At 49.7% G+C, this 49,211-nt stretch carries 34 protein-coding genes (1 of these 34 cut by a window edge); 12 read left to right on the top strand and 22 right to left on the bottom strand.

The genetic code is table 11. From position 1 onward, the window contains the following. Nucleotides 1-201: 201 nt before the first annotated feature. A complete protein-coding gene (locus tag AB1757_03890; GenBank protein MEW6126182.1) occupies nt 202-6,564 on the bottom strand; it encodes a C25 family cysteine peptidase in 6,363 nt (2,120 codons plus the stop codon). 404 nt (nt 6,565-6,968) lie between these two features. Between AB1757_03890 and mutS the strand changes: the two genes are divergently transcribed. Further along, nucleotides 6,969-9,515, top strand: a complete 2,547-nt coding sequence (gene mutS, locus AB1757_03885) for a DNA mismatch repair protein MutS (GenBank protein ID MEW6126181.1) — start codon at nt 6,969-6,971, stop codon at nt 9,513-9,515. Nucleotides 9,516-9,625: 110 nt separating this feature from the next. Here the strand turns inward: mutS and AB1757_03880 are convergent, their stop codons facing one another. From AB1757_03880 to AB1757_03850, 7 genes are all read right to left on the bottom strand, one after another. Next, a complete protein-coding gene (locus AB1757_03880) occupies nt 9,626-9,913 on the bottom strand; it encodes a YMGG-like glycine zipper-containing protein (protein ID MEW6126180.1) in 288 nt (95 codons plus the stop codon). Nucleotides 9,914-10,134: 221 nt separating this feature from the next. Next, nucleotides 10,135-10,524, bottom strand: coding sequence for an ACT domain-containing protein (locus tag AB1757_03875; GenBank protein MEW6126179.1), 390 nt, complete (start codon nt 10,522-10,524; stop codon nt 10,135-10,137). Between the two features lie 35 nt (nt 10,525-10,559). Next, nucleotides 10,560-11,198: a Uma2 family endonuclease gene (locus AB1757_03870; GenBank protein ID MEW6126178.1), complete on the bottom strand. Its 639-nt coding sequence runs from the start codon at nt 11,196-11,198 to the stop codon at nt 10,560-10,562. A gap of 143 nt (nt 11,199-11,341) precedes the next feature. Then, on the bottom strand, nt 11,342-13,051 hold the full coding sequence (locus AB1757_03865; protein ID MEW6126177.1) for an ATP-binding protein: 1,710 nt from the start codon (nt 13,049-13,051) through the stop codon (nt 11,342-11,344). A 152-nt stretch (nt 13,052-13,203) separates the two neighbouring features. Next, entirely contained in the window at nt 13,204-14,061 is an 858-nt protein-coding gene (locus AB1757_03860) for a hypothetical protein (GenBank protein MEW6126176.1), read from the bottom strand. A gap of 76 nt (nt 14,062-14,137) precedes the next feature. Beyond that, complete coding sequence (locus AB1757_03855) at nt 14,138-14,878, bottom strand: PspA/IM30 family protein (protein MEW6126175.1); 741 nt, start codon at nt 14,876-14,878, stop codon at nt 14,138-14,140. Nucleotides 14,879-15,036: 158 nt separating this feature from the next. Next, the gene (locus tag AB1757_03850; protein ID MEW6126174.1) at nt 15,037-17,940 is read right to left on the bottom strand and encodes a ComEC/Rec2 family competence protein; all 2,904 of its coding nucleotides are present in this window, start codon (nt 17,938-17,940) and stop codon (nt 15,037-15,039) included. 185 nt (nt 17,941-18,125) lie between these two features. Here AB1757_03850 and AB1757_03845 point away from each other — a divergent pair, with 185 nt between their 5' ends. Continuing rightward, complete coding sequence (locus tag AB1757_03845; GenBank protein ID MEW6126173.1) at nt 18,126-18,500, top strand: hypothetical protein; 375 nt, start codon at nt 18,126-18,128, stop codon at nt 18,498-18,500. A gap of 95 nt (nt 18,501-18,595) precedes the next feature. Here the strand turns inward: AB1757_03845 and AB1757_03840 are convergent, their stop codons facing one another. From AB1757_03840 to AB1757_03800, 9 genes are all read right to left on the bottom strand, one after another. Next, entirely contained in the window at nt 18,596-19,027 is a 432-nt protein-coding gene (locus AB1757_03840) for a hypothetical protein (protein MEW6126172.1), read from the bottom strand. Nucleotides 19,028-19,163: 136 nt separating this feature from the next. Next, nucleotides 19,164-20,864 carry a DNA repair protein RecN gene (gene recN, locus AB1757_03835; protein MEW6126171.1) on the bottom strand — a complete coding sequence of 567 codons (1,701 nt, stop codon included), beginning with the start codon at nt 20,862-20,864 and terminating at the stop codon, nt 19,164-19,166. A 113-nt stretch (nt 20,865-20,977) separates the two neighbouring features. Continuing rightward, a complete protein-coding gene (gene gmhB / locus AB1757_03830; GenBank protein MEW6126170.1) occupies nt 20,978-21,586 on the bottom strand; it encodes a D-glycero-beta-D-manno-heptose 1,7-bisphosphate 7-phosphatase in 609 nt (202 codons plus the stop codon). A gap of 311 nt (nt 21,587-21,897) precedes the next feature. Beyond that, nucleotides 21,898-23,136: a hypothetical protein gene (locus AB1757_03825; GenBank protein ID MEW6126169.1), complete on the bottom strand. Its 1,239-nt coding sequence runs from the start codon at nt 23,134-23,136 to the stop codon at nt 21,898-21,900. A gap of 166 nt (nt 23,137-23,302) precedes the next feature. Continuing rightward, nucleotides 23,303-25,621 (bottom strand): S8 family serine peptidase, encoded by a 2,319-nt coding sequence (locus tag AB1757_03820; protein ID MEW6126168.1) that lies wholly within the window; start codon nt 25,619-25,621, stop codon nt 23,303-23,305. A 7-nt stretch (nt 25,622-25,628) separates the two neighbouring features. Next, complete coding sequence (locus AB1757_03815) at nt 25,629-28,535, bottom strand: CHAT domain-containing protein (protein ID MEW6126167.1); 2,907 nt, start codon at nt 28,533-28,535, stop codon at nt 25,629-25,631. A gap of 117 nt (nt 28,536-28,652) precedes the next feature. Then, complete coding sequence (locus tag AB1757_03810) at nt 28,653-29,276, bottom strand: hypothetical protein (GenBank protein ID MEW6126166.1); 624 nt, start codon at nt 29,274-29,276, stop codon at nt 28,653-28,655. 72 nt (nt 29,277-29,348) lie between these two features. Continuing rightward, nucleotides 29,349-29,960, bottom strand: coding sequence for a sigma-70 family RNA polymerase sigma factor (locus tag AB1757_03805; GenBank protein ID MEW6126165.1), 612 nt, complete (start codon nt 29,958-29,960; stop codon nt 29,349-29,351). A 210-nt stretch (nt 29,961-30,170) separates the two neighbouring features. Further along, nucleotides 30,171-30,770 (bottom strand): RNA polymerase sigma factor, encoded by a 600-nt coding sequence (locus AB1757_03800; GenBank protein ID MEW6126164.1) that lies wholly within the window; start codon nt 30,768-30,770, stop codon nt 30,171-30,173. 279 nt (nt 30,771-31,049) lie between these two features. Between AB1757_03800 and AB1757_03795 the strand changes: the two genes are divergently transcribed. The 5 genes from AB1757_03795 (at nt 31,050) to AB1757_03775 (ending at nt 35,398) form a co-directional block, all read left to right on the top strand. Further along, the gene (locus AB1757_03795; GenBank protein MEW6126163.1) at nt 31,050-31,883 is read left to right on the top strand and encodes a dihydroorotate dehydrogenase electron transfer subunit; all 834 of its coding nucleotides are present in this window, start codon (nt 31,050-31,052) and stop codon (nt 31,881-31,883) included. A 131-nt stretch (nt 31,884-32,014) separates the two neighbouring features. After that, complete coding sequence (locus AB1757_03790; GenBank protein ID MEW6126162.1) at nt 32,015-32,983, top strand: dihydroorotate dehydrogenase; 969 nt, start codon at nt 32,015-32,017, stop codon at nt 32,981-32,983. A gap of 201 nt (nt 32,984-33,184) precedes the next feature. Further along, nucleotides 33,185-33,667, top strand: coding sequence for a polymer-forming cytoskeletal protein (locus tag AB1757_03785; GenBank protein ID MEW6126161.1), 483 nt, complete (start codon nt 33,185-33,187; stop codon nt 33,665-33,667). A 194-nt stretch (nt 33,668-33,861) separates the two neighbouring features. Continuing rightward, nucleotides 33,862-34,560: an orotidine-5'-phosphate decarboxylase gene (gene pyrF, locus AB1757_03780; GenBank protein MEW6126160.1), complete on the top strand. Its 699-nt coding sequence runs from the start codon at nt 33,862-33,864 to the stop codon at nt 34,558-34,560. 67 nt (nt 34,561-34,627) lie between these two features. Continuing rightward, the gene (locus tag AB1757_03775; protein ID MEW6126159.1) at nt 34,628-35,398 is read left to right on the top strand and encodes an alpha/beta hydrolase; all 771 of its coding nucleotides are present in this window, start codon (nt 34,628-34,630) and stop codon (nt 35,396-35,398) included. A gap of 21 nt (nt 35,399-35,419) precedes the next feature. On the opposite strand, the gene AB1757_03770 is transcribed toward AB1757_03775, so the two are convergent. Next, complete coding sequence (locus tag AB1757_03770) at nt 35,420-37,258, bottom strand: glycosyltransferase family 39 protein (protein ID MEW6126158.1); 1,839 nt, start codon at nt 37,256-37,258, stop codon at nt 35,420-35,422. A gap of 3 nt (nt 37,259-37,261) precedes the next feature. Further along, on the bottom strand, nt 37,262-38,125 hold the full coding sequence (gene ttcA, locus AB1757_03765) for a tRNA 2-thiocytidine(32) synthetase TtcA (protein ID MEW6126157.1): 864 nt from the start codon (nt 38,123-38,125) through the stop codon (nt 37,262-37,264). A gap of 207 nt (nt 38,126-38,332) precedes the next feature. Here ttcA and AB1757_03760 point away from each other — a divergent pair, with 207 nt between their 5' ends. After that, nucleotides 38,333-39,226 (top strand): hypothetical protein, encoded by an 894-nt coding sequence (locus AB1757_03760; GenBank protein ID MEW6126156.1) that lies wholly within the window; start codon nt 38,333-38,335, stop codon nt 39,224-39,226. 159 nt (nt 39,227-39,385) lie between these two features. Here the strand turns inward: AB1757_03760 and recO are convergent, their stop codons facing one another. Continuing rightward, the gene (gene recO, locus AB1757_03755) at nt 39,386-40,156 is read right to left on the bottom strand and encodes a DNA repair protein RecO (protein ID MEW6126155.1); all 771 of its coding nucleotides are present in this window, start codon (nt 40,154-40,156) and stop codon (nt 39,386-39,388) included. A 101-nt stretch (nt 40,157-40,257) separates the two neighbouring features. On the opposite strand from recO, the gene AB1757_03750 reads away from it, so the two are divergent. From AB1757_03750 to AB1757_03740, 3 genes are all read left to right on the top strand, one after another. Beyond that, on the top strand, nt 40,258-40,821 hold the full coding sequence (locus tag AB1757_03750) for a protein tyrosine phosphatase family protein (GenBank protein ID MEW6126154.1): 564 nt from the start codon (nt 40,258-40,260) through the stop codon (nt 40,819-40,821). Next, a complete protein-coding gene (larE, locus tag AB1757_03745; protein MEW6126153.1) occupies nt 40,818-41,699 on the top strand; it encodes an ATP-dependent sacrificial sulfur transferase LarE in 882 nt (293 codons plus the stop codon). The genes AB1757_03750 and larE overlap by 4 nt, the downstream gene beginning before the upstream one ends. 105 nt (nt 41,700-41,804) lie before the next feature. After that, complete coding sequence (locus AB1757_03740) at nt 41,805-42,596, top strand: methyltransferase domain-containing protein (GenBank protein MEW6126152.1); 792 nt, start codon at nt 41,805-41,807, stop codon at nt 42,594-42,596. Nucleotides 42,597-42,696: 100 nt separating this feature from the next. Here AB1757_03740 and AB1757_03735 read toward each other — a convergent pair whose 3' ends face one another. After that, on the bottom strand, nt 42,697-43,260 hold the full coding sequence (locus AB1757_03735) for a LemA family protein (protein ID MEW6126151.1): 564 nt from the start codon (nt 43,258-43,260) through the stop codon (nt 42,697-42,699). 46 nt (nt 43,261-43,306) lie between these two features. Beyond that, a complete protein-coding gene (gene hflX / locus AB1757_03730) occupies nt 43,307-45,061 on the bottom strand; it encodes a GTPase HflX (protein MEW6126150.1) in 1,755 nt (584 codons plus the stop codon). 589 nt (nt 45,062-45,650) lie between these two features. Between hflX and AB1757_03725 the strand changes: the two genes are divergently transcribed. Continuing rightward, on the top strand, nt 45,651-49,211 hold the 5' portion of the coding sequence (locus tag AB1757_03725) for a carboxypeptidase-like regulatory domain-containing protein (GenBank protein MEW6126149.1). The gene runs 9 nt beyond the window's last position; the window shows 3,561 of its 3,570 coding nt (coding positions 1-3,561); its start codon is at nt 45,651-45,653; its stop codon lies beyond the right edge, outside the window.

Genomic DNA, 49,211 nt, shown 5'->3' with positions numbered 1-49,211 from the left:
CAAGCGAATTGGCAAAAGTGTTATGATGCATCGAGACCTTCCTCCGGTTCTGTGTGGTTTTGCAACTAACAGAGTAACCGAGGGAGGTCCTTTTTTTAATTGTCAACCGACTTTGTTACAGCCCTGGGCTGGCAAAGCGTTCAAGCACATACGGCTCAAACGCTCGTCAGCCCGTTTCAGTCACAGCAAATCAACGATGAGCTATTTCAACTTCATCGTCGGGTCACCAAAAAATACCCACGAATAACGAATATCCTTATCGGTAATCGTCGCTTTAGCATTTTTAACCGCATCGCCAACCCGCACAGCATTCCCGGTCTTCAAATCCGAACTGAAAAGCTGTGTGAAGACGTTGCGATTCATCTGAGTTTGTTGACCGGGTTCGGTAATCGCAGATGACGCCCAGACCGCGACCGCTCCGCCTTCGGTCTTCATCAACCCTTCGGCAAGACTTTCGAGATAGGGAATGGAATAGTAACCATTCAAACAGGTCATCATCATATACACCGAAAGATTGTTGCGATTGGTTAAGGCGTCGGCATCATCATAAGTTAAAAGATTCCCCCGCCAGAAACTCGTCGCTCCGTGTCCATCATATGCCACAACTTTCGGTCCTTTATTTAAATTATCCAGAAGGATTTTTTTTGCCGTTTGCGCATCCACCTGCCCGCGTTTCAACTGTGTGACATTGGCTTGCCGCCCAACGATATTTTTGAGTTCGTCGCTTGCCGCTTCAAAATCAAAACCGTCGTTGCTATCGGCAACCAATAACACATCCTGCGAAGGCGCGGCGCTTTCATAAGCGACAATCTTGGCTACCATCAATTGCGCTTCACCAGCCGTTCGCGCCGGTAATCGCCCGATACTTAAATCGGCAATGCCATCATTGTTGAAATCCGCCAGCCAATCATCCGAAGCAGTTTCCAGATTCAAGGTATCGACCAACTTCGTCGGCACCACATCCAAATCACCATAACCCAAATAATTTTTCGGGTCATAGGACGTATCACCGGCAAACATCACATAGCGCGGCGCTTTTTGCCATGATTTGGACAATGCCAGAAACTCTTTTACCGCATAAGGCGTTTTCTGCCCCAGACTGAATTCATCGTAGATGTCTTCGACATTGACAATCATAGTGGTCAAGCCTTGTCCTTGTCGCAGATTCTTTAATGCTTCAAGCGTCTGCATCATCTCTTTGCGAGCGATGATGATGAAATCGGCTTGATTGGTAAGACTGCGCAGATTTGACGGCTCATCGGCTTTATAGGTTGCGATTTTCTTCTTCTCAGCCGTGATCACCAGCAAACTTCGTTTGCCTGTACCCGGAGGCGTGAAACTCGCGGTAATCGCGCCGGATTTGCTCACCTGCACGGTGGCGCTGACTTCAATAGGCGCTTGCCCGTTGGTCACATCAAAAACCTGCACGCTGGTATTTGAAAAACCTGCGAGGGTAGTTTGCTCGCCGCCTTTTGCAGTAATTTTCAACGCATCATTATCAACCGCATAAGCGTGCGGGTAGGTGAGTTGTATGGCATCGACCAGACTCATATCACCACTGCCGCCCTGTGAAGCAAGATTGACGACGTTTTGTCCTTCTCTTAACACTGATGGCGGAACGGTAAATTTGCTCACGCCCTTTCCGTCGCTGTTGAACAAAACTGCGCCCAATGTAACGCCATTGATTTGAACGTTCACAACGTGCTGCACATTCGTGACCCCTTGCAAAGCCACACATAATTCGCCGGCTTCGCTTGCCGCAACCAGGTTGCGCACCGTAAGCGTTTGATTGGTTGATGCAGTGGTAACGACCGAACCGAAGAAGTTCTCCTGGTCGCCATTTTTCAACGCCGAGAAATAAACAAATCGGTCTTTGCGTTCGATGGTGTAAGGGAAGCTCGGAAGCTGTGTTGCCTTGCCCTCGCCTTTAGCGGATTGAATTCTCAATCCCGGTCGCGCGCCCGACACCAGATAGTAGGTTCTGGTCGTGCTGTAAGGCGAATTGGCAGCAACGCCATAAAATTCCACCGCCAGTCCATCTTTGTCACTGATAACCTTGATGGGTTGTTCCTGACCGTCAACATAGAGTTGCAGGAGTTGCGTATCAGAACCGAGATTCACACCCGCAGCAGCAATATCGGCTTGCGTGATGCGATACCAACCCTCTTCTTTGATAAAGAGTTTCAGTCCGGCTTGACTGCTTGCGAGTGCTGCCTGTGCGACAGCGACTTGTTTGGTCTGTTTAATGGATAAGCCGGTTGCAGTGGCAGTAGTTTCAAGCGGATGATCCGTTGAATCTACATTACCAAGCCGATTGACTGTCAGCGACTGCGTACGCATCGCGAGTGCGCCTTCAACCGCTTTCGGATAGAAAGGCCCGAACCATTCACTCGTACCATTCAAATCAATCGCTTCAACCCAGAAACTCGCCTGTTCGCCGTTGTTCGCTTTATCCCACCAAGCATAAGTTGCGCCGGAACTCATCGCCACCCCGGAACCGGCTACCAGAGCCGTTCCTGCGATAAGCTGGTCGTTGAGTTGTACCCTTTGTCCTTGTTCTTCTTTGTGAAGATTGAATCCGAGATTATCGATTTCATAACCGGTCTGCCATTCAACAGAGGTTCCCGAATCATAAACCTTCACTTCACAATTCATGAATTTCACCAGCGTCGGCGCTTGCAACGCGAAACCGAAATCCATTGTGTTGTTGGTCGTGGTGCCGGTTGCATTGGTCACGGTTGGTTCCGCGCCTGCGGTGAGCGCGATGGCGGTGGCATTGGTTGCCGAACTCGCTTGCCCGCTCGCGATACCGATGCCGTTATCATCATTATCGGTGTTGCCGTCAGGCGTGCTGCTATTGGTCGCATCATTGGTGCTGCGATAGGGCAATGGAGGCGTAACTTTAATCACGTAACTTCCGGGAACCAATCCGCAGAAAGAATAGGTTCCGCTGGCAGCGGTTGTCAGTTGATTGGTTGCGCCCGTGGTATCGTCAGCCGTACCGAGTATGCCGTCAGGACCAACGGGAACTTCTGTTGTGCCATCGGCTTGATAAAGTTTTACGGTTGCCGCCGCCAGTCCCAATTCGCCGCCGCTGTTGTAGGTGCCATCCACCGTGGTATCCACCCAGACCAGATTGCCCAGACAAAGTTTGTAGAAACCGAAATCAACCGTGAGGTCATCGCGTACATCGCCAAGCGTCGGCGCGTGTGCGCCAGCGCCGCTTGCCGTGAAATCGGGTTCGCTGAGCGGCAATGGGCCGTTGCCGAGAACGATGTTGGCGCTCACCACCCCGGCTGTTGAAGGATTATTTGCCACAGGGTCTGTGCCGTTATCGCGCTGGTCGGTTCCGCTGGTCGCATTGGCGCTGTTTTGATAGCCGACCAGTGCGCCTGTGCCGGTGAAATTCGCCGCCGCGATGCGAATCTTGTAGGTTCCGGCAGCGAGGCTGTCAAAGCGGTAATAGCCCGCATTGCCGCCCGCAGTCGTGGTGGTTTGCGAATTCAAGACATTATTACTGCCATCGAGCAATTGCACAGTGACCCCATCTATGCCAACTTCGCCGCCATCCATGATGCCGTTGTTGTTGGTGTCAAAGAAAACGCGATTACCGATGGAATAGACCGCCGATGCCGCAGGCAAGAAGCCGAAATCAAAAGTATGGTCGTTTGCGCCGTTAATTCCGGTCGTGAAGGCAACCACGGCATTACTGCCTGAAACCACCGGGTCGGAATCGCGACTATCGCCATTGCTATTGCCATCACCATTCGATGTCGTTAATGCAGGCGTAGCCGTCAATGCCGCTTGCCCCGTGGCAATGCGAACTTCATAAGCAGTGTTCGACGTGACTGAGTATGGACAATCGTAAGTCACACTGAGTAACGGCTCATTATTCGTCCCGGTGGTGTTAAAAGAAGCTGACCGTCGGCGATTTGGCGACGCTGTGCCGTTATTGCTAATGATTAAATTGAGGCTGTTACCGCTTGCCCAACCTCCTGTATTGACAATTTCCTGAATGACTGAGGCAATATTGGGCGAGGTATAACTTGTTCCGCTTGTCCAAGCTCCGGGTGACCAACTGACTGCACTGCCGGTTCGCAGACGGGCGGTTATATCATTGGTTGCAGTTGTAAAGGTTGTGGAATTGGCTGTCGCCTCACCTTGAATGTTGACAGTTACTGCGGAGGAGTCAGTGCCATTGGCAGTAAATTGCACCGTGGCATTGGTAATTCTTGCGCCATCGGGAATGGCTAAATTGGTGAAGCGCAATCCAATGGTATTTTGCGCAGGTGTAGTATTGTAGCCTAATTCGAGCGTTGTACTGGTGATGCTGACGGTTCCGCCCGCTTCTTCTGCGTCATCAGAACTGGCAATTATCCGTTGGCTAACTGGAGTTCCCGTGCAGGATGAAAGCATGTTGGCGTTGCTTGAGCCGCCGAAATAGTAGTTGCCGTTTGCATCCGTGGTTGCCGAGCCAACTCGCGTATCGACCGTGCCATCGCCATTGGTATCTGCCCACAGATCAACCACAACATTTTGAATCGAATTTTCGCCCGCGCCCTGCACCCCATCGCCATCCGCATCATGCCAGACGCGATTGCCGATTTGCAGAGGCGCAGGGTCGGTCAGCAATACCGTATCGCCTAAACCATTGGCTTTGCCTAAAACCGGCGTCGTACCACCACTGCCTGTATAAAGCGTAAAATTGGCTACGCTTGCACCGGTTGTCGCGTTAAACCAACGCCAGCCACCCGAATAGTAGTTCGGTCCCGGATTCATCACCGTCGCAACAATTTCTCTGGCTCCGGGAATATTCGCCAAGCCCCCAAAAAATATTTCGCCATGACCATCCGAGCCACTTGACGCTGAATAATTATTGTAGAACGTGTTGGTAATTCCGGCTGCGCCCGGTGCCGGATCAGTCGCCCCATCAAAAGGTGGGGTGATGGATTGCGAACATCCGCTCTTGCCTTCCGGCACATAAGCGCCGCTCACATTACAGAGTTTGTAAATCGTTCCCGCCGAGATTTCTTCATAAAGCAATGTATCTCCCGCCGTCGGAGAATAATTGGCGGTGCCATGCATATGACCGCGACGATCCATCAACCCCAGCACCATCGCGCCATCGGCATCGAATTCAATGTCAGACAAAATCGGCTGCACACCGGTTACCTGTCGTTGAGTACCAATGGTCACAAACGTGAAATTATCATCCCAAGGCGTCCATTCAGCGCGATCACACCGCGCGCTGCCGGTGTTGTAGTATTTACAGGTGCGGTCATAATAAAGTTGCAGGTAATCTGCCGCCACGGTTGAATCCAAATCCACATTCACGAAAGAACTGCCCGAAAGCCTTTGCACATAGGCGCGCAGGTTTTGCGCGTTTTGTGAAACATCCGCTGTACAAACCGTGCCCACATACACTTCACCATCTTTGACTCGCACTGCCCAGGGTGACCATGAATCCGTGCCCGGACAACCGGGATTGGGAATGTTGGTGACGCTGTTTAACGTGACACTGTTCAAATTGCTGACATTGAGGGAAATCAATTGTCGCTGCGCGCTATTGAGGCTCACTACATAAAGCGTATTGCCGTCTTCGGAAAGCGCGATGCCGCCGATGCCGAGTTTGCCAACATTGCCAACGACGTTGTAATCGTGTGAAGGTGTGCTGTTACCGGCCAAATCATTTGCCGGTGTGGTGCCGACGCGAGGATTGGCTCCGACATTGACGCCGCTGAAAGAATTAACGTTGATGGTTTGCGCACTCACAACCGTGCCGGTGCCATTGCCGCCGGGGTTGCTGTAATCAATGACGTAAATTGAGCTGATGTCGTCGGCATTGCCACGTGTGCCATCTTTACCGGGACCGAATCCGGTTTGGCGTTTCAACACCGCTGCGGCAAACATCGTCCGCGTCCGCGCGCGCCAGGCTAATCCCCAGGTGCTGCCGATTTGATTCGATAACGAGATGTGTTGCACAGCACCCGTGCGATCATATTTGTAAGCCACCAAAACATCATCGGCACCGGTATTGTTGCCATTGATGTAACAAGGGGTGACTAAAAACGGATTGTTTTGCGAATAGTCGGAAGGTTTGAGAATTCCCAAATCAATATTCGATGAGTTGCCGTCGGGAACGAAACGCACGGTCGAGCTGTTGTTGGTTCCGCTCGGTGCGGGAAAATATCCCGCAGGCAATGAGGTAAATTCTATGCGATAAGGACCCGTCCCTGAAGCTGCCAAGGTGTATGCGCCGGTTGCGCCGGTGGTGGTGGTGCCGCGCTGTGTGCCCGATGAATCATAGGCGGTTACGACAACCCCTTGAACGCCGCTATCAATTGCCAAATTAGGCGCGGTTCCGCTGGTGTCGCGTGTGCCGTTGGCATTGAAATCTCTATAAACCGTACCGCTGATATTGCCCGCGGCGTAAACCGGTTTGCGAAGAGTCCATTTAAAGGCACCGCTCAGAAACAATGCCAATAATAAAATTATAAAAAAGACGCGAAATTTAAATTTAGCCGCGCGAATATTTACTTTCGTCGAAGGGAGGGAGGTTTCCATATTTTTTTACCTTAAAACTTTTTTGGGAACTCCTAACCAGGGATGGTTGTCAGGCTTCCATTAACCCGAAGGTCTACACACAGCAGAAGGGGCAGTCAAATAAATTAAGATCGGAGCTATCCACAATTTGGGGAACTGCGCCTAATTTATTCGATAATTTTTTCAACGCAATAGTTTTTTTCAGGGTCTAAGCTAAATCAGATTTTTTCAATTTATATGCAGGGCAATCATTATGCCGAAAAAAACCGGCTTTTTTGTTGGCGGTTAATCAAGCTCAGCTCCCCATATCGGTAATGAAGCAGTTGCACTTGTCCGGTCATTTTGCAATATTCATACAATTTGATTGAATAAAGCTTGAGCGCATGGTTGAGGTTTCGCCATCCTCGTTCAACCTGAGAACATTTATGTCAACGCCCTTGTGGACACAATACAAAGAGATCAAGCAGCGTTTTCCGGGAATGCTTCTGCTGTTTCAGATTGGTGATTTCTATGAAACCTTTGATGAAGACGCCCATATCATCGCGCGCGAACTCGGCGTCGCGTTGACGCGCAAGTATTTCGGCAAAAACAATGTTCGCCCGCTTGCCGGCGTGCCCGTGCGTTCGCTCGAAAGTCATCTCGCCAAACTCATTCATCGCGGCTTCAAAGTCGCAGTCTGTGACCAAATCACGCCCCCCGGCAAAGGGCTTGTCGAACGCGAAGTCACACGCATCATCACACCGGGCACGGTTGTCGAACCCGGATTGCTCGAAGGTCGCGCCAATAATTACCTCGCCAGTTTCGTATTTATCGAACGCACAGCGGGCATCGCCTACATCGATATTTCCACAGGTGAATTTCGCGCCACCCAGCTTGAACGCCATCAAGCCATCGCTGAACTTGAACGCATCGCTCCGGCGGAATTGGTTGTGCCGCTCACTCTGGAAGTTCCGCAAATCGAGGTTCGCGCCATCACCCGAATCAACGATGAGCGCGTCACCTATGCTGCTGCGCGACGCGCCCTGCTGAAACATTTTGAAGTCCTGTCACTTGAAGCTTACGGCGCGGAAAATAAACGACTCGCAACGCAAGCCGCAGGCGCAATCCTCGCTTATCTCGGCGACACCCAACCCGATGCCCTCTGCAATATCACCAGTCTGCAAACTTATAAAGCTGATCATTTCATGCAACTTGACCCGCAGACTGTTCGCAATCTGGAAATTTTTCAGGGTTGGGATTTCACCGGCGGCACGCCGACCGGTTCACTGGTTGCGACGATTGATTTGACCCAGACGCAAATGGGCGGGCGAATGCTGCGGCGCTGGCTGCGCCATCCCCTGCTTGAGCTTTCGGAAATCCGCGCGCGACAGGATGCCATTGAGTGGTTCGTCAAACGCCAAGCCGCGCGTCAGCAGGTTCGCGCATTGCTTGAAGAGGTTCTTGATATCGAACGCGCCTTGAATCGCATACGCCGCCGTCTCGCCGTACCCGCTGAAGTGCTGGCGTTAGGGCAATCGCTTTCGACCGTCACCGGGCTTCGCGCACTGCTTGAAAAACAGAAAGCGCCGGCGGAATTCATCGCGCCGCTTGAACCGTGTAAAGACCTCATTGACTTTATCGCCCGCGCCATCAGCGACAAACCGCCGCGCGACCTCGAACGCGGCGGCATTATTCGACATGGCTTTTCGCAGGAACTCGATTTGCTCAGAGAGACGCTGACCGGCGGCAGAAAATTTTTAGCCGACCTCGAAGAACGCGAACGCAAACGCACAGGCATTCGCTCGCTCAAGGTCGGCTATAACAAAGTCTTCGGTTACTACATCGAAATCACCAAAGCCAACCTGAAATTCGTGCCTAATGATTTCATTCGTAAACAGACGCTCACCAATGCCGAGCGGTTTTTTACTATGGAACTCAAAGAGCACGAATCGCTGATTGCCAATGCGCGGGAACGCATACTGGAACTTGAAACTAACCTCTATCGACAAGTGTGCGATGAAATCGGCAGGCATTACAAACGCATCAATCGCGTCGCCGCCGGGCTTTCATTAATTGACCTCTATGCAGCATTGGCGGAGTGCGCCGGGCAGTTTGGTTATACGCGACCGGAACTCCATGAAGACGATGAACTTCATATCCTCAACGGTCGCCATCCGATGATTGAAGCCATGCTTGACGGGCGCAAATTCACCCCTAACGATACGCATTTATCAAATCACGAAACCCAGATTATATTGCTCACCGCGCCGAATATGGCTGGCAAATCGGTGTATCTCAGACAGGTCGCCTTGATTTGCCTGCTTGCGCAAATCGGTTCGTTCGTTCCGGCACAAAAAGCCAGACTGGCAATCACCGATAGAATTTTTACGCGCATCGGGTTGAATGATTTTACGTTGCGCGGACATTCCAGTTTTATGATTGAAATGATTGAAACCGCCCACATTCTCAATCATGCAACTCCGCGCAGCCTGATTTTACTTGATGAAATCGGGCGCGGCACCTCAACCGCCGATGGCATATCCATCGCCCGCGCCGTCGTTGAATATCTGCACAATCAACCGCGCGTCGCCGCCAAAACCTTGTTTGCCACCCATTATCACGAACTCACGGATTGTGCAGATTATTTGCCTCGGGTTCGCAATTTTCACCTGGCGGTTGATGAACACAACGGTAAAATCACTTACCTGCATCGCGTAGCCGAAGGTCGCGCCGAAAAAAGTTTCGGAATTTATGTCGCGCAACTCGCAGGCTTACCCAAACCCTTACTGCGTCGCGCCAATGAATTACTCAGTAACTTTGAAGGCAAAAAACCGACGACCAAGAAAAAAGGTGAGGGGATGACACCCCCGCTTAAAGCCTTTTTTGATTCGCTGACGAATTTGGATGTAAATGAGATAAGCCCGGTTGAGGCGTTAACCAGGCTCTATGATTTTCAACGCCAAGCCAGAGACTTAACCGACAAAGAAAGTTGATTGCCTTGTTTTTCTTATTTATTCGTTGCCATTAAGCAGTCGCACAGAAAAGTGCGGCTCGAAGAATTTAATTTCGAGCCGCACTTTCGCTGAAATGTTTTGCCGATTATTTACCGATAGCGGCGATAAACTTTTTTATGTTTATTTTTCTTATGCCGATAGACCAGATAACCTGTGCCGGCTCCCGCGCCTGCGCCAATCAATGCGCCTTTTCTGCCACCGATTAACGCGCCCCCGACAGCGCCGACTGCCGTACCAACCGCAATATGTTTGGTTTTGCTATGGCGATGTCTGTATGGGCGACGATGCGCAAAAACTTCAGGTATCGCCGTGAGCAACATAAATACCAATATTAAAAATATTGCCAATGAATTTTTCTTTTTAAATGAGACGGACATTTTAACCTCCACAATCTGGTTTCAACCTTAACCGGTTGATCAGCCTACGAATTTTCACAAGCTGTTTAAACTTGTCAGCCTGGCATACAAAATCCGTATGTTTTCAAATCAATGTGTTTGCTTTCAAATTCCTACCGGCATTTTTTATTCATCCAAATGCCGATGAAATATGTGGGCAAGCGGTGTTCCAAAAACATTTTCAGGTGAGGTAATCAGACAAGTCAGATATTAACCCGATGTCCAGTCGAAGACAAAACGGCAATGGCTTTTTTGAGCTTATCGGATTTCACTAACAAATAATCCGTATCAAATGTTGAAATGGCAAAGATGCTGATTTCGGCTTCAGCGAGCGAAGTTGTCAGTGACGAAAGAATCCCAATCATTGAAAAATCAAGGGTGCCTGCAATTTTCAAGCACCGCCAGTTCTCTTCTCTTTGAACTTCAGGTGGAATATTCGCCGCGTCACAAACGATTGAAAGTTCATCAGCGGTTCGCGTCACAGAATAAAATTCGCCTTTCGTTGCCCAGCCAGGAATATTTTCTTCCTGGCTTAATCGGCAAACTGCCAGCGTTTCCGGGAGCAGTGAAAGGGTTAGTTGAATTGCAGACATAAATTAAAAATCAGGAAGATCTATTGAAGAAACTTTTAACCTAAAATTTCACCAACTTTCAATTCGACATCGGGGAGTTTATGAATTGTCAATGCATCGCCCCGTTTTAAAGTTTGTACGCGCGTGTATTTTCCTTTAACCGGTCTTGAATAAACTTCGATAACTTGAGATGACAAATCAATCAACACCGCTTGCGCTATTTTCGCGCGCGCATATAAAGGCATTTTCACTTCCCGGTCATAAACCACCGTAGAGTCGGCGACTTCAATAACCAGCAAAATATCTTTGGGCAGCGGATGTCTGGCGGCATAAAAATCGGCGCGATACTTCAACAAGGCGATGTCGGGTTGCGGTTGCGAAAATCCGCTCGCCTGCACAGGGTCTTGCACACTGAGGATGGCGTGTTGAGCAATCCGTTGTGCTAGCAAAGCGTTCAAGCGCTTTACACAAGAGCTATGAGCGGTTCCTATTGGACTCATTTCGACAATTTCTCCTTCAATTAGCTCTACGCGGTCATCTTCTTTGAGTACCCCCGCCTCAATCATCGCGTTGAAATCCGCTACGCTGAACCGCCAGCGGCGAACCATCGATTGTTCAGGAACGACTGCTTTAGGCGCAGTCGGTTTGCTTGAAGTTCTTGTCTTTAATTTTTCTCTTTGCGCATGAGCCGACATAAAACCACCTTTTGTCCAACGATACAGGAGAATATTTTGTCATAGAAATGCGCTGTCAGCGACCGCTTGTTCAACAAAAATATTTTAAGAACGCGCGGTCAAAGACCGCTACCTCAACGAAGCCACATTTAATAGTTTGCCAATCACCTGATATACATACGCATTTGTTCGATGCGTTGACTGAGTTCAGCGGGTGAGAGATTGCGATATTTTTCGGGAATCATCTCTTTCGAGGTCGCTTCGCGCGCCGCCACCAGCATTTGATACTCGACAGCCATTTCGTCACGCGCCGGAGTGAATTCTGCGGCGACCTGTTCGACGTCTGCTTGCGTGACTTTTTCATGCCCGTTCATTTTGGCGACGCGGCGCGAACGAATGAGCATGGATTCAATATCCGCGCCTGAGAGCGTCAATTTGTTTTTGGTAATCGGATGCCAATCGGTGACTTCGTGAACGATGCGGTTTTTGCGAATCATCGCGTCAATTACTTCCTGACGCTCCTGTTCGGTTTCGGGATAAAAGAGGGAAATGTGTTCTTCGGCGCGTCCCTGTCGTTTCAAATCAATCGGCAATAAATCCGGGCGAGAAGTCATCAGTATCCATAAAATGCGTCCGCGATTTTGGGTGTTGCCCATCGACGCCGCAAGCTTGGAAAAGATGCGCGCATCAACGCCCGAATCGCCGCCCGAATCGCGTGAGCCAAGGGTGGCGTCCGCTTCATCAACCAGCACGACAATCGGCGCAAGGGTTTGCAAAAGATTCAAAATCTTTTCGAGATTGGCTTCGCTCGACCCCACCCAGCGTTCGCGGAAATTTTTAAACGCCACAACATTCAATCCGCAATCGTGAGCAAAACATTCGGCAAGAAACGTTTTGCCGGTGCCAACGGGACCGGAAATCAATATGCCCATCGGGACTTCTTCGACGCTGCCTTCGAGCATGGTTTTGGCAATCGATTTCATGTACTCTTTGGCTTTGGTCATGCCGCCAACCGCGTCGAGTCCGTGGCGCGGGTGAACGAATTCAACCAGCCCGACGGTTTCAGCTTCGATGAGTTCTTTCTTTTTGCGCCGGATTTTATCCAGCGTCAGCCCGTCTTCCTCGCTGGCGGCGCTGCGCAACATTGAACTGAGATGCACGCGATTCAAGCCCGATGTCATCAAAGACAATTGTTCATCGGTGACGTTATCCAATTTCAGATTCGGAAGTTGCTCTTTTTGATAACGAATATATTCCAAGCGTTCGCTGTCATTCGGATAAGGAATTTCAATGGCGGCAAGGCGCGAACTTTGACGGATGCGTGGGTGAATTTCCGAAACGCTTTCGGCAATCAAGATGACAATATTGTCTTTTCTGAGGAGGCGTGAACTGGTAATCCATCGTTGCAATGACACCAGGTTGGTGCGGTCGTCGCCTGACATATAACTCACATCGCCCGCCGGGATAATCGTATCGAGAAAATTAATGATGACCGCGACCTGTTCGCCGTAAAGCAGAAAATGTTCAAGCAGGGGAATCGACCGCGCCGGGTCTTTCGGGAGTTGTCTGAGTAAATCGCGACTGCCCGCCGGGTCAGCGACGCGCAATTGCATAGTAAAGGCGCGTTCGGCTTCGTGTGAGCCAAATTTAATGCCTTCGCTGCGGTTATAGGTGACCAGATTTTTTGAGCCGACGAGTTCCAGTTGCAGGTAATTGAGCAAGCTGATGTAGTCTGTGCCCGATTTCACCAGATCATAAATATTGCCGTGCACCAAGAAGTGACTGGCTTCACCCGCATAATATTTTTTTGCCATCAGTTGCGCCCAGGCGGGCAACTGTTCGAGTTCGTCTAAAAGTAATCTTGATCGTGACATAGGATTCAGGATTCAGGATACAGGATTCGGGATTTAGGGTGAAGAAAGTTTGCAGTAGGGGTGATGAAGGATGAGCAAATAGCGTTTTGCAGTTGATCATCGTTTCCCCTTCCGCCTTCATAACTTCCTAAATCCTGAATCCTGTATCCTGACTATTGTCTTTGCGCCAAAGGCGGCCTGGTCGGAGTTGCCGATGCAGAACGCTCTGCTGCATCAAGTTGTGTGAGCACAGGGGCTGTTTGTTCAAGTATCTCTTTCGTGAGTTCAATCGAAGACAACAGCGAATCGAAATCCAGTGAAGCAATCTGTTCGGGCGATTGCATGGTCATGACTTCGTCATTCACCAGTTGGAAAAAACTTTCAATGGATTGCAATTGCGCTTCGACGCGCTTGATAGAGGTTTCCACGTTGGTGAAATTGCTCATACGTCTTTGCAGAAATTCGAGATTCTGCTCAAACAAGCGCCGCGTCGTATCATCCGGCGCGGTGGCAATCGAACGTTCGGTTTGCTGTATTTGATTGCGAATCTGCGTCAGGTTCGTTGACCGCAGATGATTTTTCAAACGCCTGTAGGTGTCCAGCATGTCAACATAAGATTCCCAGAAAATATCGAGCGTTTGCACACGATCAGGCAGGATTGAGCCGCGTGTAAATTTTTGATAGTTCTCGTAAATCTGTTTACGCATCCAGCTCAAATAATCCACAGCGTTGCGTTCACGCGGGTCAAAGGTGCGAATTAAGGCTTCACGTTTGTGCTTGCGGTCTTCAAGCTGTTTTTGCCTGGCGCGATAGTCAATCAATCGACGATAAGCCGCCGTTGAAGGCAGGGTCATCAGGTAAAGCGCTTCGGCACCCGCGCCCGCTGCTAAAAATATCCAGGCGAAATGTTGCAAGAGCGCGCCCGCGCCACCGGTCGCCGCATACACGGCTGCGGCAATAAACAGCACCAATCCCCAGATGTTATACGGCTCTTTTGCAGCCTCTTTTACATAATTCGGTTTCTCAGGCATAACCATTCTTTAAACGGTGAAGGATGAATAAGCGGTAATTTTCAATGCATCGTTCAGCCTTCATCGTTCAGCGTTTCTATTCCAAAGCTTTGGCTCTATCGGACGGACCGAGCGTCTTTTCGCTTTCACTGCCAATTGAAGGTTGCGAAACATTGCCTACGCCCATCTGCTGTTTGTAAGCCGAGAGCAGATCTTCAACCTGCAAATTCAACGATTCGCGTTCGATGTCGGCAATCTGCGATTCGATGCCCCCGGTCGCTAAATCCATACGCGCTTCGGCAGAAGCCGAACGGCGTTGGATTTTTTCGCGCATCTCATCGAAGGTGCTGGAATCATCGCCAACTTGAAATGACGCCATCGCTTGCGAGAGTTGCTCCTGCATCTTCGCGGCGCGCGCTTCGTTGACCAGTTGTTGGGCTTCGGCGGCGCGTTTTTTGACTTGCAGAATGTAGTTGTCTAAAAATTTTCTCGCCTGTAAAGAAGCCACGCGCGCCGACTCAAGTTGCCCTCGTGAACGGTCGAGCGCCACCTGCTTTTCCTGCAAAGCGGTGATGTAAGTGCGGGCAATGTCATCGCGTCCCTGTTTGATTGCAGCTTTGACCTTTAAATCCAATTCGCCGATTTCGCGTTCCAGAACCACCGCCTGCTTTTCAAGCTGCTTTTCGGTCGCCATCACCTGCGCGACGTTTTCGCGCATCTGCGGAACTTTGTCCTGCATATCACGAATCGTCTGCTTCAAAATCAATTCAGGGTCTTCTGCCGATTCAATGATGCCGCCAAAGACTGAACGAAACAGCCTTTTAATTCTCTCCCACATCTCCCCTCCTAAACGTAAGCCCCGTTGCTCTGCGCCAATCAAGGCTTTTTGAAGTTAGCTGCTAAAGACTCATAATAACCGAGAGCGCAAATTTAGCATAGCGTGAAACGTTTGGCGAATTGGCAAAGTTCAAAGTTCATCGGATTGCCTGGAATCTGTCACGGCGCATAAGTGGTCACCTGCACCGTAGCGCCATCGCTTTGCAAAGTTACCATTCCGCTGCGACCAGTCTGCAATAATTTAACGTCGCGTTTGAGAAAGCGTTCAATAACCACTTTATGCGGATGACCGAAGCGGCTGCGTTCACCAACCGATAGGATAGCCAGTTGCGGTTTGACAGCATCAATGAAGGCGTCGGTAGATGAGGTCTTCGAGCCATGATGAGGAACTTTCAAAACCTCGGCGCGTAAATTAACCCCTGAGTTCAGCAAAGCGGCTTCAGCATTTTTTTCAATATCGCCGGTCATTAAAATCGCTGTTGAACCATAAATCAATCGCAACACAATTGAAGTATTATTGGCTTTCTCTTGCGCTTGAGTTGCCGTTTGCGGATGCAGGACTTCGATTTTGACGCCGTCGATTTCAAAAATCTCACCGCTTGTGAGAATCGCTAAAGGCGTCTGGCAGGCATTCGCCACTTTTACAAACTTATCGAATTCGGGATTACTGGAAACCACGCGACCGACAATCGCTTCGCGTGCCTGCAGGTTTTTCATCACCTCGGAAAGCCCACCGATATGGTCGGCGTCGGCGTGGGTTGCCAGCACATAATCGATGTCCGTTAGTCCAAGTGACCACAAAAATCGCGCCACCACCGATTCGCCAACTGCAAAACCCGGTTCCCGGTAATTCGTTTCCTGCTCTTCGGCGTCCTGATCGAGCGCAGTTAAAGGCATCGCTTCATCATTAAACTTCTTCGACTCTGCGGGTTGCTTTTTGCGGTAAGTGAGTTCACCACCCCCATCAATCAACATGGTGGTGCCTTGCGGAAACACCACAAGCGCCGCATCGCCTTGCCCGACATCGAGAAAATAGATAGTGAGTTGGTTCTTCGGCAATTTACTTGGCGGATGAATGATGACGAAAATCATGCAAAAAAGAGTAGGCAGCAGGCAGTAGGCAATAAGCGGTTTTACTCTTGCCAGCAATCGCATCTGCCCTTTTGCTTGAGCATCATAAACCGTAGCGTGTGAGGCTGATTCGTTACTGCCTACTGCCTGCTGCTTACTGCCTACTGATTTCACTGGTTGCCATCGGTCAATCATCAGCGCCAGCCAACCGAGCGGAAGAAAATAAACGGCGTAAACGATGGATTGCCAGCCTTCGTAATGCGCAACCCGGAAAGTCATTGCCGGGATATTGAGAAAAGGCTTGATGGAATGAACCAGTAAATCGTGCGCCAATTGAACGGTGAAGATGAACGGCACAGCGAAACCCGCTTTGATTGTACCGAGTACAATCACCAGAATTGCTGCAAACATCATGACAGCGGTCAGCACACCTGAAAAAATATTCAGCATCACGCCTACCGGCGCAACCCGATTGAAATAAAAAGCCATCAGCGGCAAGGTCATCAGTTGAATTGCGGTTGAAGTAATCAACAGCGTGAATATCCATCTGATGAACCATTGCACGCGCCAACGATTCAAGCGAATGGCAGCGGGCGACTTATCGAGATGAAAGGTAATTGGCGAGTGTGCCATTTCGCGTAGAAAAGCCCGCTCATCCCAAAACAGTATTTCGCAAATGGCGCGTAACCACTCGCTGCAAGCAGGTGGGTGAGGGTGAATCGGTGATGGTCGCCACTCACCAATACTTTTCAATTTATTGACCAGCGGAATCGCCAATGTGACGATGGCGGCGACAGCAATAAAACTCAGTTGAAAACCAGGATCGGCTACCAGAGCCGGTTTCAAGGCAAGCATCAAAAACGCCGCCAGTGAAACGGTGTTGAGCGATGCGGCTTGCCGAAACAAGAGCGGCGCAAGCAATCCGACGCTGATCATCACTGTCGCCCGCGTCACCGGCGGCGCAAGCCCGACCATTAAGGTGTAAGCCCACAAAACCATAAATGCGAAACTGACACGCAACAGATGCGGGCGGCGAGTCTGCTCGCGATTTCGCGGAATTGCGGTTATAGAAAAAAAGCCTTTCGCTTCGCGATTGCGAAAAATTTTAATGAAAGGGAGATTCAATAACAGCCAGGCGATGATGGCGATGTGCATGCCGGAAATCACCAGGGTGTGAAAGGTTGAACTCTCGCGCAATCGTTCACTGGTCTCGGCATCTAAAAAATAACGGCTGCCCAGCAGCATAGCTTTAAGCGTTCCCGCCACGGGTTGTTCAAACCGCGCATCTATCGCCTGCATCGCTCGCAAACGAAAATGGAAGAGCGCGGCAAGCCAGCGGTTCCTCGAAGCACGACCTGAGACTTCAATCAGCAAAGGGCTTTTGATGGTGCCTTTCAAATCGTAACCCTGTCGTTCGAGAAATTCGTTGAAATTTACCGAGCCGGGGTTTTTATAATTGCGGGCGCGTTCGAGGCGCACCAGCACACGAATGCGCGAACCATAATCAAGCTTCAGCTCTTGAAATTCGCGAGCGGTCTGCGCGTCTTCGGTCGCAAGAAAAAGTTTGACGCGCCCCGATGCCGCAAGCGATTCCTGATAGATGCGTAAACTTTCGGCTTCGACATCCAGATAAACAGCCTCTGGCGCAGGTTCGGGCGGTTGCATTAACACGCCTGTCAGTTCCACAGGTTCGCTTGCCGTGATGATTTGTTGTTCAAATAACTTTTGCAATCGCGTGTCATTAACGCTTATGTGTTCCTGATGGGCGAGCAAAGCCGCAACCATCACGAAACCGAGCAACAAACCAAGAGTTGTCACACGATGGGCTTTTCGGTAGATGAAAAAAACTGCGCCGAAAAAAGATGGAATAAGTAATACCCATAAACTCCAAACCGGCGGTTCTAAAAATTTATCCGCAAGAATGCCACTAACGAGCGCAGCTAACAAATAGAGAAAAGGTTGGCGATGCGGCGCGTAAGTGGATTCGTTCATAGGCAGACTTAGGCTTGCGATTTTCAACAATCGATTGATTGATGTGAATTTTGCTGTGCAGGTTCAGCAAAACCTTAATGGCTTATCAGGGTTGTAACGAAAACTTATTTTCTCCGAAAATTACAATACGGAAACCGGTTTACCTGTTGACAACTTGGATGCGAACGTAAATTATCATAATTCATATGAGCGATGGAATCGTAGAATTACAACAAAGAATTATTGAATTCGCAAAATCCACGGAAGCGCCGGATGAATCGTTTTTAATGCGGCGACTTCCTTTAGATGATAAAGAGCAGGCGCAAAAAGTTATCGATGGCATGACGCTATCGCTCATCAGCTATTGTTACCACCATCATCCACGCGGTGAAAATGTCCATGAAGTCATGGAACAACTGGAAAAAGTTGACCCGGCTTCTGAAGAAGCCCGCGACCTCGAACGTCGCGCCGACGATGCCGCCGCCTTACAGATTCCGTTTATTGTGACGTTGAATCGCTTAGTGGAAGAGTATCACGAATTGAGAAAACGCTTAGAGGATAGACTTTCAGCCAACGACTAAGGCAGCCGCCAGACTATCAAACAAAATTTTCATCGAGTTCAGGATGGGGAAAGCCGCTCACACGCTATGGCGAGCGGCTTTAAAAAACCAGCTTTTCAATCATCCGTATCATCATCGGGTTCAGATGTTCCCCCGAGACTTTTCATTTCCGCAGAGATTTCGGCGCGACGTTGTTTCGCGAGTTTCATAATCATCGAGAGATGTTTTCTGGCGCGACGCGCGGCGGCTTTATTCATCTTCTGCCGAAAAGCCATATTTTCTGCGGCAAACCGTCCGACTTCGACCAGGAGTTCACCGGTCACGGTTCCTTGATTGCGGCGGTCGAACAAGCGTTGATTGATAACCCGACGTTCGGTGAAACCGGGTGGCGGTCCCATATCGAGTTTGCGGCGTTCTTCAAAACTTTGACGACGTTCGACAAACGGCTGCGCATCCTGCGGTTTTTCGTTCACCGTTTCCGCTTTGCTCTCTTTGGCTTCGTCCGCTTCAACGTCTTCCAATACTGCAACATTGGTTTCTTCTGACATGTCATTCTCCAGAGAAATCGAAATAAATTTTTAGAATTCTTACCTTTTCGGGGGACGAAAGGTTCGCTCAGGCAAAGCCAGTCTACCACAGGCAAAATCGCTTGCAAGAGTTAGTTATTTTGTCGCGAAAAACCAGTTATGCCTTGAGCATCTCTCTGGCGTGGCGACGCGCCGTGTCGGTAATCTCTGCGCCTGTGAGCATGCGCGCCAACTCTTCGACGCGACCTCTGTGGTCAAGTTTCGTGAGGTTCACCACCGTGCGTCCGGCGATAGCCTCTTTTTGAACGAGCAGATGTGCATCAGCAAAACGGGCAATTTGCGGTTGATGGGTGACGCATAAGACTTGATTGGATGCCGATAGTTTTTTGAGTTTGACACCGACAGCTTCCGAAACCCGCCCACCGATGCCGGTGTCGATTTCATCGAAAACAATGGTGCGCGGAAATTCCGACGCCGTTGCAATGGTCTTCAACACCAACATCAAACGCGAGGCTTCGCCGCCCGATGCAACTTTGGCAAGCGGGCGCACATCTTCACCAACGTTTGCGGAAAAATAGAATTCGACGCGATCAATGCCGGTCGCGGTAAACGCGCGCGCGGCGTCCGCATCGTTCAATTCCTCATCCGAAGGCACAACAATGCGCACTTCAAATCGCGAGTTTTCCATTGCCACTTCCGCAAGTCCCGCGACGACGCTCTTTTCAAACCCTTCGGCGGCGCGTTGACGTTTGCCGTGCAAATCACGGGCGGCTTTTAAATACTGGCGGCGCACTTTTGCAAGTTCAGTTTGTAATTCCTGTTCGCGCTGGTCTGCATGTTCGATGTTGTTCAAACGTTCCTGCGCGTCTTCGAGATGCGCGAGCGCGCTTTCAAGCGTGCCGCCGTATTTGCGTTTCAGCCTGGAAATTTCCGCCAGACGATTTTCGACTTCGCTCAAGCGTTCGGGAGAAAATTCCAGCCCATCGGCAAAATCGCGCAATGAAAACGCCAGGTCTTCCAAGACCGCGCGGGCATTTTGCAAGCCTTCAAGGTAAGCGCGAAAACTCGAATCATATTCGGCGAGTTCTTCAACGCGGCGCGTTGCCTGTTTCATTCGCCCCAGCGCCGATTCGCTGTCTTCGTAAATCGCGCCGTAAGCTTCGCTTGAAAGGGTCGTCAGTTTTTCAACATTGTTCAATCGTTTGCGTTCTTCTTCGAGGCGCTCATCTTCGCCAATTTCAAGTTGGGCGCGTTGCAGTTCTTCAATTTGAAAACGCAGAATGTCGATGAGTTGATATTTCTTTGCTTCATCCTGTCTGAGTTCATCGATTTCGCGCTTCAACGCAGCAAACTGTTTATATTTGTTGGCAACCTCTTGTCGTTGACCGAAGGTGTTGGCGAAAGCGTCGAGTAAATCGAGGTGCGTGTCGGGGCTGAAAAGGGTTTGCTGTTCGCCCTGCCCGTGAATATCAACCAGAAACGCGCGCAAATCTTTCAAGAGTGTCAGTGTCGCCAGTTGATTATTGACGAAAATTTTATTGCGCCCCGATGCGGTCATCTCGCGGCGAATAATGATGTCATTCGCGCCATTGACATTGAGTTCAATGCCTGACGAATCAAGCAAGGCTTCCAATCCATCATTGCGTTCGACCAGAAATTGCCCCTCGATAGAAGCGCGCTGCGCCCCGGCTTTAATCATCTCTGCGGAAAAGCGCCCGCCAATCAAGGTGCCGAGCGCATCAACGATAATGGATTTCCCGGAGCCGGTTTCGCCGGTCAGCAAATTCAAGCCGCGCTCGAACTCGACTTGCAAATCATCAATCAAAGCGATGTTGGAAATATTCAGCAGTGTGAGCATAAATCAGTCCGTAGTCAGTTGTCCGTAGCCCATAGTCAAAATGCTGCAAATGACCGACGAATATGTTGGGGGCAAATTCTATAGACCACCGACTACTGACTACGGACTACTGGCTATTTTGTCAAGATGAGATTGGCGGCTTCGAGTAAATTTTTTGCAACGATGGTTGGATAACAGGGGAAGCGTTCGATATTCGCGTAAGTTTCCGCGCCGTACCCGGTCGTCACCAGCACACCTTTTGCGCCTGCGTTGGTCGCCAGGTTGATGTCGCTCGCTTTATCGCCAATGACATAAGATGCAGCAAGACTAATTTGATATTCTGTGACAGCGCGTTCGAGCATCGCAGTTTGCGGTTTACGACAGTCACAAACTTTGCGATATTGCGCGTTGCCGAAGCGCGGATGATGCGGGCAATAGTAAACCGCATCAATGGTTGCGCCATCGCGCGCGAGTTCGCGAATCAATTTTTGATGAATCGCCGCAAGCATGGTTTCGTCGTAAAAACCCCGCGCGATGCCCGATTGATTGGTAACCACAATGATTTTAAATCCGGCTTCATTCAATTGTTTAATGGCTTCGGCGGCAAACGAATAGATATGCAATTCATCGGGACGCGAAACATAACCAATATCTTCATTAATCGTCCCATCACGGTCTATAAAAATTGCGGACGCTTCGATTGCGGAATGCGAAATGCGGATTGCGGATTGATTATCGCTCATCGTTATATTGGGTTGATTCCTTTCATTGCTCCTGAATACGTCTTCTCAAAAGGCTAACGCTCAACCTTGTTCTAAATCGAAGTTTATGAGATTGGTACAAAGGTCAATTGTGAACTCTGCAAAACCGCCAAAAAATTTGCGTTAGATTGATAGGTAACGTCATGTGAACAGTGTACCAGTCTCTTGCGGTCTAATTTAGCCACTTAACTTGTCGAGAGTTCCGGTTCTCAAAAGGCTATGGCTATAACCTTGCCTTGCGAAACGCCGTGCCCTGGTAACTCAATCCGCAATTCGCATTTCGCAATCCGCAATTAATAGAGGGTTTCGGCGATGCCGAGAAGCGCCGAGATGTTGTGTTGCACATAATCAATGCGCACATGGAAATCGTCTATGCTTTCGCGAAAGCCACCAAGCGCGCGTTGCGGATTCGGCAGATGCGCATCTGTATCGGCAGTGAATTGTTGCGAGATTTGAAACCGCGCACAGGCTCTAAGCGAGAGCGCAATTGTTGTCGTCCGCCAATCTTTCACCAGTTCCGCCATGCGATAGGCGGCAAGCAAGCCTTCGGCGCGCGACGCGGTCGGCGTCACTCGCGGAATGCCGGGACTAAACGCGCCCGCATAGTACACGGAATCTTCTTCGCTGTATTGCGTGGCAATCAGACTATCGGCAATTGCCAGCGCGTGGTCGAAATATTTTTGATTGAACAAGAGTTTATTTAACGCTTCGAGCGCCTGAATAAACCAGGCATCGGGCGGCAGGGGTTTGGTTTTGCTTTGCGCCTGTTGCAGATAGTCTGCGCCGCGCCGCGCCGCCTCCAGCCACTTTTTATCGTCATCGAATTTATAAAAACGAATCAATGCGAGAAGCGCTTCGCCGGGATAGTAAAGCGACACGTTGCCATCGGGTTCATCGCCTTTGATGGAGTGATAGCTTTCAAACGAGCCGTCGGGGTTTTGCAACGTCAAAATCATGTTCGCAAGTTTTCTGGCATCCTCACGATTTGCGGATTTCGCATCAACCTCCATCTGTTCGGCAAGCGCCAGCAGCGCCAGAGCGTTGGCACCGAGTTTGGCTTTATTGTCGAAATCCAGAACATAAATGGCATTCTTTTTTTGCGCCGGGCGAAAGCGGGTTTTCAAAAACCGACAGGCGCGATTTGCGGCTTCGAGATAACGCGCCTCTTTGGTTGCGGCGTAGAGTTCAAATAATGAATAAGCAGTGCCCGCGTGACGCACGATGTTATAGGTGCGGGTTTCAAATTTATCGCGTGCCGCGTCGTAATAATAATGAAAGCTGCCATCGGCTTTTTGCAGGCGCACAAGGTAATCGCCGCCCGCTTTTGCCGACGCGATTAATTGAGCTTTATCGAGCAGGATTCTTGCAGGCTGACGGTTTTGATTAACCGCCGGAGTGAAGTCATTGGCGATTTCGTTAGGAATTAAAAGGTCTTCGTCAGGTTTGGCAGGAATAGCCAGTTGCCAGCAAACCACAGTGAAAACACCAAGAGCAATCATCACCAGCATGATTGAAATCAGGTTTTTCACCATGAATAAAAAATACACGAGGCAAAAAAAATTAGCGAGAACCGATTTCGTGGATTTGACAAAATAAAGCCCTAATGAGATTTGACCATGCTCATCAGGGCTTGATCATTCGGAACACGCTGACGATCTTTCGCAACTGACTTTTAGTTCAAACATTCATCAGCGCGCATTAATCATCGCGGGTTTTAATCTCTTTTGCAGTCACTGAGCCATCCGATTGTCTACAGGATTTGACCTCTACTTTGACGCCAACGGCAACCGGCACGTCATCCTGCTCGATGCGCGTGGCGGAGGTGACGTGAACCGTCTTTCCGTCAATTTGCCAATCACCGATTAAACCGCCCGACGGAAGGCTTTGAATGATGCCTCGGAATTCATATTCAATACAAACGCCATCATCACCGCCGCCACCGCCGCCGCCGCCATCGTCACCACCGCCATCATCACCGCCGCCGGAATCATCGCCACCGCCAATATCGCCGGACTGAAAAGCGCCTTGCAAAACCACTTGACCGGATTGATTGAGTATGGTCACCTGTTGAATATTAGTCACCGGCAACAATGCCGCAGGAATCAATCCATCCTTTGAACCGTCGCTGGTCAATTCGACTTTCAAGTAACCGAACTGGGCTGTGAAGGTGCCAAGCAAAATATTGTCAACGATAATTTGGTAGGTTGCGCCCGAAATCAGATGTTCGCCTTCTACTTCCAATTCCTGACGTTCGGATTCGATTTCAACTTCGGCGCTGCCTTTTGCCTGCGGAAGTTCGGCAGTTGCCGCAAGCGGAATCTCTTTGCGGAAAGTCTGCGCGCCACCTGTGCCGCCGCCAACGGCTGCGACAAAATCGCCATGCAACACAACTCTATCGAAAGCATCGCGCACTTCAACCTGTCGAATGTTACTCACGGGATTGAGCGCCGCCGGCAATAACACATTGTTGCTTCCGGGCGCAGATGAAAATTCAACTTTCAAACCGCCAAAAACATCCGTGGCGGCTCTTGCGTGCGAACTATCGAGAATCATTGCGCCGTTGACGAAAATTTTATAGCCACTGCGCGGTGTGAGTCCCAACGCATTGATTTCAAATTTTTCTTCAGTCGGTTTGCTTTCGATTTCTGCATGACCACCGGCATTTGGCTCAACTCCTGTCGCCTGCAAGATAATCTCTTTGTTGGCAGTAAGCGGCGCATCAAGGCTGGTCAATGCCTGCAAGGGGTTCACGCGACCTTTGCCGAGTTTACCGGAAACCGCTTGATTCAACGCATTGATATTGTCGGCGGTCGATTCAATGATGGTTTGCGCGTCGGCAGCCGGATTGCGCGAAAGAATTAAAGCCGCCTGAGCAGCGGTAATCGGCGCGGCGAATGAGGTGCCGCTCCATTTTGCAAAATCGCCGCTGCCGCTGCGCGGAAAAGTGCTGATGAGTTCAACGCCGGGGGCGGCAACCGATACATTGATGCCGAAATTTGAAAAGGTCGCTTTGTGGTCGCTTAAATCGACGGCGGCAACCGCCATAGTTTCATTAATCCAGGCGGCTGGATAACGGGGTCGCGCGTCGGTGTCATCATTTTCATTGCCGACAGCAGCGATGAGCATCGCGCCGCGTTGTCTGGCATAGATAATGGCGTTATGTAAAACATCGGAATTTTCAACCGAACCGAAACTCAGATTAATCACTTTTGCGCCGTGGTCTGCGGCATATTTAATCGCTTCGGCAGCCGTAAAGGCATCGCCGAGACCATCGGCATCAAAGGCGCGAACCGGCAAGATAGTCGCTTTCGGCGCAATCAAACTAATCAAACCGGCAATAAAAGTTCCGTGACCCGACAAACTGGTCTGGGTATCGGTCGGGGCAATTTCCGAAGGGCTGCCATCGTTGTCAACGAAATCCCAACCGCTTACATCATCAATCAACCCATCGTTATCATCATCAATGCCATTGACCATTTCGATAACGCCGCTTCGTTTATCCGCCCACAGTTGCGGCGCGATGGATGGATGCGTCGAATCAATGCCCGTATCAATAATCGCGACGACGACGCCTTCGCCCATCGAACGCACACGTAATTGCTCGACTTGAAGTTTGGCGAGCAATTCTTGTGATAAATAATCCGCCGGGTTCATCGGCAAGGTGGCATGTCCGTTGGGAAAATTCAGATGCGAGCGCGCAAACGGGGTAATCGGATTTAAGACGAGGGGGTTTAGAGACACGCTTAACAAGTTCGCATCTTTAGAGAGTTTTCTTTGCCATTTCTGCTCTTTCTTGCCGTTTGGCGTGCGCAGACGATAGAGATTGGTGCCGTAGATTCGTTTGATTAAAGCCGTGCCCCAGCGATTGTTGATGGTTTCAATCGCGACGCCCGGTTTCAATTCGACAATCAATTCGCCTTTACGATATTCCTGTGAAAAAGCCTGCTCCTGCAAAGCAAATAAAACAGCAAAGAGAATGCATGATTTAAGCAAATTTTTTGCAATACGTTTATTCATACCAGCCTCATCCTAAATTTACAGATGCAGTGTCGCCCATCAAGATGAAAGGCGCCCAGTAGTAAGGATGTCCGTAAGCATCTTTAATCGCCAGTTGGGCGTGCCGGATGGCGGCACGTCGGGTCTTTCCTGATTTGATATGGGTATACATTTCGCGCATAAAATCCGCCGTCGAACGGTCGTTCACCGCCCACAAACTGACAACCATCGAAGGCGCTCCGGCATACAAAAACCCGCGCATCAAACCGTGCAATTCATCGCCCGGAAAGATACCATTCACCCCGGTGTGACACGCCGAAAGCGTTACCATCTCGGCTTGCAAACGCAGGTTCAGCAGGTTGTAAAAATTCAAATTCGTATCCGCCAGTTTCAGAAATGAAAACATCGGGTTATCGCGTCTGAAATAACCGTGCGAAGCCAAATGTAAAAATCGCGCTTGCGGTGCTATTTGCAATAAATTGCCGTGGGTCGCCCGCTTGCCCGTCAGTTTCAGGGCATCAGGAAATATCGAACTGAGGGTCGCGATTTCCTCTTCGATGCTGGGCGTGCCGCTTTCCGCGACTCCCACTGCGAGCAAGGTTGGGCGATTGAAATTATTAGTGGTGTGGCCTGACGTTTCTCTCTTAGTGAATTGGATATCCCGCTCACCGGATTGCGAATTCGCCTCACGAATTAATTGTTGATGGCGATTGCGGCATAATTTTAACACCGAAGCGCTCGGCGCGTAAGAAATTTCAAAGCGGTCAATCAAATAATTTGCGCCTTCGCGTAGCGCGTGAAAGGGCAAATAATGCAACGCTCCGTGCGGAATGATGACCAATTTATTGCCGGTTAAATATTGCTCAACCGGCGCAAAGACGCTCTGGTAAAGCTCTGTGAGGTGCTCATCAGTGGTGCGTTTGAGGGGTCCGAAATAGGCGTCAACATAGGCTGCGCCATAATTGAATTTTTCGATTTGAAACCTGAGCGCGGTGAGAATTTTTTCTACTCGGTTTTTGGAAGCGATTTGGCGAATAATCGCGCTGCGTTCAGAGGTGGCAACGAAGGCGGAAATTTCATCGCCGGTGATGAAATATTCGATAGCGGTTTCATCTGCTTCAAGGGTGCTGCGCAAATCTTCAAGGGTTGTCGAGTCATCGTTTCGCACCTGGGCAGACGATGGATTTTCCGCTTCCAGTCGTCGAAACAATCGAGCAATCTGTTTTTCGCGCCGCTCAACTTCCGCACGATAACGTGCGGCAACATCAACGCGCCGCTGCTCACCTTTATCCTCTTCCAATCCAGCCTGCGACGCATACCAGTTCAATTCTTCAATCAGTTTCGATAACCGTTTGCGAGTAGGTGATTGCTCTCCGGTTTGGCGTACCATATCCGCATCGCTCAGGTATCGCGAAATCAAATCGGCAAGCGCGCGCGACTTGGATGATTCAACCAGGCGGAATGCCTCTTCAAGCGAACGGTCACTGCCTTCATCGAGGCACGTCTGTATCGCATCTTCATAAACTGCAATTTTATCGCGTAAAAAAGTGGTTTTCAGTTCGGCGGCGGCAATACCGATTCGGAGATTTTCAATAACCCCGACAGCCTTGCGAAAATAATCAAGCGCCGGACGTTTGCGGCTACGTTCGATTTTGCCGAGTAAATGTTGCGCTCGATAAACCATCGTCGGAGCAAAAATAGTTTCAACATCTTTGAGCGCGGCATTCGCCAGGCGTTTCGCTTTGCTTAAATCGGTTTGTTGGTAAGCCAGATTTGCGGCAAGCAATCGCGCATAAGCGGTTTTCGTCGGCAGCTTTTGGTTAACGAAAATTTGCAACGCCGCGTTGAGTCGGCGTTCGGCTTCTTTCCATCTTTTTTGATGAATCGCGATTTCCCCAAGGTATTGGTCGGCAACCGCCGTAAACACCGCATTCTTTTTTTGCGCGAACATTTTCCGGGCTTTGAGCAAATCGCTTTTCGCTTCATCAAATCGCTCAAGCCCGGCGGCAGCCAGGGCGCGAGTTAACAGCGATTTTGCGACTTCATAACCAAGTTCTAGTTTTTCAAATTGCGCGCCGGCATTGGTGGCGCTTTCAAATGCATCATCAAAAGCATTGAGCGCCAGAAGCATTTCGGCAATTTCCAAATCGCACCACGCCAGCATTCGCCTATATCCTAATTTGCCTGCGCGTTCACGCGCTTTGTAATAACTGGTGAGCGCCTGATTATATTTGCCGCGCAAAAAACTGAGGTAAGCGATATGAAAACGCGCTTCGGTGGCGTTAAGGGAAAATTTTTCGGCGTCGAAAATTTTTGCCGAGTTTTCAAAAAGTTCCAACGCTTTGTCGGGTTGGTCTAATTCAATGAAAATATCTGCGCGATTGACATCCACCAGCGCCTGCATTGCCGATTCACCCGACTCTGCGAAAATCGTTCGCGCGCGGTTGTAATGCGCAAGGGCTTTTTTGTACTGGTCTTGCTGATAATAGACATTGCCGACATTGGTTTCGAGTTGCGCCAATTGCACACGACCGGCTCGCCTGAGCGCGCGTCGCGCCATTTCTGCCGCGTCTAAGGCTTCAGCAAAACGCCCCAGGCGTTTAAAGGCATCGACCTGCGATTTTTGCAAAACGGCCGCTTCGATTTTGAGATTTGCGCCAAGCAACACTTGTATGGCGCGGTCATAAAATTTAATGGCTTCCGAAGGGCGGCTTTGCTGGTGCAGGACGCGGGCGCGCGCAGCTTCGGCAAAAGCTTTTGCCAGGCGGTCATTGGTGAGTTCAGCAAGTTCGATGATACGCAAAGAGAGTTTGGCGGCGGCATTGAGGTCGCGACCGATTAAGGAGTCGATTTCCGTTTTCAGAGCAGCAAAATTTTCCCACGAAATGGCATTTTTCTGAGCGCGAAAAAAGGTTTCCGCGCTTTCCGCTTTCATTAATTTGTTCGCGAGTTTCCTGCTCACAGGCTCCTTAGACAAAAGCAGGCAAAAGTAAAATGTTTAACCTCCAAAAGTACAACTGAGATGCCCAACATTTTACTTTTGCCCGCTGAGTTATTGCGCCTGAATAACCGGAACATCCGCCGCGGTGATGTTGCCTTCAGACGTTTGAATATTTAAATGATAAAGTCCCTGCTTGATGCTGCTAATCGTGAATTCGCCCATCTCATTGGTCGATGCCTGATGCATTTTGCGGTCTTCGCCGATGAGTTCAAGGGATAAATTGGCGACCGATTCAAAAGATGCTTCATCTTCGCGCAAAACCTGTCCGACCAAATCGGCGTGTGACCCGCTGATGGCTGCCACCTGCAAATCAATACTGTAAGCGCCTGCGTTATAGAGTAACTGGCGATTGGTGGTTTCGGTTGAACGAACTCCGGCCATTGCCGGTCGCGCAAAGCTATCAAACATCAGAACGGCAATTGCCTGCGAGAGCCTTTCGACAAGACGAGGTTTGCGGGTTTCAAAGATTCGCAAGGCGCGTTTCGTAACCCAGGGCGGTGGCTCCACGGATTCATCACTCGCCGCAATTGCGGTTAGCTGAGTGTACCAATTCTGGTTGGCGGCACACTGAGCACAACCACCGGCAAGGTGTTCTGCCACTTGAGTGGATTCACCGGCAGCAAGTTTGCCATCAAGGTAATCCAGTAATGTTTCAAAACCCGGGCATTTCATCATCTTGTTCCTTGTTCTCGTTACTTTGCACTCATTTCAGTAGAGTAAACGAGCGTGTAAAAAATACCTGCCGGCTTAAATTTTTCCGCTCAACAATTTTTTGAGCTTATCAAGACATCTTGCCCGCGTTGGCCCGATTGACGCGACCGGCATTTCCATCTGCCTGGCAATCTCTGTGTAGCTCAGTTCATCTTTTTTATAAAAAAGTAGAGTCACCAGATTTTTACAGCGGTCGGGTAAAACCGAAATCGCCTGGCGAACCGCCTGTTGTTGTTCAAGCAGGATGCGTTCTTCATCGGCAAGCGGCGCATCGGAAGCGATAGAATTCAAGGGTTGCGAATCGTCTTCGGAATCGGATTCATCAACCGAGACTTCGCGCCGTTGCCTTGCCGACAATCGCCAACTCTCACGTGTAGTGGTCGTAATTATCCAGGCGCTCAATTTTTCATGGTCGCGCAGGGTTTCAAGCTTTTCGTATAGTTTCAAACAGACGGATTGAAAAATATCCGCAGCATCATCCTGCGAGAGTTTCGACCGCAACGGAATGGAATAAATCAACCGTTGATAACGCAGAATCAAAGCTTCCCAGGCGCTGGCATCGCCTTGCAAACAGGCTTCGACAATTTTGCTATCGTCGCTTCCAGCAAATTTTGCCGCAGAGTTGTGTTCAGCTTTTTGCTTCATCATTTCGCCAGTCTTGAAAAAGTAATCTTCGGGGATGGAAAAATCAATGCAGTAAAGGATTTCACAAAAGCGGCTGGCACTATCGAATCATATCGCAGACCAGTTAAGTGATGAAGCAGACAAAAAAATTAGGCTACCAACTTTTGTCGGTAGCCTTTGGCGGCGTTCTTTTGCGCCGCTTCGACTCGTTGTGTATTTCTCCTTCTTGAACTCTTATGCAGCCTCTGCGCGTTGCTGAATCAAACGACGCAATTTCAAACGCGCTTTATGTAACTGGGATTTCGAGGTGCCGGGGCTGCAACCTAAAATCCTGGCAATCTCTTCGTGTTCGTAACCTTCGACATCGTGTAAAACAAACGCGGTGCGATAACCGGGAGGCAGTTGCGCAATGGCAGTTTCGAGCGAAATCCGATCAACAATCGGCATCGCTTCGGGATTAATGGTGTCGGGGTCAACCGAATCGGGCATCTCGCCATCTTCGGTCGTCAGTTCGGATTTCACCGAACGTTTGCGAAAATGCATCAAAACCTGATTGACGGTCAATCTATGCAGCCAGGTGGTGAATGCCGATTCGCCGCGAAACGAATCCAGTTTACGATGTAATTGAATAAATACTTCTTGAGTTAAGTCTTCGGCTTCTGCCGTATTGCCCGTCATTCTCAAACAAATCGAATAGACTCTGCGATAATGCTTGCGATAAAGGTCTTCAAATCCGCTCATCTTCTCGCCAGCCAGCGCATAATTAATATCTTCGTCAATCACACCTGTGTTAATGCTACCTTCGGTTGCTAATGCCATATTTGCTGTGGTCATTTCATTCCCTCCCATAATCGCGTCCATTTGTTTTCGGGCAATAAGAGATAGAGCGACTGACGTGCCACTAAAAAGGTTGCTGTAAAATATTTCTTTAAGTGTAGAAATAAGGTGATTTAACAGAAGGTGCGAATTTTTCGCCAATTATCCTCGCAGCAAAACACGAGGTTTTTGCGTGTGATGCTATACGATTTCGTATATGAGATGCTCCAGTTGACGCTCAGAAGTTGCCCGTCCATAATAAAAATTCTTCAAACCGAATAATTTTTTCTGAAACGCATGATTGATACCATCGCCACTGTTGAATCGAATCTCGAACTCACGCCGGGTTATAAATTGCTGACTCTCAATTTTAAGGAAGCGATTGCTGCAAAAGCCGGACAATTTGCCATGCTCAAAGCGCATGACACTTTTGAACCTCTGCTGAGGCGGGCGCTTGCCATTTATCGCATTGAAAATTCCAACCAACTCTCCTTTCTCTATCAGGTACTCGGTCGCGGAACGCAAATGCTTTCCCACCTCGACAGCGGTGGCAAAGTCGATATCCTATTGCCACTCGGCAATTGTTGGTTGGATGAACCGCTGCAAAAAACAGGGCTGGGCAGTAAAGCGCTCGTGGTTGCAGGCGGCATCGGCTCGGCTTCAGTTTATCTACTTTGCCAGGAATTACAGCGACGGCAAATCGAGACGCAAATCTTCTTTGGCGCAGCCAACCGGAAGGTTGCAACCGGGTGCGGTTTGGATGATTTTAAAAAGCTTGCTTTGCCAATAACCTTGACAACCGACGATGGCAGTTTAGGTGAGCGCGGGTTTGTCACTGCGCCGCTTGAAAAATTTTTACGCGAAGGCAAAGGTGAAAATGCCACCATTTACACTTGCGGTCCCTGGGTGATGATGAAACGAGTAGCAGAAATTGCCGAAGGCTTCGCCATCAAATGTCTGGCATCGCTTGAAGCGCCGATGGGTTGCGGATTTGGCGTCTGCGTCGGTTGTGTCGTCGCCATCAAAGACGCTGACGCGAAAAGCTATCAGGCTTACCAGCGCGTGTGCACGGATGGCTCTATTTTCCCAGCCGAAATCATTCGCTGGGAAGTCACGGCAATGGCACATTAAAATTGCGGAATGCGAAATGCGAATTGCGGATTGACTGCACCGGGAAGCCGAGTTTTAAGGGGAATTCAGAGTGTCAGACTCTTGAGTATAGGGATTAAAGTAATGATGAAAGGAATCAACCCAATATAACGATGAGCGACAATCAATCCGCAATCCGCATTTCGCAATCCGCAATCGAAGCGTCCGCAATCGAACGGCTTGCAGTCGAAATCGCCGGAATTAAATTAAAAAATCCGGTGATGGGCGCGTCGGGAACTTTCGGTTACGGGTTAGAGTTTGCCGGACTCATTGACCTCAACAGGCTTGGCGGCTTCTCGACTAAAGGCTTATCGGCGCGTCCCCTGCCCGGTAACATTCCGACGCGCATCGTCGAAACTCATGGCGGCATGCTCAATGCTATCGGTTTGCAAAATGTCGGCGCGCGCGCTTTCGTTGAAGAAAAATTACCGCTGCTGCGCAAATACGACACGCAGGTTATTGCCAATGTCTTCGGCTATTCCGATGAAGATTATCTTGAAGCCATTCAAATACTCAACGATGGCGAAGGCATTGCGGCATATGAACTCAACATCTCCTGCCCGAATGTTAAAGAAGGCGGCATTGTGATTGGCAGTTCTCCTTTGGCTGCCGCAAAACTTACAGAAAAAGCCCGCCGCGCCGCGCAAAGACCCTTAATCGTCAAACTTTCGCCTAACGTCACCGACATCAAAGAACTGGCGCGCGCCATTGTCGATGCCGGAGCCGACGCTTTATCGCTGATTAATACCCTGGTGGGAATGGCAATTGATATTCATTCACGTAAACCGCACCTCAATTTCGGCACCGGCGGACTTTCAGGTCCCGCCATTAAACCGATTGCCGTGCGTATGGTTTACGAAGTCGCCAGCACCGTAAGCGTTCCGCTTATCGGCATAGGCGGTATCGCTTCGGCTGCCGATGCGCTGGAATTCATTATTGCCGGAGCGACTGCCGTACAAATTGGTACGGCAAACTATTACGACCCCAGCGTAACCATGAAAACCATTGATGAGCTGGCAGACTATTGCAATCAACATTCGACCACTATGCAATCGCTTATCGGCTCCGTTAATCGAAACTGAAACTCGGCTATGGCTCTTTAAGTTTCCTGACCTTGGTTCGTGATGGAGTTTGCCTCTCGCTTGACTTTGCGCCCGCGCTCATCGTATAACGCTTGCTGCCCTCGCTGGGAAAATTGGCAACACCTCTCAGTTATCGGACGACTACAACCGGTTTCCCGATAATGCAAACTCAAAAAAATCTCTAATTCGGAAGTGAAAGATATGCTCAATTCTATGTTTGGAAGCAATAAAAACACTGGCAGCAGCAACGCCCCCATTATCAGTCAACCCAAAAGCAGTAACAATTCCGATTTCGGATGGATTGGCAGGAGCGTTGAAATCATCGGCGATGTAAATTTTTCGGATAAACTGCAAGTTGATGGCACCATTAAAGGCAAGCTTTATTCCGAAAAAGGTACGCTAATTATTGGCGAAACGGGTCATCTGGAAGCTCAAATCGATGTCGGCACCTGCATTGTACACGGCTCGGTAAGTGGCAACATCAACGCCAGAGTTAAAATCGAAATTCATAAATCCGGCAAACTGATTGGCGACCTGACCACTCCGGCGCTGGCTATCGAAGAGGGGTCGGTCTTCAACGGTTCGATAACTATGAACAGTGACGCAGGGAAAGTTCTTCAACACCCGACGGAAAATGTCACCAGCATTTCCGAAGCCGATAAACGCAAGACCAAGGGAGCATAAGCATTTTCGCCATTTGCTTGCTTCATCAATCGTTCAAAATCAAAAGCCAGGTTATTCGTTCGGGATAACCTGGCTTTTGATTTTTCGGCTCGCCAAATTCGCGCTTACTTTCTTGAGCCACTAACCATCAATCGATATAGTCAAATTACAGGAGGCATAACTTGCATAATCAATCCCCTGAGATAAAAGAAAAAATCGTCGTCGCGCTTGATGTTGCGACGCGCGAGGCGGCGCTCGCGCTGGTCGAGCGACTGTCCGGCATGGTCGGTATGTTTAAAATCGGCAAACAGTTGTTCACTGCCGAAGGTCCGCAACTGGTTCGTGAAATCATCGCCGCCGGCGAAAAGGTTTTTCTCGACCTGAAATTTCACGACATCCCCAACACCGTCGCCGGCGCGGCGCAATCGGCTGCAAACTTGGGCGTCACGCTTTTCAACGTTCATGCGCTTGGCGGCTCAGAGATGATGACAGCCGCAGCCAAAGCCTTGCAATCACCAAATCCAGACTTATCTACTCGCGCTAAAGTTTTGGGGGTTACGGTGCTCACCAGCATGAATGATGCAAGCCTCGCTGAAGTCGGCATCCCGCATAAAGCCGAAGAGATGGTGATACGACTCGCCACCCTTGCACGACTCGCAGGGCTTGATGGCGTTGTCGCTTCGCCGCATGAAATTCGTCTGATTCGTGAGCAGGTCGCCAGTGAAAATTTCATCATTCTAACGCCCGGCATTCGCCCCGCCTGGTCTGCAAGCGGCGACCAGAAGCGCGTCGCCACACCGGCTGCTGCCATACGCGACGGCGCAGATTACCTGGTCATCGGTCGCGCCATCACCGATGCCGCTGACCCACGCGCCGCAACCGAGCGCATTCTTGAGGAAATCAATAACGCTTAGCGCCCGGGGCATTTCGTAAGGTGAACGGCTAAAGCATCGGATTCATCAGGCAACAAAAAATCAGTGAATGAAGAAAGTCGTCTTATCAACTCAAAAGCCCGTATACACACTGCATGGCACACAAAGCGATTTGCCGTTGTTAATTTACGTCTCAGGGTTAGATGGCAGCGGCGAACTCTTTTATAAACAACTTCCCTCACTCACCCGAAATTATCGCATCGTCACCTATCGATTGCGCGAAGACGCCCGCGCAACCTATGACGACCTCTCAGACGACATTGCCTCAATCATTGAAGACCTGGGTGAAACTCAAGCCATCATACTCGGCGAATCGTTTGGCGGCACCATCGTTTTACACTTCGCTTTACGCTATCCGACCTTCACCCAACGCCTCGTTTTAGTCAATTCATTTCCCTACTATCGACGCCGCCTTCGCATACAACTTGCCGCTTTTCTTGCCTCTGCGTTACCGGCGCGATTCGTCGTGCCTTTTCGTCTGACCTCTGCGGCGCTTGGCTTACTGGTTGATCGTGTATCTCGCGAAGACCGTAAAAAAATCGTGCAAATTCTGCGCTCCGTAGAGATGAAAAGTTACGCCAGGCGTCTGCAACTCATCGCGCAAGTGGATGTCACCAATAGACTCAATGAAATTCAAGCCCCGACTTTACTCATTGCCACCGAAAGAGATTTACTCGTTCCCTCCGTACGCGAAGCCCGCGAGATGCAAAAGCGCATCCCCAATGCAACGGTGAAAATTTTGCGCCGCAAAGGTCATGCCTGCCTGCTAAGAGATGACGTAAAGTTGTACGAATTGATCAAGGGTTGGCTGAGCCAATGAATTTGATTTTTGACTAATTGTTTACTCGCGACCTGATGCGTTCTTTTTCTTGTCTTTCGGGTTGCGCAAAAAATAGATGAAAAAACCTTTGTCGGTTTCCATCAATTTGTAATCGTTTAAAAAATTTTTAAGTTCAGGATAATTGCTCATCGCAAGCTGCGAGTTATATGCCGCGAGTTCATCAACAATAAATTTCGGGCGGCGCATTTGCAGATCAGTTAAAAGCTGTGCGCGATGTGCGGCGGTGGTCGCTTCATCAAGCATCAGCGCAAATTCATCACTGAAAAAATGGACATCCGCCGGAACCCCTGTGAGCTGTTGCGAACTCAGGTAACGTGAAGCGGGCAACAGTCCCGACCAGTAATAAATCTCCGGTCTGTAGCCCCAGACGAACAGGTAATCAGCACTCGTTGGGGTTGCCGTAATGTTTGCGCCAGCTCGACGTAGCTTTTCAAAATCAAATGGCTTTACCGGATTTGCCTCGTCTTCGATTTCTTTGACGGTTTGCGCTGCCTGAAATTCCTCGCGATTCAATCGTTCGTGATACCAGGTTTGCGTCATCTCGCTTTTCGCGCCGCGCAACTCATCAACGGCAAGCCCCGCCGTCCGCGCATGAAAGCGCACCAAAGTGACGGCAAACCCTGAAATCAAAATCCCATAAACCATACGTCGCACATTGACCTTCGTTTTTTTCAACCGCGCGATAATCTCTGTCATTCCCGAAGCGCCAATCAAACAAAGCGCCGGGAGAATCTGAAAAAAATAATGCCCGAAAAACCTGCCTCCTACAGACATGCCGATAAAAGAGACCGCGAACCAGAGCAACATCAACGCATCGGCTTCATTCAAACGCCCGACCTTGAAACCGGCTCCTGTAGCCGTTTTCAGACTACCACGGTTGGCTTTGAACCGGTTTAAAGTTTTGCCAGCTACAACGACCAGCGCAATCAGCAAAATATTATTCAGGGTAAAATAGCCGAGACTTTGGCGAAGCGCAGTCAACATTGAGCGCCACAACGGGTAATAGCGCGCATATTTGCTGCCCCACACCCAGACGCTTTGCCAGTAATCCGCAAGCGATCCGCTTGCCGCCAGATAGATATAAAAAGGCACTGCGCCCAATACCAAGCCGATAACGCAATACGCGATGACGCGCCAAATCTCCATCCGTCGGTTATTAACGGTCGCAGATTCCGGCGCTGGCTTTTGAAGCGCAATTTCAGACTCCGGACTCCAGACTCCAGACTCTCGACTTCTAATCACAAACCACGAACCAAGTACAACGAATAGCAAATCGAAAATCCCTTTAGGATTGGTTTGAAAGGCAAGGCTGATACTGACACCGCTGGCAAGCGCAGTTGCCAAACGTAATGAAGTGGCGTGTTCATCTGTAGCCGCCCGAACGAACCAGTACGCGGCAAGCGTATAGGGCAAGGTCATCAACAAATCGGTATTGAGTCCTTGAAAATGCCCCGTCGTATAGGTGGTGCTGAAAACCACGAACATCGCTGCCGCAAGCAACCCCTTGCTGCGGTCGTACAGATATGCGCCGAACCGATAGAGCGCAAAAGCCACAGCAACAGAATAGCCAATTGTAAATAAGCGAATCGTTAAAATGCTTGCGCCAAAAATTTTAAAGAGCAGCGCATATAGCAACGGCAGGACGGGCGGCTTATCGAAATAGATTTCTCTGTATAGAACTTTGCCGCGCAATATTTCTTCGCCGGCGGTAAACCATAATCCGTCATCCTGGTAGAGATTTCCGGCGTAAAAAATCCTCAGTAAAAAAGCCACGACCGTTAGTGCTAAAAAGGTTTTCAACACCGTTCGGCGGCTGATGTCGTGAGGATTTTCGTTCACGGTTTAGAGTGCGGAATTCAATGATACGGGAACCAGCGTCGGGCTTAACCTATCATCCTGCATACCGATGGCGGCATCGAGTTCGTCGGCGAGATTGCCCGAAGCCAGAGATTGAAAATCGAACAAGCGCGTATCCAGTAAATGCGAAGGGATGACATTGCCGATGGCTTTCAGCATCGAGTTGCGCACTTCGGGAATCTCTGTTTGCAAATCATCAAGCAGACGTTTAACGCGCTGGCGTTTCAAATTCTCCTGCGAACCGCATAAATCGCAAGGGATAATCGGAAAATCCTGAGTTGCGGCAAATGCTGCGATTTCCGATTCATAAACATAGGCAAGCGGGCGGATAACCATATTGCGCCCGTCGTCGCTTCTGAGCGCCGGTGGCATGGTTTTCAACTGACCCGTAAAAAACAGATTGAGCAGAAAGGTCTGCAAAATATCATCGGCGTGATGACCAAGGGCGATTTTCGTGCAACCTTCTTCGACGGCAGTATTGTAAAGAATACCGCGACGCAAACGCGAACAGACCGCGCAAGTGGTTTTGCCTTCGGGGACGAGCCGTTTAACAATCGAATAGGTATCTTTTTCGATGATGCGAAAGGGCACACCGATTCCGCGCAAGTAGGTTGGCAGAACTTCTTCCGGGAAATTGGGTTGTTTCTGGTCGAGGTTGACCGCCAGCAATTCAAAATCAATCGGCGCGCGACGTTGCAAGTCCATCAACAGACTGAGCAACGTGTAACTGTCTTTGCCGCCGCTCAGACAAACCATGATACGGTCGCCCGCTTCAATCATATTGAAATCTTTGATGGCTTCGCCGACTTTGCGAAATAATTTTTTATTCAAAGTTCCGTTTGCTTGCATACGAGTCTGCCTAAAAGAAAATAGATAGTAGCATAAAGCTGCGGCGGCTGTCAGATAAGCGCCGTGAGGAATTTTCTCAGCGATAATCTTTCATTACAAAGCAAACCGTAATGCCTGTGGATTCGTAAAAAGGTCGAACTTTCTGTTCAATATCTCCGACTCGTTGTGGTAGTATGAGCGGACTATTAATCCCTGTGAGGTAAAAAGATGATGAAGTTTCCCAGTCTATCCATTACAAAAACATTGATCACCTTGCTATTGGTTTTGTCATTTTTAGCCGTTGCCGCGTCAAGCACCCAGGCATTTGATAACGGTGAAAATAAAACTGAAGACAAAATCAACACTGCCAATTCAACCGACCCATCCGAAAATCCGGTTGATAAGGTTGCCGTAGAAAAGAAAGCACCCAATATTTTATACGCGCCGCTCAAAGAGATTAATTTTGAAGAGCCGGAAACTCCTGTACCGGCAAAAACTCAACCGACGGTCAATTCAGGGCACTTCACCAATGTCGGTTTTTCACGAATGGTTATGAATTCGGCGATTCCCATGCCTAAAGTGCCGCCTGCGAATGGGCAACCGTTGAATAAAATTCCGATGACGGTGGGCGAAAAATTCGGCTACTTTTTCAAAGGCGCGTTTCTTTCACCGGGAACTTACGGGCAGGCGATTTTTTCAGGGGTGAGAGGCGAAACTTTCGATAAAGACCACGACCCGGAAGGCGTGAAGGGCAATTTCTTTGCCGATGCCGGAACCCGCACCGCCCGCAGTCTGGCATTCGGGACATCGGCGAAATTTTTTGAGCGTTTCTTCTATGCTTCGATTTTCCGCCAAGACCCGCGCTACCATCGTTCGGGTAAAAAAGGCGTCGGCGCGAAAATTGGTTACGCCATCACCCGCGTCTTTGTCACCGAAGGCGACAAGGGCGGCAGCCAATTCAACATCTCCTATCTGGGCGGCGGCGTGAGCGCCGCCTTTATGTCGAGACTCTGGGAACGCGAAGAACGCAAATCAACCAGCAAAGTGCTGAACAAATGGGGCACTCACATCGGGTTGACCATGTTTTCAAATATTTTGAAGGAATTTTTGAGCGGGCAATAGAGAAGTAAAAAGTAAACAGGCAAAAGTAAAAATTGATTCACGCCTTTGACACAATGATAGTTGAAGTCTTTGGTGGCTGATCGTTGAGCAAGCGGTCTTTAACCGCGTAAAAAAAATCATACGGAAAGAGCGCGAAATGTTTCTACACTTCGCGCTCTTTTAAATTTCAGCAAGCTCTTTCAGTAGCGCCCGCGAACGCAAATCGCGTTCAAGCGCGTGGCGAATGATTTGATAATTGATCTGTCCGAGTTGCGCGAGCCGTTTAACGGAAACCTCACGACTGGCAAATTGTCTGGGGTGCACGCGAAACATTTCATCGACGACGCGGCGCATCTCCGCATCCGCTACATCGCCGCGCCCGCCACTGCAATTGTGACAACGCGGCGCACCCTGCACGGTTAGAAACGCCGAGTTGTTATAACCAATCCGTTCACGACACGCCGAACATTGCGATAAATCGGGGAAAAAACCTGTAAGTTTCAACAACCACGATTCAAAATAGCGCAACATCAGCCTTAAATCTTTGCTTTCGGCGATGGATTCGATTGACGCCGTAACCAACCGGTAAAGTTTTTCATTGGGTTCATGGTCAGGCAAAAATTCCGAAATCAGTTCCGCCATATAAGCCAGCACGCTTGCCGTCTCGACATCCCGCGAAGCGATATAAAAACTGGAGTGCACAATATCGCAGGTTGAAACGCTCACCAGTTCGCGATTCTCTTTATAAAAATAGGTCAGCGCGACTTCGGTAAAGGGTTCCAGCGAAGACCCGAAACGGCTCTTCATTTTGCGCGCCCCGTGCGCCACGCCGCGCACCTTGCCGGAATCTTTAGTTAAAAACACGCAAATTTTATCGGCTTCCGCGAGCGCGTAGGTTCTCAGCACATAAGCCTGTGTGGTCTGTAGCGGCATTGCTATGGATTGTAGCAAAATGACCAGCGAAAGCGTTAGCCTACAATGCCGCACTCAATTTAACCAATGCAAGTCAAGCGTGATATGATTGCAATTCAATCGAAAACCGAGGTGAACTGATGTACAGAAAAATGACTGCCATACTCATCTTTATTTTTTCTTTGGCGCTAACGCTTACGTTCGCGCAGCAACCGAAAAGTGAAAAGCTCACGAAACTCGAAGACGCTTTAAAAGATGACGTGCCGAAAATTTTATGCGTCAACGAAAACTTCGCCACCGCTGCGCAACCGAAAGACGAAGCCTGGGCGAAGCTTGCCGCCAACGGTTTCAAAGCGGTTTTGAATCTGCGCACGGCAAACGAAGGCATAGATTTCGCGAAAGAACGCGAAGCCATTGAAAAAGCCGGAATGCGTTACCTGAACATTCCCATCACCGGCAGCGACCCGAAAGCTGAACAAGCCGAAGCCTTCATCAAAACCGTTAAGGACGCCAGCAATCATCCGATGTTAATTCATTGCGCCAGCGCCAATCGCGTCGGCGCGTTCTTTATGATTTATCGCGTCATCGAACAAGGTTGGGCAGAAGACAAAGCTTTAGAGGAAGCCAAACAAATCGGACTCACAAGCCCGGTGCTTACCAAATTCGCGCAGGATTACATCGCCGCGCACAAAAAGAACCAATGACCACTCAAGCAGCAACCAATCGAATAGCGCTTTCAGCCCAAGCCAAAGAGCAAAATTTAAGAGCTTTGCTTCGCAGTTACGGCTCGGTCATCGTCGCTTTTTCGGGTGGCGTCGATAGCGCCTATTTAGCCTATATCGCCCACAGTGAACTGGGCGCGCGCGCGCTTGCCCTCACCGGCGACAGCGCCTCTTACCCGACGTTTCAACGCGAACTTGCGGATAAACTCACCTCTCAATTCGGCATTCGTCATGAAATTATTTTTACAGAGGAATTCGCGGACGCCAATTACACCAGCAATCCGCCGAATCGTTGTTATTTTTGCAAGTCGGAACTCTACAGCAAAATTAACACCTTAGCCGCCGAGCGCGATTTCAAGGTGATTTGCGATGGCACCAATGCCGACGACATAGGCGACTACCGACCGGGCAGAGAGGCAGCGCGCGAACTCGGTGTGCGTTCGCCCTTGCTTGAATGCGGGATGACCAAAGCCGACATACGCGAGAGGTCGCATCGCGCAGGCTTGCCGACCTGGGATGAACCTGCGTCTGCGTGTTTGTCGTCGCGCATTCCTTACGGGCAGATGGTGACGCTCGAAAAACTTTCGATGGTTGACCGCGCCGAAAGCGCCTTGCGTAAAATGGGTTTTCGACAAGTGCGTGTGCGCCATCACCAGGAGATTGCCCGCATCGAAATTTCCGAAACCGAATTGCCGCGCGCTTTGAATATCGAAACGACGCAGCAAATGTCTGCAACACTCAAGGCATTAGGCTTTAAATATGTCGCGTTAGACCTTGATGGCTATCGCACCGGTTCATTGAATGAAACTTTGAAAAAGGATTCAGGATTCAGGATTCAGGATTCAGGGAAGGAAGCCTGAAATAGCAACGATGAACAGAAACTCTTTCTTTCACCGTTCAACATTTCGCGCTCATCATTCCTTGCGCTTTGAATCTCGACTCCTGAATCCTGAATCCTGAATCCTATGAAAGACGTTTGGAATCCTGAACAATACGAAAAATTTAAAACTGAGCGGCTGCAACCGTTTTACGATTTGCTGGCGCTGGTTAGACCGCGTGTCGATATGCGGGTTGCCGATTTGGGTTGCGGAACCGGCGAACCGACAAGCATTCTGCACGAACAGCTGCAAGCGCGCGAAACTATCGGCTTCGATAATTCGGACGCCATGCTGGCGAAGGCAAAACTTCTGGAAGGCAATGGGCTGCGGTTTGAAAAATGCGATATTGAAAATTTTGCCGCCGAAAGCGAACGCTCCGTAGCTTATGGGCAATTCGATTTGATTTTTTCAAACGCCGCCTTGCATTGGGCGCAAAACCACCAGACGCTGATTCGCCAGTTAATGTGCGCATTGAGCGATGGTGGGCAATTCGCCGCGCAGATTCCTTCCAATCATCATCACCCTTCGCACGTGGTGGCAAATCGTGTGGCAAGTGAGATTCCCTTTCGGGAAGCCCTTGATGGTTACATTCGCGAAGAATTTATTCTGACGCCCGAAGAATACGCAACGCTCTTTCACCGGTCGGGTTTTCGCGATTATCTGGTGCGCTCGCAAATTTATGTGCATCCGCTGGAATCAAGAGAAAGCGTGGTTGACTGGGTCAAGAGCACACGGCTCACGGATTATCAAAAGCGCCTTTCGGAAGAGATGTACGCGCTTTATCTGGAACGCTACAAGGAATGTCTGATGGAAGAATTAGAGGACGAACACCCGTTTCTCTACACTTACAATCGCATTCTGCTGTGGGCGAGGAAATAAGCAGGAAAGTAGGAAGTATGAAGTAGGAACGATGAATTGAAGAGTAACCCGGATGTTCATCATTTCTACTTCATCGTTCATCGTTCCTACTTCATCGTTTTTAGAATTGAACTTTCGGTGCTTCGCGTGAGCTTTCGGCGGCTTTGAATTCCTGAGCGCGTTCAAAGCCGAGCATATTGGCGAAAAACACGGTCGGGAATCGGTCGCGCGAATTGTTGTAAGCGAGCACCACTTGATTGTAATCGCGCCGCGCCACCTGAATGCGATTTTCGGTTCCCGATAATTCATCCTGCAATCGCAAAAAGCTCTGGTCGGCTTTCAAATTGGGATAGTTTTCCGAAATTGCCAGTAACCTCCCCAGGGCTCCGGTCAACTGGTCATTGGCTTGCGATTTTTCGTCAACCGTCTTCGCGCCAAGCAGACGCGAACGCGCTTCGGCAATATCGCTAAAAACCTGTTCTTCGTGCTTGGCATAACCTTTTACGGTGTTCACCAAGTTGGGAACCAGGTCAGCGCGACGTTGCAATTGTGTATCGACATTTGAAAACGCATTGGTGACTTCATTGCGCTTGGTGGTGAGACTGTTATAGGTTCCGCAGGCAGTACCGCCGACGATTAAAAGTAATAGCAGAACGACAACTAAAATTCCAACTCCCCATTTCATATCGAGTCATCCTCCTTAACACATAGAGCCTGAACTTTGCCCATCATCACATCACATAAGTTATTTCATCGTTTTCAGCTTTGCTTTCATGAAGCGCCGTCTTTGCGGCATCTGCGCCATTGAGCATATCACCGATGCGTTCAAGCATGGGCGCAAGCGTCGCGCGGTCAACCGCTGAAATCGTTACGGCACTGAATGCGCGCCGCAAGTTTATCAATTCATCTTCACTTAGCAAATCGGATTTGTTGAAGACCAGAAGCCTGGGGATGCCAGACAAATTCAACTCCTCTAAAATTTTTTCAACCGAGGCAATATGATTTTCAAATTGCGGGGTGCTGGCATCGACCAGATGAATCAACAGGTCTGAGCCTTCCATCTCTTCAAGCGTGGCGCGAAATGCGGTAATCAAATCGGGCGGCAAATCGCGTATGAATCCGACCGTATCATTGATGATGACCTCCTGGTCACGCGGCAACCTGAGTCTGCGGCTGGTTGGGTCTAAGGTCGCAAACAATAAATTTTCCGCGGTCACCGAAGACTGGGTTAGCGCATTCAGCAGGGTTGATTTTCCGGCGTTGGTATAACCGACAATTGAAATAATCGGCACATCGCGACGCAAGCGTTTGGCGCGTTGCACGCGACGGCTGACGCGCAGTTGTTCAATCTGTTTTTCGAGAAGGTGGATGCGGTCACGCACGCGACGACGGTCAACTTCGAGTTTGGTTTCACCGGGACCGCGTCCGCCGATGCCGCCCATCAGCCTGGACATTTCGGTTCCTGAACCCGTGAGGCGCGGCAACATATATTTGAGTTGCGCAAGCTCTACCTGAATTTTACCTTCGCGGCTCTGCGCCCGTTGCGCAAAAATATCGAGAATGAGTTGAGTACGGTCAACGATTTTCAAATCGGTCGCTTGATTAATCGCGCGAACCTGTGCCGGCGATAAATTCTGATCGAAGATCATTACATCGACGCCAAGTTGCAGGCTGCGAATAATCAATTCTTCGAGTTTACCTTTGCCAATCAAGGTGCGCGGGTCGAGTTTCGGGCGGCGTTGAATAATGGAATCCAAAACCACAACCCCCGATGAACGCGCCAGTTCTTTCAACTCTTCAAGCGATTCCTGGGCGCTGGCAAGGCTTTCGGTCGTCACCCCGACCAGAATCGCCCGGTCGCGTTTATCTTGCGGATTGCGCACCCGACGCGACCGCGCCAACTCTTCTTCAAGTGAAGTGATTAAATCGAGAAAATCGGTGTCGAGTTGCGAAGGCACACGCGGTTCAAGAAACTCCCAGATTTTCGGAGTTTCCGGCTCAAGTTCATCATCCCATAATTCATCGTCCGATTTTTTTTGACCGACAGGCTTCGCTACATCATTTGCCGGAAGCAGATGGGCTGAATGAACTAATCCAGGCAAGCCGTCATTTTTGACTTCGACAGCCGACATTAAATCAAGTCGAAGCAGCGCCAGGTCGGTCAAGTCATCCTGAGTTAATTTTTCGCCGAGCAGATGCGTGTGCAAACAACGCAAGCCGCGAAAACGATCACTGCCGACGCGCACACGTTTCAAATCCGGCAACACAATGCCGTGCGCCGTTCCGACGATGACGTAGTCAACATAACCGTTGCGATTGACCAGCACGCCGATTTGCCGGTTGAGTTCACGCGACAGTTCACTCATCTGACGGGCAAATTCCTGCGTGACGATTTCGTGCGGTGAAATGCGGCGATGGTACAGCTTTTCGAGGCGATGTAGCTGATTGGGTTTTAACCCCTGAACGTTGCCTTCAATACTTCTAATCGTTTTTCCCTCCGTTTCAAAACTTCAGTTTAATGATAAAGAAGGCGGAAGTGAAAAGGCAAAGTGGAAAGCAAAGATTAACATCAAGAACATCTCAGCGATGCAGCTAAGGATTCAGGATTCAGGATTCAGGGAACATTTATCAATGCAGCTAAATCCACAGGCAGACGCTCATCAGGTATTAATGGCATCACCAAAACCGGCTTGGTAATCGTCGTTCATTTGCGCCGGGTAACCAGATAGTTGTTAGCAGCCCGCGTCAACCTGCGCCGACAAATAGCCGTAAAATCCGCCAGTAATTTAATCTCAATACGTCATAAAACAATTTATGTAATGCCCTTACTTCTTTTTCATTGTCCTCAAGAAGCGCATTAGAACCAGCAAATTTTAGAAATTAAGTCATTAAATACAATTCTTCCGACATGAATTGCGCATTCTTTCACTTTTAGTTTTAGCGGGCTTTAACGGTAAAACCTGTAAACAACTGGTTGAGTGCTTTACTACAAACCAAAAACCAGTCGGTCGAGGTCAAAGATGTAAAAGGAGCCTTGAAGCTCTCAGACGATCTTATCTTGATTTGGAGGAATTTATGTCGAAGTTCATTGAGACCCCGGTGTCTCTCTTCCTAACATTACTTTTCCTGCTCACCTATACAGTAACTCCGCTTGCACAATCCATTGTATCGGGCGCACTCGAGGGAAAAGTAATTGACATTAACGGCAACACCTCGATAGAGGGAGCCGTAGTAATTGCCAAGCATAAAAGCAGAGGTATCGAATATCGCGTCCTATCGCGCGGTGATGGCAAATATTTTATTGCTGATATGCAACCCGGTGAGTACAGCATTTCTGCTTCAAAAGAGAATTATGAAAATGTCACCGTATCAACAACCGGCACCTCGGTTTCTTTAGTCGACGGAGCCGTGGGTATCAAAGACGTCACCGTGGTCAAAGTGCCGCCCATCGCTCTGCAAAAGAAGGGAGCCACGTCATCAGGCGCGAGCACTTACACAGGACGCGCCGAACGTCAGACCAATCCCTTGAATGCTACACGCGGCGGCAGATTTACCGGCATTGAATTATCGGCTTTGCCGCTTGGTGGCATACGAACCTTTGATGACCTCGCCTTTCTGTTGCCGGGCGTTGCGCCGCCTCCCAAAGCGATTGGTCAATCGGTTGGACCGGGCGTTGGCCCGGGCATCGGCACCTCGGGGCAATTCGCCGTCAACGGCATTCAAACTCGTTACAATAATTTCACCATCGATGGTTCGGATAATAACGACGAAGACATCGGCGTGCGCCGTCAGGGGTTCACCTCGCTCGTTCCGCAATCCATTGAAAGCCTACAGGAATACAATGTGACGACACTTTTAGCCGAGCCACAATACGGGCGCAACCTGGGCGCACAAGCCGACGCGATTTCGCGTTCAGGCGGCAATGCGATTCACGGCACGCTTTATGGATTTTTTACCGGCAGACCAATTCAAGCGAGGAATGAATTCGAGACTAACTTTGGCTCAGGTCAAAAGAAAAATACCCGCGCCCAGTACGGTTTTGCCCTGGGTATGCCGATTGTCAAAGACCGGACGTTTTTCTTTGGCGCTTTTGAGCAGCAGACGATTCGCGCCAACCAGGAGTTTCATTTCGCTGTGCCAACGCTCAGTGAACGCTATTTTCTCGGCGACAAAAATATCGGACGAACCAACCGGGGCGCGGCGCTATTTAGCCTGTTTCCTGTCCCCAACAATCCCGATGGCGCGTATGGCGCGAACACTTTTTCTCAAGTGCTTCCGGCAGACGCCGACGGCACCATCTTTTCGCTCAAACTTGATCACAGTTTCAATAAAGACCACATTATCGCAGCCAGATATAATTTCACAAATGATGACACGTTGTTGCCGGTGACCGGAGAAGCGTTGTTTTCGGCGCTGGATGCTAAAGTGCGAACCCAGAATTTTTCGTTTATTTTCCACAGCATTTTGTCCGACCGTGCGGTAAACGAATTTCGCGCCTCCTGGGGCAGAACCAAATTGAATTTTGAGGACCCGCAGTTGAGCGAGTTCTCTCCGTTTCTGAAAGCCTCCACCTTGCCGTTGACCAATCAAGAGGATGCGCGTTTTCTTTTGAACGCAGCGATACTCGACGACAACGGCAATCGTTTATCGAACCGGGACACCGAAACCGGACTCTCAAACAACTTCAGTCTGGTTGGTGACGGCACAGGTCCCGTCGGGCAAGTGAAAGTCGCCGGTTTCAGTCCCATCGGGGTCGATGTTTACAGCTTCCCGCAACGCCGAACCAATGATACTTTCCAGTTTGCTGATACGATTTTATTCAACTTCAATAAACACCGCTTCGCTGCCGGCGCGGACATTCGCCGCATTCACCTCGACAGCGCGCTTGAAAGAAACTTCCGCCCGTTAATCGATTTCAATGGCGCAATCAATATCACCGGCGCTGGCGGACGCGATTTTTTTGAAGCGCGCGACCTGGTGGCGCTCGGCGCACCAACCACCTTTATTCAAACGCAGATTCAAAATTCTGTAGATGCGGAAATCGGTTTGCGGTATTGGGCAAATAGCTTTTTCCTCTCAGACCAGATTCGCCTTAGCCCGAACTTTACCCTGACCGTCGGGCTTCGTTACGAACTCAACTCGGTTCCGAGTGAAGTGAATAACCGAATTGAAGATGCGCTCAGTTCTGAGGCGCTCACCCAATTTATTGCTGCGGAAAAATCATTCAATGCCGCTCAGGGTCGCGGAAGCGTATCGGGACTCGAACAATTTTTTGCCGGACGTACAGAGATTTATAAACGAGACAACAATAATATCGCGCCGCATTTCGCATTCGCCTGGAGTCCCGGAAACGATAAGAGCATGACGATTCGCGGAGGCTATGGCATCTATTATGGTCAAATACCTGGCGCGGTAATCAGTCAATCGCGCAGTCTCTATCCGTTTTTTGTCGGCATTAACTGTCCGGGAATTTTCGCAGGCGAAGCGCAAAGCCTCACCTTTACCAATCCGGCTTTGGGAATCGGCTTACCGGGAACGTTAAACGGCTTTCCCACCAGCAGTGACCCGTCCGGCACGATTCAGACCATTTCAGGAAACAATCAATTTATCACGCCTGCGGGCACAGCTTTTGTTTTCCCTGCGGTTGATCTGGTCACGCCTTACGCCCAACACTGGGGACTCACAGTTGAAAAAGAATTCAAAGGGGATGCGTTGTTTTCTATCGCGTATGTCGGAACCAAAGGAACGCATCTTTTGAGACTTGCAACTCCCAATTTTGGCGTGAATGGTATTCCCATCATCGGCAATCCCTCCGGGACGGCTCAAAGTATCGTGGATCGAACCTCAATCAACATTCAATCTTCGCCGGGCATTTTAAATCCGCAAACCCTGGTTGCGACCAGAACCTTCCCCTTGCTCGGTTCTTATACCTCGATTGAATCCGATGGCAATTCGATTTATCACAGCTTGCAGGCGCAGTTAAACAAACGCTTTTCAGGCGGCTTGCAATTCACCACCGCCTATACCTGGGCACATGCGATAGATGAGTCTTCCGATATTTTCGCTTTAGCCGGTGCTCCGACCTTGCCGCAAAATAGTTTCAACCGCAAGCTGGAGCGCGGCGATGCCAATTTCGATGTTCGTCACCGCTTTGTCGCCAGCCTGGTTTATGATTTGCCATTCGCGAAAGACCATAAGATTTTCGGCGGTTGGCAAGTGGCAAGCATCGCGACCTTTCAAACCGGACAACCGTTCACGGTTCTGAGTGGATTGGATGCAAACTTTGATGGCAATCTCACAGACCGGTTGGGCACCACCGCCGGCATTCAGGAAGTGAATGATGGTCGTGTGCGGTTTACTGTGCCCGGTTCGCAATTCAATCTTGTGAGTCCCGGTCAGGATGGTTTTGTCGGGCGCAATACCTTCAACTCGCCGGGGGTTGCGCTCATTAATCTGGCAGTCAATAAACATTTCAAGTTCAGTGAAACAAAACGTCTCGAAGTGCGCAGCGAACTCTTCAATCTTTTCAATCGAACCCATTACGGCGTTCCCGTTCATACGCTCTTTTCACCAGGAATCGGCAGGTCGGTTGATACGCAATTGTCGAATTTCACCGCGCAATTTGCTTTGAAATTT

This window comes from Acidobacteriota bacterium (genome assembly GCA_040754075.1).
GTDB lineage: Bacteria > Acidobacteriota > Blastocatellia > UBA7656 > UBA7656 > JBFMDH01.
Note: the sequence above shows the minus strand (reverse complement) of the source record. Positions and strands in the feature narration are given on the sequence as shown.

Coding starts and splice junctions, on each gene's coding strand:
- AB1757_03890 (MEW6126182.1), bottom strand. CDS start 6,564: ATGGAAACCTCCCTCCCTTCGACGAAAGTAAATATTCGCGCGGCTAAA.
- mutS (MEW6126181.1), top strand. CDS start 6,969: ATGTCAACGCCCTTGTGGACACAATACAAAGAGATCAAGCAGCGTTTT.
- AB1757_03880 (MEW6126180.1), bottom strand. CDS start 9,913: ATGTCCGTCTCATTTAAAAAGAAAAATTCATTGGCAATATTTTTAATA.
- AB1757_03875 (MEW6126179.1), bottom strand. CDS start 10,524: ATGTCTGCAATTCAACTAACCCTTTCACTGCTCCCGGAAACGCTGGCA.
- AB1757_03870 (MEW6126178.1), bottom strand. CDS start 11,198: ATGTCGGCTCATGCGCAAAGAGAAAAATTAAAGACAAGAACTTCAAGC.
- AB1757_03865 (MEW6126177.1), bottom strand. CDS start 13,051: ATGTCACGATCAAGATTACTTTTAGACGAACTCGAACAGTTGCCCGCC.
- AB1757_03860 (MEW6126176.1), bottom strand. CDS start 14,061: ATGCCTGAGAAACCGAATTATGTAAAAGAGGCTGCAAAAGAGCCGTAT.
- AB1757_03855 (MEW6126175.1), bottom strand. CDS start 14,878: ATGTGGGAGAGAATTAAAAGGCTGTTTCGTTCAGTCTTTGGCGGCATC.
- AB1757_03850 (MEW6126174.1), bottom strand. CDS start 17,940: ATGAACGAATCCACTTACGCGCCGCATCGCCAACCTTTTCTCTATTTG.
- AB1757_03845 (MEW6126173.1), top strand. CDS start 18,126: ATGAGCGATGGAATCGTAGAATTACAACAAAGAATTATTGAATTCGCA.
- AB1757_03840 (MEW6126172.1), bottom strand. CDS start 19,027: ATGTCAGAAGAAACCAATGTTGCAGTATTGGAAGACGTTGAAGCGGAC.
- recN (MEW6126171.1), bottom strand. CDS start 20,864: ATGCTCACACTGCTGAATATTTCCAACATCGCTTTGATTGATGATTTG.
- gmhB (MEW6126170.1), bottom strand. CDS start 21,586: ATGAGCGATAATCAATCCGCAATCCGCATTTCGCATTCCGCAATCGAA.
- AB1757_03825 (MEW6126169.1), bottom strand. CDS start 23,136: ATGGTGAAAAACCTGATTTCAATCATGCTGGTGATGATTGCTCTTGGT.
- AB1757_03820 (MEW6126168.1), bottom strand. CDS start 25,621: ATGAATAAACGTATTGCAAAAAATTTGCTTAAATCATGCATTCTCTTT.
- AB1757_03815 (MEW6126167.1), bottom strand. CDS start 28,535: ATGAAAGCGGAAAGCGCGGAAACCTTTTTTCGCGCTCAGAAAAATGCC.
- AB1757_03810 (MEW6126166.1), bottom strand. CDS start 29,276: ATGATGAAATGCCCGGGTTTTGAAACATTACTGGATTACCTTGATGGC.
- AB1757_03805 (MEW6126165.1), bottom strand. CDS start 29,960: ATGATGAAGCAAAAAGCTGAACACAACTCTGCGGCAAAATTTGCTGGA.
- AB1757_03800 (MEW6126164.1), bottom strand. CDS start 30,770: ATGACCACAGCAAATATGGCATTAGCAACCGAAGGTAGCATTAACACA.
- AB1757_03795 (MEW6126163.1), top strand. CDS start 31,050: ATGATTGATACCATCGCCACTGTTGAATCGAATCTCGAACTCACGCCG.
- AB1757_03790 (MEW6126162.1), top strand. CDS start 32,015: ATGAGCGACAATCAATCCGCAATCCGCATTTCGCAATCCGCAATCGAA.
- AB1757_03785 (MEW6126161.1), top strand. CDS start 33,185: ATGCTCAATTCTATGTTTGGAAGCAATAAAAACACTGGCAGCAGCAAC.
- AB1757_03775 (MEW6126159.1), top strand. CDS start 34,628: ATGAAGAAAGTCGTCTTATCAACTCAAAAGCCCGTATACACACTGCAT.
- ttcA (MEW6126157.1), bottom strand. CDS start 38,125: ATGCAAGCAAACGGAACTTTGAATAAAAAATTATTTCGCAAAGTCGGC.
- AB1757_03760 (MEW6126156.1), top strand. CDS start 38,333: ATGATGAAGTTTCCCAGTCTATCCATTACAAAAACATTGATCACCTTG.
- AB1757_03750 (MEW6126154.1), top strand. CDS start 40,258: ATGTACAGAAAAATGACTGCCATACTCATCTTTATTTTTTCTTTGGCG.
- larE (MEW6126153.1), top strand. CDS start 40,818: ATGACCACTCAAGCAGCAACCAATCGAATAGCGCTTTCAGCCCAAGCC.
- AB1757_03740 (MEW6126152.1), top strand. CDS start 41,805: ATGAAAGACGTTTGGAATCCTGAACAATACGAAAAATTTAAAACTGAG.
- AB1757_03735 (MEW6126151.1), bottom strand. CDS start 43,260: ATGAAATGGGGAGTTGGAATTTTAGTTGTCGTTCTGCTATTACTTTTA.